We start from the raw sequence: 55,169 nt of genomic DNA on the forward strand, positions 1-55,169 counted from the left end.
GTGATCTTCGACCCGCGGTCGGTCGTCGAGAACACCGGTCCCTCGGACCACCATTCGTCATGCGGCTGTTGCTCGTCCATGCGGTCCAAGGTTAAGGCCGGGCCGCAAGCGGCCGGAGCGTCGATCCGAGCCGTGATACGGTTCTGTATCCGAGTACAGGACTGTATCTGAATGGAGGGGCCGTGGCGGGACGGCTGAGCCGCGAGGAGAGCCGCACGCAGACCAGGGAGCGGCTGCTCGCGGCCGCGGAGGCGCTGTTCGTGGAGCGCGGCGTGGGCGGCGCGTCCGTGGAGCAGATCGCCGAGCGGGCCGGGTTCAGCCGCGGCGCGTTCTACGGCAACTTCGAGGGCAAGCACGAGCTGGTGCTCGCACTCCTGGAGCGGCGCACCGAGCGCGAGCTCGAGGAGGTCTCGGCGCTGGGCGAGGGCGCCTCGTCCTTCGCCGAGGTGCTGGAGCGCCTGCGCGGCTTCCACCGCCGCCGCGCCGAGCACCTCGAGCACTGGTACGCGATGCGCGCCGAGCTGCTGCTGTACGCCCTGCGGCACCCGGAGGCGCGCCCGCGGCTGGCCCGGCGGGAGTACCTGGCGCGCCGGGCCCTGGCCGAGGGCGTCGCCGAGGCCCTGTCGCGGCACGGGGCCGCTCCCCCGGCCGACCCCGCGTTCCTCGGCCTGATCGTCCACGCGCTGGAGGACGGCCTGACCGTCCAGCGGCTCATCGCCCCCGACGGGGTGGGCGGCGAGGCGGCGGTCGACGCGTTCGAACTGCTCCTGAAGACCTGGGCCGCTTCCGCATCGAAGGAGACGACATGACCGTTCCGGTCAACCGGCAGTGGATTCTGACCGCGCGCCCGCGGGGCCCGGTCGACGAGGGCTGCTTCGAGCTGCGCACCGGCCCCGTGCCCGAGCCCGGGCCGGGCGAGGCCCTGGTGCGGGTGGTGTGGCTCGGGTTCGACCCGACGCAGCGCGGCTGGCTCAACGAGGGCGACAACTACCTCGACCCGGTGCCCCTCGGCGAGGTCATGCGCGGCAGCGGCGTCGGCAGGGTCGTCGCCTCCCGCAATCCCGGACTCGCGGTGGGCGACTGGGTCGCGGGCATGGTCGGCTGGCAGGACTACGCGATCGCCGCCGAGGACGGCCTCTTCGGACTCAACCGCGTGCCGGACGGGGTGGACCCCAAGGCGATGCTCGGCGTCTTCGGCTCGACCGGGCTGACCGCCTACTTCGGCATGGTCGACATAGGACGGCCGCGCGAGGGCGAGACGGTGTTCGTCACGGGCGCGGCCGGGGCCACCGGCTCCGTCGCGGGCCAGATCGCCAAGCTGCTGGGGTGCAAGGTGATCGGCTCGGCGGGCGGGCCCGCGAAGTGCGAGTGGGCCGTCGGGACCGCCGGGTTCGACGCCTGCGTCGACTACCGCTCCGAGGACCTGGAGGCGCGCCTGCGGGAGCTCGCGCCCGGGGGCCTCGACGTGGTCTTCGACGGCGTCGGCGGGGCCGTCCTCGACGCGGCGCTGGCGAACCTGGCGCTGCGCGCCCGGGTCGTGGTGGTCGGCGGGATCTCCTCGGGCTACGACGGCGGCGAGCCGCCGCCCGGGCCGCGGAACTACCTCCGGCTGGGGATCAGGCGGGCCCGCATGGAGGGCTTCGTCTTCCTCGACTACCTGGAGCGCTTCCCCGAGGCGTTCGGGCGGCTCGGCGAGTGGGTCGGCAGCGGTCGGCTGGTCTACGCCGAGGACGTCCGCGAGGGGCTGGAGCGGGCGCCCGCGGTGCTGCGGGGCCTGTTCGAGGGCGGCAACCTCGGCAAGCAGCTGCTGCGCGTCGCCGACCCCGAGGCGGTCGGCGCCGCTTGAGAAGCGGCCCCCGGAGGACCCCGCCCCCGCCGCTTTCGGTCTAATCTGGAGGCTTCCGGCAGCTTCGAGAGTGGAGTCCCCCCATGAGAGCCGTGATCCAGGACCGGTACGGAACCGCCGAGGTCATCGGGGTCGACGACGTCCCCAGACCGGTCCCGGCGGACGACGAGGTCCTGATCGAGGTCCGCGCCGCCTCCCTCAACGGCTCGGACCGCGAGAACCTCGCGGGGAGCCCCTTCTACGCGCGCCTGAACGGGCTGCGGCGCCCGCGCAACCCCGTGCCCGGCTCGGACGTCGCCGGGGTCGTCGCGGCGGCGGGGCGGTCGGTCACCGAGTACGCCGAGGGCGACGAGGTGTTCGGGGAGCTGGCCGGGTACCGGGGCGGGCTCGCGGAGTACGTCGCGACCCCGCCGCGGCTGCTGGCCCGCAAGCCGCCGTCGCTGTCCTTCGCGGAGGCCGCCGCGATCCCGCAGGCGGGGTGCATCGCCTACCGGGCGACGCGGGGCGTGCGCCCCGGCGACCGGGTGCTGGTCAACGGCGCGGGAGGCGCGGGCGGGTCGCTCGTCGTCGCGCTCGCCAAGCACCTCGGCGCCGCGGTGACGGCCGTCGACCGCGCCGACAAGGCGGACCACCTGCGGGGCGCGGGCGCCGACGACGTGGTCGACTTCGCGTCCGAGGACTGGGCGGACCACCGCGACCGCTACGACCGGATCGTGGACCTCGTGGCGCACCGCTCGCCGTACCGGGTGCACCGGGCGCTGCGCGCGGGCGGGTCGTACCTCATGGTCGGGGGGCGCACGCGGATGCTGCTGGCGACGGCCGCCGCGGGGTGGTCGGCCGGCGGCTCCGGCAAGCGCGTCAAGGTGCTGGTGGTGCCGCAGTCGCGCGCCGACCTGGAGGCGGTCGCGGCGCTGGTGGTCGACGGCGCGGTCGCGCCCGTGCTCGACCGGGCCTACTCGCTGGAGCAGGCCCCGGCGGCCTTCGCGCGGCTGGCCGCCGAGGACCACTTGGGGAAGATCGTCGTCCACGTGCCGTAGCTCGGAGGACGCCCACCGGACCGGCACTGGGCCGCCGGTCCGGTGAGCCCGGTGGGGCGGCCTAGAGCCAGGACCAGCCGTCGGGGTCGGTCGAGCCGTCGGCGGACCAGATGTAGGCCCAGGTGTCGGGGTTCGCCGAGGCCTCGGCGGACCAGATGACGAGCCAGGTGTCGGGGTCGGTCGAGGCCGTGCCGGTATTCAGCCAGGACCAGCCGTCGGGGTCCGTCGCGGCCGTGTCGGTGCTGAGCCAGGACCAGCCGTCCGTTTCGGAGGCCGATGCCGCCGAGGCGAGGCCGAGCGCGGCCATGGCGCCGGCCGCCGCCGCGACGCCCGTGCGGACGAGGAGCTGCTTCGTGGTCATGAATCCTCCGTTGCGTCTGCCGCGCTCGCGCCATAAGGGACCGAGCACGGGTTCGATGCTTCCTCTGCGGAGGTTATGCGCGGATCAGAAGGGCCGCAATCGAAGACAAGCGGTTCACAAGGGGACGGCAATCGGACGGGTCCGTCGGCTCCGGCGGAAGCGGCGGCTGCACCAGGGCGCGAGCTGGGCGACGCCCCAGGGGACCTCCAGGGCGAGCAGCGCCCACAGCAGCTCCGGTCCGCCGTGCGCGAGCGCGTAGGCGAACCAGGCCGAGAACAGCAGCCGGGCCGCGCCGTCGAAGAGGCCGTGGACCCGCTGCGGCCGGACGAGCCGCAGCAGCGCCCAGACGGTGACCACCGAGCCCATGAGGTTGGCGTACAGCAGCTGCGTCGGGTTCGCCTCGTGGAGGGGGCTGAGGCCGAGCGCCCCGCTGGCGGCGTTCGCGGCCCCGTGGAGGAGCGCGTACGTCCACGGGGTCGCGAAGCCGATCGTGACCGCGAGGTCGTACCAGGCGCTCGAGCGCACGAGCCGGAGGTAGGCGGGGCTGTCGGACTCGGCGGCGGGGCGGGGGCGGGGCGGCGACTCGATCACGGGGGACTCCGTTCGTGCGGGTGGCGGGACGGCCTACCGTAAACAGTGGAGTGCGCTCCAGGGTCAAGTCGAGGAATGCGGGGAGGGGCCGTGCGCATCGGAGAGCTGTCGGAGCGGTCGGGTCTGAGCAGGGACGCCATCAGGTTCTACGAGAAGGTGGGGTTGGTCGAATCACACCGCTCCCCCAACGGCTACCGGGACTTCCCGCCGGAGGCGCCGGCGTGGCTCGCCTATGTGCGGACCGCGCAGCGGCTCGGGTTCACGCTGGCCGAGATCGCCGGGCACGGCAGGGCGCTGCGCGAGGCGCCCGACTCGGCCGAGGCGCTGTCGGCGCTGTTCGCCGAGAAGATCGCGATCGTGGACGCGAAGATGGCCGAGCTCGCCGCGCTGCGGTCGGAGCTGGCCGAGCGCGCCGGGACCGGCTGCCCCCTCCGGCCGGACGGGGCCGGGCGGCCGGGAGGGGCCCGCGCCTGAGATCCGCCGCAACGGATCCCAGGCGAGGAGCGCTAGCAGCCGAAGTCGAGTTCCACCGGCGAACCGGAGGCGACGAAGCCGAAGACCTCGCGGCTCTGGCCCGCCTCGATGCGGGCGTTCCAGCCCGCGTCCGAGGCGGTCACCGTGGAACCGGACTGCGACCACTCGGCGTTCCAGGCGCTCTCGATCCGCTGCCCGCCGGGCCAGGTCCAGTCCACGTTCCAGCCGTCGACGGCCTGGCTTCCGGCGGTGAGGGTGACGGTGCCCTGCCAGCCCGAGCCCCACTCGTTGGTCACCTCGACGCGGCCCTGGCAGGCGCCGGTGCCGCCGTCGTCCCCGCCGCCGTCGTCACCGCCGCCTTGGCCGGTCACGAAGGTGGTGATGCTGCGGGCGGGGAGGGAGGCGGTGAAGGAGCCGTTCGCGACGCCGATCGCGTTCTGGGCCTGGAGGTTCCGGCTCGCGTCGGTCAGCCAGGGGGACACGCTGGAGGCGGTGTGGTCCCTGATCGTGAACTGCTGCTGCACGGTCGAGGCGCCCTTGTTGACCGCCACGATGACCACTTCGGAACCGGATTTGAACGCCGAGGTGTACAGGTTCGACTGCGGGTTCTTCGTGGCCTCGATCCGCTTGTCGCCGGGGCGGACGAACTTGGAGAAGTGCGCCATGTTCGCCCCGCGCTTGCTCATCTGGCCGTCCTCGCGCATCGGGCCGTAGCTGCGGCGGATGTACCACCAGATGTAGGCCTGGAACTGGCCGTCGACCAGGGCCCGGTGGACGTGCTCGCCGACGTCGAGGGCCTGGGGCCACAGGTCGCCCGAGTCGGAGCTGTTCGGGTAGTAGACCTCGGTCATCCACAGCTCCTTGCCCGCGCCGCGCTGCTGGAAGAGCGGGTAGGGGAAGTCGGCGGGCTGCGTGCCGTAGAGGTGGGCGCCCAGGACGTCCGTGTTCGCGAGCGCCTGCGCGTCGTTCAGGATCGGGTCGGACATGTTCTTGCGGTACTGGAAGGACTCCGGGGCGATGACCCTGGTGCCGATCGAGCCGGCGTTCTCCTTGAGGAACCGCACGATCTCGGCGGCGGTCCACGCCGTCCAGTCGTGCGCGTAGTCGGGCTCGTTCTGCACCGAGATCGCGTACAGGTCGACCCCGTTGCCGGCCATGAAGTCGTTGAAGTCGTTCAGGTGCTGCGCGTAGGCGGCGTACTGGTCGTAGCGCAGGCGCCTGCCGCCCGAGAAGGTCTCGGTCATGGAGGCGGGCGGGTTCCACGGCGAGGCGATGACCTTGGCACCGTGCTCGATCGCGCGCCGGGCGGTGGCGACCTCGCCGCTCCAGGCGTTCCGGTCCTCGTGGACGGGGATGCGCAGGATCGAGAAGCCGAGCTGCCCGGCGCCGTTGCCGAACGCCGTGTCGCGCTGGGCGGCGGTCAGGTCCGAGATCCAGGCGGTGTGGTTCATGCCGCCGAAGCCCTGGATGGTCTGGCGTTCCGCGGCGGGGTCGACGACCACCGCGGTCTGGGCGGCGGCGGGGGTCGCGACGGCGAGGACCGGCAGGGCCCCCAGCGTCAGCAGCGACCGGCGGCGCAGCCGCGCCGATCGGTCCTCGGGTTCGTTGCGTTGCGAAGTCATGGTCCGTCCTCGTCGTGTAGCCGGTCCGATGGAGGCGCACCACGGACCGGGAGGCACGGCGGCCTTCCGGCACGTCCGCTCGGTGCTGGGACGAGCGGCACCCCATCGCATCGATATTGATCGATTCAAGCAGTGTCGCAGAAACGATCGGCGAAGGCAAGGACCGTTTCGTGGAGTCGACTCCGCGTCGGCGCGACACCGATCGCTTGTGGTGTCAGGGCCGAAATCCTGGGGCAGTCGGCTCGGCGTCGGCGCGGCACCGATCCCGTGGGATACGCCCTGCGCGGTTTCGGGTCGGCGTCACGCGGGCGGGGCGGTGCTGCCGCGGACGACCAGCGTCGTCATCAGCTCGATGCGGGACTGGGCGACCGCCTCGCCTTCGGCCAGGGCGAGGACGAGGCCCGCGGCGGTCGCGCCGAGCTCCCGGAAGGGCTGGTGCACGGTGGTCAGGGGCGGCCCCGTCCACCGGGCGTGCGAGATGTCGTCGAAGCCGACCACCGAGAGGTCCGCCGGGATGCGGAGCCCGGCCAGCCGGGCGGCCTCGTAGACGCCGAAGGCCTGGAGGTCGTTGCCGCAGAGCACGGCGGTCGGCGGGTCGGGCAGGCGCAGGAGCTCCCGCCCGAACTCGAGGCCGTCCTCGAAGGAGAAGTCCGCGCCGCTGCGGACGAGGGCGTCGCCGATCGGCGCCCCCGCGGCGGCCGCGGCGGCGCGGGCGCCTTCGAGCCGCTGCGCCGCGCTGATCCGCTCCAGCGGCCCGGTGACCACCGCGATCCGCCGGTGCCCCAGCTCCAGCACGTGCCGGGCCGCGGCGACCCCGCCGTGCCGGTTGGCGGAGGCGACCGAGGGGACCGGGTGCAGCGACTCGCCGACCGGGTCCAGGACCACCATCGGCATCCCGCCCGCGCTGAGCAGGCCGTGCTGCTCGGGCGTGAACCCCATGTGGGCGATTACCACGCCGGTGGGGCGGCCGGCCAGCAGGTGCTCGGCCCAGCCGAGGCCCGCGGACTCCTCCTCCTGCACGTCGGTGAAGCCGACCGAGAGGCCGTGCTCGACGGCGACGCGCTTGGCGCCCCGCATGATCTCGACGGCCGGGTACCCCTGCATGCCGTAGAAGACCAGCTCGACGCAGGCGGCCCGGGCGACCCTGTCGGGGCGCTGGTAGCCCTCGTCGCGCAGGAGCCGCTGGACCCGCCGCCGGGTCTCGGGCGCGACCCCCGCGCGCCCGTTGAGCACCTTCGAGACCGTGGGGGCCGAGACCCCGGCGAGCCGCGCGATCGCGGCCATCGTCAACCGGCCGCCGTCACGGCCGGGAGGCGGGGACGGCGGGGATCCGTCTCCTGTGGAGCCGTCCGGGCGGCGCGGGGCGGGCGCCCGGCGCCGGGCCGCGGCCTCGCCGAGCAGCCGGTCGCGCACGCGCTCGGCCTCCCGCTCGGCCCCGGGTCCGGCGGGGACCGTCTCGACCAGGTACCGGCGCTTGCGGGTGCCGGGGTCGATCCCGAGGTACACGCGCACCCGCAGCGACCCGCTCGGGAGCCGCTCGATCTCACCGCGCGCCCGCCGCGGCCCGCCACTGCTCGACATGGAGCCACGGTAGCAGCACCGGGTTCGGGAACCGAGGGACATATGGCTCCATGAACGGCTCCACGGAGCGATCCGGTACGCGCCCAGCCGAGAGTGGCGGAGGCGGGGGTGGGTCGTTGACAAAATTGAAACGTTTTAATAGACTCGCGCCGACCGTCCGCCTTCCTCGAAGCGCCCCGCCCGCCACCTCCGATAGGCCCGCACATGACCAAGCGACAGCTCCCCCGCCCCAAGGACCTCCTGCCCCTGGTGCGCTTCAAGAAGCCCGACTTCAACGGCAAGCGGCGGCGTCTGCGCGCGGCGCTGACGATCGAGGACCTGCGGCGGATCGCCGAGCGGCGCACCCCGCGGGCCGCGTTCGACTACACCGAGGGCGCCGCCGAGGGCGAGCTGTCGCTCCGGCGGGCCCGCCAGGCGTTCCAGGACATCGAGTTCCACCCCGCGATCCTGCGCGACGTGTCGGCGGTGGACACCGGCTGGGACGTGCTCGGGAAGCGGTCCGCGCTGCCGTTCGGCATCGCGCCCACCGGGTTCACGCGGATGATGCACACCGAGGGCGAGACCGCCGGGGCCGGGGCCGCCGCGGCCGCGGGCATCCCGTTCGCGCTCTCCACCATGGGCACCACGCCGATCGAGGACGTCGCCGCCGCGGGCGGACCCTCCGGGCGCCACTGGTTCCAGCTGTACATGTGGAAGGACCGCGACCGCTCGATGGCGCTCGTGGAGCGGGCGGCGGCGGCCGGGTTCGACACGCTCCTGGTCACCGTGGACGTGCCGGTGGCCGGGGCGCGGCTGCGCGACAGGCGCAACGGGTTCGCGATCCCGCCGGCGATCACCGCGAAGACCTTCTTCAACATGGCCGCCCGGCCGCACTGGTGGTTCGACATGCTCACCACCGAGCCGCTCTCGTTCGCCTCGCTGAGCCGCTGGTCGGGCACCGTGGCCGAACTGCTCGACACCATGTTCGACCCCACCGTGGACTACGAGGACCTCGCGTGGATCAAGGAGCAGTGGCCCGGGAGGCTCGTCGTCAAGGGCGTCCAGACCGTCGCCGACGCCAAGCGCTGCGCCGACCTCGGCGTGGACGCCGTGACGCTGTCCAACCACGGCGGGCGCCAGCTCGACCGCGCCCCGGTGCCGTTCCACCTGCTCCCCCAGGTCGTCAAGGAGGTCGGGGACGACATCGAGGTGCACCTGGACACCGGCATCATGTCCGGCGCCGACATCGTGGCGGCCGTGGCCCTCGGCGCGCGGTTCACGATGATCGGCCGGGCGTACCTGTACGGGCTCATGGCCGGGGGCCGCGACGGCGTCGACCGCGCCGTCGCGATCCTCCGCGAGGAGGTCGAGCGGACCATGCGGCTCCTCGGCGTCGCGGGCCTCGAGGAGCTCGAGCCCGGGCACGTCACCCAGCTGCGGCGGCTGGTGCCGCTGGACGCCTGACCGCCAGGGACATCACCGCGGCGAGCGCGCACAGCGCCCCGGCGGTGAACCACGCCGGGTCGTAGTCCCCGGTGACGTCCCTGACGAAGCCCGCGGCCCAGGCGATGAGGGCCGCGCCGAGCTGGTGGGAGGCGAGGACCCAGCCGAAGACGACCGCGCCGTCCTCGCCGAAGTGCTCGCGGCACAGCGCGATCGTCGGCGGCACGGTCGCCACCCAGTCGAGGCCGTAGAAGACGATGAAGAACAGCATCGGCGGCCGGACGTCCCCGGCGAACAGCGTCGGCAGGGCGAGCAGCGAGAGGCCGCGGAGCGCGTAGTAGACCGCGAGGAGGCGCCGGGGGTCGAACCGGTCGGTGAGCCAGCCGGAGAAGATCGTCCCGACCAGGTCGACGAAGCCGATGACGGCCAGGAGCGACGCGGCCGCGGTGAGCGGCATCCCGTGGTCGTGGGCGGCCGGGACGAAGTGGGCGCCCACGAGGCCGTTCGTGGAGGCGCCGCAGATCGCGAAGGTGCCCGCGAGGAGCCAGAACGCGCGGGAGCCGCTGGCCTCCCAGAGGCTGCGGAGGGTGCGGCGCACCGCGCCCGACCGGGGCGGCGCGGGCGTGACGTAGTCCGGTCCGGCGCCGTAGGGCCGCAGTCCGGCGTCCTCGGGGCGGTCGCGGACCACGAGCAGGACGAGCGGGACCATGGCGAGCGCGGTGAGGGAGACCAGGACGGTGGCGGCGCGCCAGCCGGGTCCCTCGACGAGGAGGCCGACCAGCGGGAGGAACACGAGCTGCCCGGCGGCCGAGCCGGCGGTGAGGATGCCGCTGACGAGGCCGCGGCGGGCGATGAACCACCGGTTGGTGATGGTCGCGACGAACGCCATGGCCATCGACCCGGTACCGACGCCGACGATGAGGCCCCAGCACAGGACGAGCTGCCAGGAGGCGGTCATGAAGACCGTGACGCCGCTGCCGGCGGCGATGAGGGCGAGGGCGCCGGCGACGACGCGGCGGATGCCGTAGCGCTCCTGGAGCGCGGAGGCGAAGGGCGAGAAGAGGCCGTAGAGCAGGATGTTCACGGCGATCGCGGCGGAGATGGTGCCGTGGGACCAGCCGAACTCGCGGTGGAGCGGCTCGATGAAGACGCTCGGGGTGGCGCGGAAGGCGGCGGCGCCGACGAGGGCGGTGAAGCTGACGGCGGCGACCCACCAGGCGGGGTGGACGCGCCTGGCGGGCCGGTGCTGCCGTCGGGGGGCGTCTGGGGCGGCGATGGTCATGGGTACAGCTTCGCGGTCCGGCACGGCGGCGGCCAGTGGCCCGCAGGCCAATATGTGCGAGGATCGGGCCATGACGGTTTTTCGGCATCCCGGGCGGCACCGCGTCGCCGTGTTCGCCCGCCACGGCCTCCTGCCGGTGGAGCTCGGCATCCCGCACCGGGTGTTCGGCACCGCGAGGTCGGGGGGCGAGCCGCTGTACGAGGTGGTGACGTGCGCGGTGGAGGCGGGCGAGGTGCGCACGGACGCGGACGTGACGGTCAACGTGCCGCACGGGCCGGAGGCGCTGGCCGAGGCGGACACGGTCGTGGTGCCGTCGGCGCACGAGCCGGACGCGTCGTGGACGGACGGGCGGCTGTCCGAGGCGGTCGCGGACGCGCTGGCGCTCGTCCGCCCGGGGACGCGGATCGCGTCGATCTGCACCGGCTCGTTCGTGCTGGCGGCGGCCGGGCTGCTCGACGGGCGGCGGGCGACGACCCACTGGGACGCGGCCGAGCGGTTCCGGCGGCTCTATCCGAAGGTGCGGCTGGAGCCGGAGGTGCTGTACACGGACGAGGGGGGCGTGCTGACGTCGGCGGGCGTGGCCTCCGGGTTCGACCTGTGCCTGCACATGACCAGAGTGGACTTCGGGGTGGCCGTGGCGAACCGGGTGGCGCGCCGGGCGGTCGTGCCGCCGCACCGCGACGGCGGCCAGGCCCAGTACATCGAACGCCCGGTCCCCGAGCTCGGGGCCGCGACCGGCCGGGCCCGGGAGTGGGCCCTGGCGCGGCTCCACGAGCCGCTGACGCTGCGGCAGCTGGCCGAGTGCGAGTCGATGAGCGTGCGGACCTTCACGCGCCGGTTCAGGGAGGAGGTCGGCACCTCGCCGCAGCGCTGGCTGCTGCACCAGCGCCTGGAGCGGGCCCGGCACCTGCTGGAGCGCAGCGGCGCCTCGGTGGACCAGGTGGCCGCCGACGCCGGGTTCGGCTCGGCCGCGTCGCTGCGGCTGCATTTCCAAGCGGCCCTTGGGGTGTCGCCGAGCGCGTACCGGCGGACGTTCGCGGGGGCGGCGCAGGGGCGCTGAGGCCCCGGCCGCCTGCGGCGGCCGGGGCGTCGTTCGGGCGTCAGGCGCGGACGAAGCGCAGCAGCGCCTCGTTCACCTCGGCGGCGTGGGTCCACAGCAGGCCGTGCGGGGCCCCTTCGACCTCGACGTACTCGGCCTCGGGGACGGCCTGGTGGAAGCGGCGGCCCGTCGCGTCGATGGGCAGGATGTTGTCCTCGGTGCCGTGCAGGATGAGCACGGGCTTCCCGGCGTCCCGCACGGCGGCCACGTCCTCGCGGAAGTCCTCGATCCAGGAGGACACCACCGCGTGGGCGGCGACGGGCGCCGAGGCGGTGGCCGTGTTCCAGTTGGCGGTCACGACCTCCTGGGAGATGCGGGAGCCGAGCGTCTTGTCCAGGTTGTAGAAGTCCTGGTAGAACTGGGTGAACCAGGCGTACCGGTCCTTGTAGGCGGCCTGCTCGATGCCGTCGAAGACCTCTTGCGGGACGCCTTCGGGGTTGTCGTCGCGCCGGACGAGGAAGGGCTCCAGCGAGGCGAGGAACGCGAGCTTGGCGACGCGCTCGTGGCCGTGGTTCTTGACGTACCGGGCGAGCTCGCCGGTGCCCATGGAGAAGCCGACGAGGATGACGTCGCGCAGGTCGAGCTCCTTGAGGAGCGTGTCGAGGTCGGCGGCGAAGGTGTCGTAGTCGTAGCCTGAGCCGACCTTGCTCGACTGGCCGAAGCCGCGGCGGTCGTAGGTGATGACGCGGTGCCCGGCGGCGATCAGCTCACGGGCCTGGAGCTCCCAGCTGTGCCCGTCGAGCGGGTAGCCGTGGATGAGGACGACCGGCTGCCCGGCGCCGTGGTCCTCGTAGTAGAGCTCGATGGGGGCGCTGTTCTCGGCGCCGACGTTGATGGTGGCCATGGTCGTGTCCCAACCCTCTCTCCGGAGAACGATCGTTCTCTCCCTGTGCAGACTACGATAGAGAACGACCGTTCTCATTGCAAGGGGTTGCATTATGATCGACGCCACCGAAGCCCGCGAGCGGGTGGTCGAGGCCGCCGACCGGCTCTTCTACGCCCGCGGCGTCCAGGCCGTGGGCATGGACGCCGTTCGCGCGGAGGCGGGCGTGTCGCTCAAGCGCATCTACGCCCTCTTCCCGTCCAAGGACGACCTCGTCGTGGCCGTCCTCCACGGGCGCCGCGCCCAGTGGAACGCCGGGATCGCCGCCAGCGCCGCGGACGCCGCGAGCGCCCGCGACCGGATCCTGGCGATCTTCGACTTCCTCGACGCGTGGTTCCGCCGGCCCGACTTCCACGGCTGCGCGTTCATCAACGTCTTCGGCGAGCTGAGCGGCGGCGCCCCCGGCGTCGCGAGGGTCGTCCGCGAGCAGAAGGAGGCATTCGGCGAGTACGTGGCCCAGCTCGTGCGCGACGCGGGGGCCCCGGACTCGCTCGCGCCGCAGATCGCGATCCTCGCCGAGGGGGCCCAGACGACGGCCGCGATCGGGGACGACCCCGAAGCCGCCGCGCAGGCCCGCGCGGCGGCCGCGACGCTCATCGACGCGGCCCTCGCCGCCTGAGACGGCGCGTGCGCCGCCCGGGTCCGGGCGGCGCACGCGGTGGCGGTCAGGGATCGGTCAGGAGCGGGAGGCGGCGTCCTGGACTTCGCCGATGAGCTCCTCCACGATGTCCTCCAGGAAGAGGACGCCGGTGGTCGAGCCGTCCGCGCCGGTCACGCGGGCGACGTGGGCGCCCTCGGCGCGGATGCGCGCCAGGCCGTCCTCGAGCTCGGCGGCGCCGGCCACGACCGGGAGGTCCCGGAGGCGGTCGGCGGGGATCGGCCGGTCGAGCGAGTCGGCGTCGGTCAGGTCGAGCACGTCCTTCAGGTGCAGGTACGAGCGCGGCGTCCCCTCGGCGTCGTCGATGACGTACCGGGAGAAGCCGCTCTGCGAGACCGCCTCCTGCACCTCGCGGGGCGTGGTGCTCTGCGGCAGCAGGACGAGCTGGCCGATCGGGACCTCGACGTCGGCGACGGTCTTCTCGGTGAACTCGAACGCGGCCGTCAGGGTGCCGGAGTCGTCCACGAGGGTGCCCTCGCGGGTCGACTCCTCGACGATGGTCGCGACCTCGTCGATGGTGTAGGCGCTCTGGGCCTCGTCCTTGGGTTCGACGCGGAACAGCCGCAGCACGCCGTTGGCGACGGCGTTCAGCGACCAGATGAGCGGCCTGACGACCCGCGAGACGAACACCAGCGGCGGCGCCAGGATGAGCGCCGCCCGGTCGGGGACCGAGAACGCGGTGTTCTTCGGGACCATCTCGCCGAACACGACGTGCAGGAACGTCACCAGCAGCAGCGCCACGACGAACGCGATGCCGCTGACCGCGCCCGGCGTGAGGCCGGTCCACCCCAGCGGGTACTCCAGGAGGTGGTGGATGGCCGGTTCGGACACGTTGAGGATCACCAGCGAGCACACGGTGATGCCCAACTGGCTCGTCGCGAGCATGAGCGTGGCGTGCTCCATGGCCCACAGGGTCGTCTTGGCCGCGCGGCTGCCCGCGGCGGCGCGCGGCTCGATCTGCGAGCGGCGCGCGGAGATGACGGCGAACTCGGCACCCACGAAGAACGCGTTGGCGACCAGGAGGACCACCAGCCACACCAGTCCGGGAAGGTACTCGCTCATCGGCCGGCCTCCTGCTCGAACGTCTCGAGGATGCGCTCGCGGGTCCCGCCGAAGGCGGGGTCGGTCGCGGGGTCGTCGGGCACGTAGCGCAGGCGGTCGATGCGGGACCCGCTCAGCCGCTCCACGCGGAGCACCCCGTTCTCCAGGCGCACCTCCTCGCCGGGGGCGGGGATGCGCTCGAGCACGTCGAGGACGTACCCGGCGACGGTGTCGTACTCCTCCCCCTCGGGGATGCGCACGCCCGCGCGGTTCCACAGCTCGTCCGGCCGCAGCCGCCCGCTGACCAGGACCGACTCGCCCTGCTTGACGACGAGGGGCTGCTGGAGCTGGTCGTGCTCGTCCTGGACCTCGCCGAGCAGCTCCTCCACGAGGTCCTCGAGGGTGACGATGCCGGCGGTGCCGCCGTGCTCGTCGATGACGACGCCGATCTGGTAGCCGCGGCCGCGGAGCGTGCCGAGCAGCGACCCGACGCCGGCGGTCTCGGGGACCTTCAGCGGCTCGGACATCAGCTCGGTGACGGGCACGTCGGCGCGCCGGTCGAACTCGATGCCGTAGGCGGTCTTGACGTGCGCGACGCCGATGACGTCGTCGACGTCCTCGCCGAGCACGGGGAACCGGGAGTGCCCGGTCCGGGCCGACTCGGCGATCACGTCGGCCGCGGTCGCGTCGCGGTCCAGGGTCACCGCCCGCACGCGCGGGGTCATGACCTCGGCGGCGGTGTGGGTGGAGAACGTCAGGGTGCGGTGCAGCATCGCCGCCTCGTCCCGGTCGAGCGAGCCCTCGGTGGCCGAGCGCCGGATCAGGAAGCTGAGCTCCTCGGCGCTGCGCGCCCCGGAGAGCTCCTCCTTCGGGTCGATGCCCATCGACCGGATGACCCGGTTCGCCGTCCCGTTGAACAGCAGGATGATCGGCTTGAACACGAAGGTGAACCCGATCTGGAACGGGACCACGAGCTTGGCGGTCGCCAGCGGGACCGCGAGCGCGAAGTTCTTCGGCACGAGTTCGCCGAGGATCATCGAGAACAGCGTCGCGAGGAGGACGCCGATGACGGCCCCGATCGCGCCGACCGCGGACTCGGCGACGCCCAGGCCGATCAGCGGTTCGCGCAGGAGCGAGCTGATGGCCGGTTCGAACGTGTAACCGGCGAGGAGGGTGGTGAGGGTGATGCCCAGCTGGGCGCTGGACAGGTGGGTGGAGGTCACCTTCAGCGCTTTGATGGTCGGGCTCAGGCCCTTCTCGCCGCGCGAGCGGCGGCGCTCCAGTTCCGGCCGGTCGAGATTGACCAGCGCGAACTCGGAGGCGACGAACAGTCCGGTGCCGACGGTCAGCACGACCCCGGCGAGGATGCCCCAGACTTCCGTGCTCAACGCTCACCTCGCTGCGACGCGGCGGGAACCGGCGTTGGCCGCCCCGAGGTGAGCCAGGGTTTATGACTAGGAGAATCGTCCATGCCGACGAGCATAGCGGCGCGGCGCCGGTTCGGCCCCGGGGACGGTGGCGTGTCACATCGTCCGGGGCCGGCGCGGGCCCGCGGGGGCGCCCCACGGCGCCCCGGGGCCCGCGCCGGGGCGGCTACCGGGCGGCGCGGTCGGCCAGGCGGCTGAAGATCTCGACGATGTCGGGGCGGTAGAAGGGCCCGACGTGGGGCGCGGCCACGGAGATCACCTCGGTCGGGTTGTCCGGGGTGAGGCGGTCGGCCTCGGCGATGAACCGGTCCTGGAGCGCGGGCGGGATGAGGCGGTCCTCGGTGAGGCGGACGTAGGTGCGGGGGATGCGGCCCCACCGGTCGGCCTCCACGGTGAACTCCGAGGTCGGGATGGCGACGGGCTCGTCGGGCTGGAACAGGTTGAGCAGCCTGAGGAACTCCTCGTCGCCGAGGCCGCCCGCGAGGCAGTCGCGGATGCCGTCGAGCAGCGCGGGGTCGGCGGTGCGCCAGTTGACGCGGGCCACGCCGAGCTCGGCGGGGTCGCCCGCGAGGGCCGCGGTGACCTTGTGGACCAGGCTGCCGGCGTTCTCGGGCTCGGCCATGTAGGCGTTCATGCTCGGCAGGTCGACGCAGCAGTACGCGCCGATGTAGACGATGCGGTCGACGAGCTCGGGGACGGCGTTGCCGACGCGGCTGAGGGTGACGCCGCCCTGGCTGGAGCCGACGAGGACGACCGGGCCGTGCTCGGCGGCGCGGCGCACGACTTCGACGGTGTGCTCGGCGTAGTCCTCGGCGGTGTGCGCGGCGAGCGGGGAGGGCTCCTTCGCCAGGGCGGCGAGGTCCTGCGGCGCCTGGTAGGCGCGCGGGAAGAACCCGTCGATCCCGTGTCCGGGGAGGTCGACGGCCACGGTGCGGTGGCCGCGCAGGGCCAGTTCGCCCGTGAGGCCGACCCAGCTGAGCGAGGAGACGTGGGTGCCGTGGACGAGCACGATCGTGGGAGTGGCGGTCATGTGGATCCTGCCTTTCTCGGAGGGCCGGTCTCCGGTCGTTCGCGGAATCGGAACGCCCGGAGGCTTCGGATGCGGCCCTTGCTTCATCGGTTGTGGACGGACGGTGCGGCGGGGCGCCACATCGGGTAGAGCGGCGGGGCGCCGCGGAGGCGCACGGGCTCGCCGAGGTCGGCGAAGCCGTGGCGGAGGTAGAAGGCGCGGCTGCGCGGCGAGCCGGCCTCGAGGTAGGCGCCGACGCCGTCGCGGTCGGCCTGGTCGAGCCGGTGGCGCAGCAGGGCCGCGCCGAGGCCGCCGCCCTGGCGCGCGGCGGCGACGCCCATGGCGGCCAGGTACAGGTGAGGCGCGTCGACGGGATGGCGCCGCGCGAGCGCCTCGCCGACGGCGTTGAGCCGGGCGAGGCCCGGGTCCTCGACATCGGCGGGGCCGGGTTCGCCGTGGAGGCGCTCGCCGGATCCCAGGTCCAGCCAGATCGCGGCGGCGTCGCCGAAGAGGTGGGCTTCGGCCCCGGGGTGGCCGAGGAGCGCCCGGTAGAACCCGGCCTGGAGGCCGATGCGGCCGGAGGGCTCGGGGAAGACCCAGCGCGTGAACGGGTCGTCCTGGAAGGCGTCGGTGAGGACGTCGATGACGACGTCGCTGCTCGCGGGACCGACCCTCCAGACCGGTGCGTACGGTGTATCAGCTGTCATGCGTACATCGTATCCAGCTCAATGCACTGTCATACAAGGGAAAAGAGCGATACGTGTACTAGTGCGGTCTTGAGTGATCTAGTACGATGAGCGAGCGGCCGCACGGCGCCGCGCACCCGAGATCGGAGGCCTCATGCCGACCGCAGCGTCCCCTGAACCGCCGTACCGGCAGATCGCGGCCGAGATCCGCTCCGGCATCGCCGCGGGCGACCTGCGCCCGGGCGACCGGGTGCCGTCGGTGCGGCAGATCGCCCGGCGGTGGGGCGTCGCGGTCGCCACCGCGAACCGCGTCATGGCCGTGCTGCGGGACGAAGGGCTCGTGGAGACGAGGGTCGGCGCGGGCACCGTCGTCAGCAGCGGCGACGAGGCCCGGGAGGCGCCGGTCGCGGTGCGCGCCCCGCGGCGCGCCGCGCGGTCGGCGCGGCCCGGGCTGCTCCCGCCGCCGCTGACGGCGGCGCGGATCCGGCGGACCGCCGTCGCCGTCGCCGACCGCGAGGGCCTGGAGTCGGTCACCATGCGCCGGATCGCCGCCGAGCTCGGCGTCGGCCCCATGTCGCTGTACCGGCACGTGGCGACCAAGGAGGCGCTGGTCGCGCAGATGGTCGAGGAGGTCGTGGGCCCGAACGACCTGCCCGACCCGGGCCCCGAGGGGTGGCGGGCCAAGCTCGAGCTGATGGCGCGGCTGCAGTGGCGGCTGGCCCGGCGGCACCTGTGGCTCGCCCGGGCCGTCTCGTTCACGCGGCCGCTGCTGGTCCCGAGCCTGGCCGCGCACACCGAGTGGGCGCTCCGGGCGCTCGACGGCCTGGGATTGTCGCCGCGCACGCGCTTCCACGAGGCGCTGACGCTCCACGCGATCGTCACCACCGCCGCGCTGTCCATGGCCGACGAGATCGAGGCCGAGCAGGAGAGCGGCGTGACCCTCGACCGGTGGCGGCAGGCGCGGCGCGAGCAGACGGCCGCGCTGCTCGACGGCGGCCGGTTCCCGCTGCTGGCGGCGGTCCCGGAGGACGCCGTCGCCGACCTGGACGGCCGGTTCGAGTACGCCTTGGCGCGGCACCTCGACGGGGTCGCCGTCATGCTCGGCGAGGCACCGCGGTGACGCCCGCCCACGCCCGGCGGGGACGCGCGGGCTTCAGCCGCGCGGCGGGCCGGATCACTTCGCGGCGCGGCTCGGTCCTCCCCGCTCGAGGAGCGGTTCGACGGCGGGGGCGCCCATGCGCCCGCCGCGCTGGTCCACGGTGGTGAGTGAGACGCCCGGGCGCCGGGCGGTCTCGATGTCGCCGTGGCGGGCGAACGGCGGTCGGACGGTCGGGGCCGCAGTGGAACGGCGCGGCCGGAAGGAGCGGCGGGGAGGCGGTGTGTTCGACTATCGGTTCGGGAAAGAGCCGAATAGAAGGAACGCCCATGTCCACGCCTGATCCCAATATCCGCATGTCCGACGCCGAGCGCGAGGCCGTCATCGGCCGCCTCCACGCCGCCACCCAGGAGGGCCGCCTCGGCCTCGACGAGTTCGCCGAGCGCTCCCGCCAGGTCTACGAGGCCCGGACCTTCGCCGAGGTCCAGCGGCTGCTCGCCGATCTTCCCGACGACCCCGGGGCCCTCGCGATCGTGAACGCGCCCAAGGACGCGGCCGCGCCCCAGCTGCGGCTGACCCCCGCCCACAGCCATGCGAAGCGGCAGGGGCCCTGGACCGTTCCGCAGCGGATCTTCGTCGCGCCCAGGCACGGTTCGGTCCGGCTCGACTGCCGCGAGGCCAGGTTCGCCGGCCGCGAGATCGAGGTGGAGATGAACCTCGTGCACTCGTCCCTGGTGATCATCCTCCCCCGGGGCGCCTCGGCGGTGGACGACGGCGTCGAGCTGCACGGCGGCCGGGTCAACAACGGCTGCCACGACGAGGGCGGGCCCAAGATCCGCCTCTCGGGCCGCACGAGGTACGGCTCGGCCACGGTCCGGTACGAGCGCCGCTTCCTGTGGTGGCGCTGGTAGGAGCTTAGGGGCCCGTCCCCGCACGCTGCGGATCCGCGAACGGGCCCTAGGGGGTTGAGAGCGGCGGCCCTCGTCGCGTACAGTTTTGACCATGCGGTCAAATTTTCGCACGAGTGGTCAGTCCGAGCTGACCGTCACCGAAGCGGCCCGCCGGGCGCAGATCCTGCGGCACACCATCGACGTGGTCGCCGAGCGCGGCTACGCGGGCGCCTCCCTCAACCGCATCGCCGAGCACACCGGCATCAGCAAGGGCCTGATCTCCTACCACTTCAAGGGGAAGGCCGCCTTGCTCGAAGCCCTCGTGACCGACGTCTTCCAGCGCGGCGGCGAGTTCGTGCTGGAGGGATGGGCCGCCGAACTGAGCCCCGAGTCGTCCCCGCGCACCATGCTGCGGGCCTACCTGGAGGGGAACCTCGCGTTCATCGCCTCCCACGCGCGCGACGTCGGCGCGATCGTGGAGGTGATCAGGAACCACCGGGACGCCGAGGGGCGCCTGGTGTTCGGCAACGTCTGGACCGAGGACCTCTACGGCGACCTCATCCAGATCTTCGAGGCCGGGCAGGCCGCCGGCGAGTTCCGGCGGTTCGACCCGCGCGTCATGGCGATCGCGGTCCGCCGCGTCGTCGACGGCTTCACCTTCCAGGTCATGGGCTCCCCCGATGTCGACGCCGCGGCGTTCACCGCCGAGGTCGTCGCCCTGTTCGATCACGCCACCACACCCATGGAGCGATCATGAACACCACCACCACGATCGGCGCACCTGTGGCCGCGCCACCCGCGACGCGGCTGCACTACCTCGACAACCTGCGGGTCTACCTGACGTTCCTCGTGGTCGCGCACCACGTGGCGATCGTCTACGGCAACATCCCCGCCTGGCCCAACTGGGAGGGGCCGGGGGAACCGGCGGCGGGGCTCCCGCTGGACGCGTTCGTCATGGTCAACCAGCTCTACTTCATGGGCTTCTTCTTCCTCCTGTCCGGGCACTTCGCGCCCGGGTCGATCGACCGCCGGGGCGGTCGGACCTTCGCGCTGGAGCGGCTGCGGCGGCTCGGGATCCCGTTCCTGGCGTTCGTGGTCCTGCTGCGGCCGCTCTACACGCTGCCGACCTACCTGGGCCTGGAGGACCGGCCTCCTTACTGGCGGTTCTACTTCACCGAGACGAACAACGGTCCGATGTGGTTCCTCGAGGTGCTGCTGGCGTTCTCGCTGCTGTACGCGTGGTTCCGGTCGCGCCGGCCGGAGGCGCCGGAGCCGGTGGAGCCCGCGCCCCTGCGGGCCTGGCAGATCCTGGTCTTCGCCCTGGCGCTCGCGGCCGTGTCGTGGGTGTGGCGGATGGGCGTGCCGCTCGTGGGGTACGTGCCGATCCTGGGGCTGCCGAGCGCGGCCTACATGCCGCAGTACGCGGCGCTGTTCGTGATCGGCCTCCTCGCCTACCGGCGCGGCTGGTTCCGGGCGCTGCCGAAGCGCGCGGCGCTGCTCGGCGCCGGGTTCATCGCCGGTTCGCTGGTGCCGATGGCGCTGGGCGGGTACGCGGTGCTGGACTTCGAGAACCCGCCGCCCGGCACCGACCTCGCCCACCTGGGCTTCGCGCTGTGCGACTCGCTGTTCGCCATGGGCGCGATCCTGCTGCTGCTGGGCGTGTTCCAGCGGTGGTTCAACGGATCGGGGCCCCTCGGCCGGTTCCTGTCGGCGAACGCGTACGCGGTGTACCTGCTGCACGCCCCGATCATCGTGGGCGTCGTGGCGGTGCTGGGGCCGGTGGAGCTGGCGCCGGTGCTGAAGTTCGCGCTCGGGTTCGCCATCGCGGCCCCGCTCAGCTGGCTCGCCGCCGCGGCGATCCGCAAGGTGAAGGCCGTGCGCGCGGTGCTGTGACCGCGGGCCGGTGCGGCGGGCCGCCGTGGCGTGGTGCCACGGCGGCCCGCCGCACCTCGCGCAAGATATAACAGCTCTGTTACTGTTGAGGGATGCACCAGCCCTCCGCCGTCGGGCTCGGCACCCGGCTCCGACAGCTCATCGCCCACCTCGACCGCGCCGTCGACGAGGCCTACGCCGAGATCGGCCTGACGTACCGGGCCGCGTTCACACCGGTCACGCGGGCGCTCCTGGCCGCCGACTCGATGTCGGTCCGCGAGATCGCCGCCGCGGCCGGGGCGACCCACTCGGCGGCCAGCCAGACGGTCGCGCAGATGCGGCGCGCCGGACTCGTCGAGGACGCTCCGGGCCCCGACGGCCGCGAGCGCCGCGTGCGGCTGAGCGACCTCGCCCGGCTCCAGCTCCCGGTCGTCGAGGAGCAGTGGGCCCGCACCGACGCCGCCGCCGCGGCGCTGAGCCGCGAGATCGGCGTCGACCTCGGCGCGGCCGCCGCGCGCGCCCTCGACGTCCTCCGCGAGCGGCCGTTCCTCGGACCGGGCCCCGACCGGCCCCCGGTGCGGTGGATGGACCCGGCCGAGCAGGCGGCGGTCCTGGCGGGCCTCGCCGACCTCGTCGAACGCCACTTCGTGTTCGCGGACGCCGCCGCGGCGCACGCCGCCGAGATCCGCCGGTGGCCGGTGAGCGAGCCCGGCGTCTCGTCCGAGGCGTTCGCGCAGGGCCTCACCCAGGCCCTGCGCCGCCGCGACGGCCACTTCAAGGTCGCCCGGGACGAACCGGAGGCGGGGCCCGCCGCAGAGAAGGCGAGCGGGCCGTCCATGAGCCTGCGCCGCGAAGGCCGCACCGGCGTCCTCGACGTCGCGCTGCTCGCGGACGGGGACGACCCCGCCGACGCGGCCGAGGCCCGCGACCGCCTCGCAGGGCTCGCCGCGTGCGACGCCGCCGTGATCGACCTGCGCGGCGTCCCCGGCGGCTGGCCGTCGATGGTCGAGCTGCTAGCCGGGCCCTTCCTCGGACCGGAGCCGCGACCGCTCGTGACGTTCGTGTCCCGCGACCGCCCCGACATGCACTCGGCGAGCCGGCCCGATGCGCGCCTCGCGCGGCTCGCCTCCACGCCGCTGTGGCTGGTCGTGGACGGGCGCACCGCCTCGGCCGCGGAGAGCTTCGCGTACGCGCTCCAGTCCATCGGCCGCGCGACGGTCGTCGGCTCCCCCACCGCGGGCGCCGCGAACCCCGGCCGGTGGTTTCCGGGCCCGGACGGCTTCCGGATGTTCATCGCCACCGGGGCGCCGATCGACCCGCGCACGGGGACGAACTGGGAGGGCGTCGGCGTCCTGCCCGACGTCAGGACCGAGGGCGACGCCCTCGGCGCCGCGCTGCGCCTGGCCGAGGCCGGGGGCTGAGCCGCGGTCAGTCGGGCCGGACCTTCCTGGTGAAGATGTCGGCCAGGACCCGCAGGGCCATCACGGAGGCGATGAGCAGCAGGGACAGGCCGAAGAACTGGTAGAGCGTGAGGTCCTCGGTGAGGGCGGGGCCGTGCTCGTTGCCCAGCAGCATCACCGCCATCAGCCCCGAGGCGGCCGCGAGCACGGTCAGGAGCACCTGGTGGAGCCAGGCGGTGACCGTGCGGCGGTCCTCGGCCTTGGCGAACAGGCGGAAGTTGAAGCTGAGCCGGCCCGACTCGGCCGCGGTGAGGAGGCGGTCGAAGCGGCGCGGGAGCTTGCGCAGCACCGGCAGGAGGTCGGCGATCTCCTCGGCGACGAGGTCCTGGACGGCGGCGGGGCGCATCCGGCGCTCGGCGTAGCCCTGGCCGATGCCGCGGGCCTCGGCGATGAGGTCGAAGCCGGGGTCGATCGCGGTCAGGCAGCCCTCCAGGGTCGCCAGGGTCCGGAACACGGCCGCGAGCTCGGGCGGGATGACGATGCGGTACTTGGCGATGATGCGGAACAGCTCGGTGAACATCCGCAGGCCCGGGGCCGCGCCGGGCACGAGGTGGCGGGCCATGAACGAGCCGAGGGCCCGCTCGAAGCCGACCTGGTCGAGCTCGTCCGGCCGGGTCGAGACGCCGACCAGCGCGTCGGCCAGCGCGGGCCCGTCCTGGCGGTCGACGGCCTGGAGGATCGCCTCGAAGGAGGCGCGCAGCTCCCGGTCGAGGCGGCCGACCGAGCCGTAGTCGATGAGGCCGATCCGGTCGTCGTCGAGGAGCATCAGGTTGCCCGGGTGGGGGTCGGCGTGGAAGATGCCGTCGACCATGATCTCGTCGAACACCTCCCCCAGCAGCGCGGCGGCGACGTCGCGGCCCTCCAGGCCGCGGTCGGCCAGCGGGGCCGAGGCGAGCGGGACGCCGGGCAGGCGCTCCATGACCAGGACCCGCTCGTCCGAGAGGTCCGCGTGGGGCCGCGGGACGCGGACCTCGGACCGGCGCCGGTCGTGGGCGGCGGCGACCTGGGCGAGGTTGCGGGCCTCGACGGTGAAGTCGACCTCCTCGCGCAGCGCCTCGGCGAAGCCGTCGGCGAGCCCGAGCACGTCCATCGAGCGGCCCCAGGAGGTGTGGCGGTCCAGGCGGCGCGCGAGACGGCGGATGATGTCGAGGTCGCGCTCGACGGTGAGCTCGGCGCCGGGCCGCCGGACCTTGACGACGACGGGCTCCCCGCCGTGGAGGACGGCGGTGTGGACCTGCGCGATCGACGCCGCGGCGACCGGCTCGGCGTCGAAGCTCGCGAAGACCTCGCCGACCGGGGCGCCCGCGGCGGCCTCGACGAGCCGCACCGCGCTCTCGCCGGGGACGGGCGCGGCCTGGTCCTGGAGCTTGGACAGCTCCGCGATGTAGGCGGCGGGCAGAAGGTCGCGGCGGGTCGAGAGGATCTGGCCGAGCTTCACGAACGTGACGCCCGCGTCGTCGAGGGCGCGGCGCAGCGCCCGCGCCATCTCGGCGTCCTGCGCGGCCTGGCGGCGCCCGCGGAGCAGCCCGGTCAGCCCGTGGCGGCCCGCGATGGCGAGGATCTGGAGGTACCGGCGGGTGCGGCGCAGCCGGGCCCGCAGGCCCTTGAACCAGGTGCGCACGGGCGGCACCGCGCCGGTGGGGACGACGGCCTCCCAGATCACCAGCAGGACCATGGCGATCACCGGGGCGCACACGAACATGAGGATCCAGAGCGAGAGCACCGCCGGGACCTCGTCGGAGGTGGGCTCGCGGTTGCGGAACGGCTCGAGCAGCGCGGGCAGGAGCCCGTACTGGACCGAGGTGTAGCCGCACACGCTGACGACGAACAGGCGCCACAGCGTGTACCGGACGTCGAGCAGGCGGGTCGCGACGTACGCGACGGCCGCGGTGTTCACGGCGATGCCGAGCACCGTGATGATCAGCTCGGTCATGGGCGGCGGCCTTTCAGCGGGCGGAACGACGACGAGAGCACAGGCTACGCCGAGCGGTCCAACCCGAACGGGCGCACACGGAGTCCGACCGGATGCGGCCGGGAGGAGTCGCCGCGGCCGGGCCGCCTCGGACCGCGGCGTCAGACGACGGGCCGCCGCCGTCGACCGGAGCCGGATCACGGCGGCGGCCCGCGACACGCCCATAGCGGCGAGCCGTACTCGCGTTCGGCGGGCAGCCGGAGAGGGCGCGTCCCGAAGCGTGGACTCGCCGGTCCCGGGGTACCCGGGCCGCATGACGACGCATCTGGGTTTGCCGAAGTCCTACTGGATCGCCTCGACCGCCGCGACGGCGTACCCGCCCGTCGAGGAGGGGGCGGAGGCCGACGTCGCCGTGGTCGGCGGCGGGATCGCCGGGCTGTGCACGGCGTGGGAGCTGGCCCGGGCGGGCCGCTCGGTGGCGGTGGTCGAGGCCGACCGCATCGCCGCCGGCGTCACCGGCCACACCACGGCGAAGCTCAGCGCCCAGCACGGGCCGATCTACAGCCACCTGAAGGACACGTTCGACGCCGACGCCGCCCGGCACTACGCGGCCGCGCAGACCGACGCCGTCGAGCACGTCGCGGCCCTCGTGGAGGAGCTGGGGATCGACTGCGCCTTCGAGCGGGCCCCCTCGTTCGTCTACACCGAGTCCGAGGAGCGGGTGGAGGCCATGCGCGCCGAGGCCGAGGCCGCGCGCGAAGCGGGCCTGGACGCCTCGTTCACGACCGAGACCGGCCTGCCGTACCCCGTCGCGGGGGCGGTCCGCGTCGAGGGCCAGGCCCAGTTCCACCCCCGCCGGTTCCTGCTGGCGCTCGCCGATGACCTGGTCGCCAGGGGCGGCAGGATCTACGAGGGCTCCCGCATGGTCGACCTCGAGTCCGGCGACGACGGGCACCTGCTCACCATGGAGACCGGCGCCCGGCTCCGGGCCGCCGAGGTCGTGATCGCGACCCACTTCCCGGTGATCGACCGGCTGAAGCTCTTCCCGCGCCTGACCCCGAACCGCGAGCTCGTGGTCGCCGCGGCGATCCCGGCGTCCGCCGACCCGGGCGGCATGTACATCACCGGCGACGGCGGGACGCGCTCGGTGCGCACCGCGCCGTTCGACGGGGACCGGCGGCTGCTGATCGTGACCGGCGAGTCCTTCACGCCCGGCGACCCGGACACGGCGGGGCGGCTGGACGTCCTGGCCGCCTGGACGGCCGAGCGGTTCGGGACCGAGCGGCTGGAGTACTACTGGGCCGCGCAGGACGACTCGACCCCCGACAAGGTCCCGTACGTGGGCGCGCTGAAGGACGGCGGCGGCCTCTCCGTCGTCTGCGGGTTCGGCGGCTGGGGCATGAGCAACGGGGTCGCGGCCGGGCGGATCATCGCGGGCCTCAGCGGCGGCGAGGCCCCCGAGTGGGCCGGGCTGTTCGACCCCGGGCGCTTCCACCCGGTCAAGGAGGCGTCCAAGATCGCCTCCGCGCAGGGCAAGGTCGCCAAGCACTTCATCGCGGACCGCGTCCCGAAGGCCCCGCCCGCCTCCCCCGAGGACCTGGGGCGCGGCGAGGGCGCGGTGATGCGCGTGGACGGCGCGCTCCGGGCGGTCTACCGCGACGAGGACGGCGGCCTGCACACGCTGTCGGCCGCCTGCACGCACCTGGGCTGCGTGGTCGGGTTCAACGACGCCGAGCGCACGTGGGAGTGCCCGTGCCACGGCTCGCGGTTCTCCACGCGCGGCGCCGTGCTCCAGGGCCCGGCGACCAAGCCGCTCCAGCGGCACCCGGCCGACGGCTGAGCGCGCAACGGCCGGCGGCCGCGGCCGCCGGCCGTTTCAAGTCCCGGACACCATAGAAGCCGCTGACCTTCTCATGAAGGACAGCGGCTTCGTGTTCGTGAGCTGGAGAACTAGATGGTGCGCAGGTTCGCGGCCTGCGGACCCTTCTGGCCCTGCTCGATGTCGAATTCGACCCGCTGGTTCTCTTCGAGCGACTTGAAACCGGTGCCGGTGATCGCGGAGAAGTGAACGAAGACGTCGGGGCCGTCCCCCTCCGGAGCGATGAAGCCGAAGCCCTTTTCAGAGTTGAACCACTTCACGGTGCCTTGCGCCATTTAATACATATCCTTGGTGTTGATGCTCGGGCCGTCGACCTCGCCTCCCAGCCGTACTGCACTGGTCGGTTCCGCCGGCGATCCGATATTGCCGCCATTGCTGGCGCTTCACCCCTCCGGTCCCTATGGAAACAGAGCGGCCTCTGGACCTTACCGCACAACCGCCCCTTTCCGCCCGTCGAACGCGGAGACACTGCTCATATTTCTTGGCCGTCCGCCGCCGGGCGCGCCCGGCGGCGGTTCTGCGGAAGCGCTCCGTACCGCGGCGTTTACCACCAGTGGCCGCGGGAACTAGACCACGACACGCGACTGGGAGGCGAACGCGATGAAGGCTGTGGTGTGGCACGGCACCGGGGACATCCGTCTCGACGAGGTGCCCGACCCGAAGATCCAGGATCCGAACGACGCGGTCGTGCGGATCACGCGCAGCGCGATCTGCGGCACGGACCTGCACATGGTGCGCGGCACGCTGCCGGGCATGGTCGAGGGCACGGTCCTGGGGCACGAGGCCGTGGGCGTGGTCGAGGAGACCGGTCCGGACGTGCGCGGGTTCAGCCCCGGCGACCGGGTCGCGGTGACCTCCACGATCGGGTGCGGCACGTGCTCGTACTGCCGGGCGGGCTACTTCGCGCAGTGCGACACCGCCAACCCCAACGGGCCCGCCGCGGGCACGTGCTTCTTCGGCGGGCCGAAGAGCACCGGCCCGGTGGACGGGCTCCAGGCCGAGTACGCCCGCGTCCCGTACGCGATGACCAGCCTGGTCCGCCTCCCCGACGCGGTGGGCGACGACCAGGCGATCCTGCTCTCGGACATCTTCCCCACCGCGTGGTTCGGCGCGGAGCTCGCCGAGGTCTCCTGCAGGGACAGCGTGCTGGTGCTGGGCGCGGGCGTGGTCGGGCAGTTCGCGATCGCCTCCGCGAAGCGGCAGGGCGCCGGGCGGGTGCTCGTCGTCGACGGCATCGCGTCCCGGCTGGACAAGGCGCGCGAGCAGAACGCCGAGGTGATCGACTTCAACGCCGAGGACCCGGTCGAGGTCGTCAAGGACCTCACCCGCGGCATCGGCGTCGACCGCGTCATCGAGGCCGTGGGCGTGGACGCCCAGCGGCCGAAGAGCGGACCGGCCGCCGCGAAGACCGACGAGCGGGCCGAGCAGTTCGCGAAGGAGCGGGAGCAGGCCGCGCCCGACGCGAACCCGAGCGGCGACCTGTGGGTGCCCGGCGACGCGCCGAGCCTCGCCTTCCGGTGGGCCGTGGAGGCCGTGGCGAAGGCCGGCAGCATCGGGATCATCGGCGTCTACCCGCCCGGCTTCGAGACCTTCCCGATCGGCGCGGCGATGAACAAGAACCTCACCGTGAAGATGGGCAACTGCAACCACCGCCGGTACCTGCCGGGGCTCCTCGACCTGGTGGTCGAGGGCACCGTGGACCCGACCGCGTTCATCACGCAGCACGAGCCGCCCGTCGACGCCGTCGAGGCGTACGAGACGTTCGACCGCCGCGAGGAGGGCTGGCTCAAGACCGTCCTGGACGTGGCGTGAGCGCGGCGGTCAGTTGTCGGGGATCCAGTTGCCGTGCAGTCCGAGCGGGACTCGGGCGGGCAGGTGGACGCGGGCGAGCGGCGCGCCGGTGAAGTCCTGCGCGGCGAGGACGACCAGGTCCGCCGCGCCGCGGTCGGGGTCGTGGACGTAGAGCAGGTTGTAGCCGTCGTCCTCGGCGGCGGCGGTGGCCGCGGGCACGAACACGGTCTCGCCGGCGGCGGCGTCGCGGCCGAACTCGTGGGTCTCGGTGGTGCCGGCGACCAGGTCGTGCTTGAGGACGGCGTTGGAGAAGCCCTCGTCGGGGCGGTCGGGTTCGAGGGCGCTCGGCGCGGCGTACAGCTCGGTGGAGGCCGAGTAGCCGTACCGGTAGGGGCGGCCGGAGTAGCGGCCGTTGAGGCGCGGGAAGTCCTGCGGGCGGTCGTGCAGCAGCTCGGTGCGGACCTTGCCGGCGGCGAGGTCGACGGTCCACCGCTCCAGGACCGGGCGCCCGGCGCCGATGTCGGCGATCGCGAACCGGCCCCGGTGGACGACCACGTCGGCGACGACGGCGCCGTGCTCCTCGTAGGCGTTGAGGGTGTGGCCGACCATGCCCGGCGGCAGGTCCATCCACCGCACCTCGCCGCCCTCGCGGGGCATGACGCCGAGCTGCGCGGGCAGCTCCTCCTTCCAGCCGAAGGGCACGCCGGTGGCGAGCAGCTCCGGGTCGAACACCAGCGGCGAGGTGTAGATGAGCACGTGGTGGTCGGTGAGGCCGAAGTCGTGCAGGTAGGGGAAGGTGGGCGCGGGGATGCTCGTCGCGCGGCGCACGGTCCCGCCGGGCTCGAAGACGATGTGCTGGATGAAGTCGACGCCGTATCGGAAGGCCAGCGAGTGCATCTCCCCGGTGCGGTGGTCGTACTTGGTGTGGGCGTTGGCGTTGAAGCCCTCGGGGGTCGCGCCCAGGTCGCAGGGGCCGACGGTGTCGAGGTCGCCGGTGAGCTCGTAGGGCGCCAGGCCGCCTTCGATGAGGGCGTAGAAGCGGCCGCCGTGGCCGGCGACCTGGACGTTGGGCGCGAAGTCGAAGCGCTCGTCGACGGGGCGGCCGCGGCGGGGCTCGCCCAGCCGGTCGGCCACCGAGGCCGAGCGGACCCAGCGGTTGCGGTACCACTCGGCGCGGCCCTCGCGCAGGCGCACGCCGTGGACCATGCCCTCGCCGAGGGTCCAGATGTGGGCGGCGGGGTCCTCGATGCCGAGGGGGTTGGGGCCGATGCGCAGGTAGCGGCCGTTCAGGTCGTCGGGGATCCTGCCGGTGACGGGCAGGTCGAACGCAGTGGTCTCCTCGGCGACCGGGGCGAAGTTGCCGCGGGTGTAGCGGGTGAGGTTCACGGGGGGCTCCCTTCGGTCTCGGTGCGGCGCACCGATTTATACAAACGTATCATACGGATGTGTAAATCAGGGGCGGCGGTTAGGATCACCGCATGGGACACCGAGAGGACCTGCTCGAGGGCGCGAAGCGCTGCCTGGTCGAGCGCGGCTACAGCCGGACCACCGCCCGCGACATCGTCGAGGCGTCGAACACCAACCTCGGTTCGATCGGCTACCACTACGGCACCAAGGACCGGCTGCTCCTCCAGGCCATGGTCGAGATGTCCGGCGAGCTCGCCGTCCGGATGATGACGGTGGACGTCGGCGGCGGCGACGCCGAGTCGCGGCTGCTCGCCTTCTGGGAGGGCATGATCGCGTCCTTCCGCGCCGACCCCGGCCTCTGGAAGGCGAACATCGAGATCCTGGCCCAGACGCTGCACGACGACGAACTCCGCTCGAGTCTGGCGGCGACGCAGGAGGAGGGGCGCACCGGGATCGGCCGCCACCTCACCCCCGAAGCGCCCGAGGCGAACCGGGCCGTCGGGTCGGTCCACTTCGCGCTCATCGTGGGCGTGATGTCCCAGCACCTCCTCGACCCTGCGCGGGCGCCGAGCGCGGCGGACGTCGTCGCGGGCCTGCGGGCGATCGGCGGCGGCCTCCGCGCGGATTGAGCCGCACCGCGCGCTCTCGTGAGGACCGGAATGCGGTCGACCGGACGCGGGAGCGGTGCTAGGGTCGCGGGCATGGAATTCCTTCTGCTCTACGGCTGAGACGGCCGGGGCAAGCCCCGCTCCCCCGTATGACCATGCGCCCCCGGCGAATCCGGCCGCGCATCGGTTCACCATGTCCGATTCAGACGTAGTACGGAAGAGAGAGAACCTCCATGACGCGCCATCGCGCCCACATCGCCATGATCGGCATTCCCGCCGTCAGCCACGTCCTGCCGAGCCTCGAGATCATCCGCGAGCTGGTCGCCCGGGGCCACCGGGTCACCTACGCCAACGACCCGGCCGCGGCCGACCTCATCGCGCCCACCGGCGCCGAGCTCGTGCCCTACGCCTCCTCGCTCCCGGTCGCCGACAACGACTGGCCCGAGGACCCCATCGGCGCCATGGGCGTCTTCCTCGACGACGCGGTCCAGGCGCTCCCGCAGCTGCGCGAGGCCTACGACCGCGACCCGGCCGACCTGTACCTGTACGACATCGGCGCCTACCCCGCCCGCGTCATCGCCGAGACGCAGGGGCGGCCGCTCATGCAGCTCTCCCCCACGTACGTGTCCTGGGAGGGCTACGAGGAGGAGGTCGCCGCGCACCTCTGGGCGCTGCCGGGCGCCGACGCGTACCGGGAGCGGTTCACGCGGTGGCTCGCCGAGTCCGGGGCGGTCACCACCGACATGGACGCCTTCGCCGGCAGGCCCTCGCAGGCCCTGGCGACGATCCCGAAGGCGATGCAGCCCAACGCCGACCGGGTCGACACGAGCACGGTCACCTTCGTCGGGCCCTGCTTCGACCTGCGGTCGGGCTCGGACGACTGGACCCGGCCCGCGGAAGCGGAGCGGGTGCTGCTGGTCTCGCTGGGCTCGGCGTACACGCGGCAGCCGGAGTTCTACCGCCGGTGCCTGGCGGCCTTCGGCGACCTGCCCGGGTGGCACGTGGTGCTCCAGATCGGCAAGTACGTCGACCCCGCCGAGCTCGGCGCGATACCGTCCAATGTCGAGGTCCACTCGTGGGTGCCGCAGCGGGCGGTCCTGGAGCGGGCCGACGCGTTCGTGACCCACGCCGGGATGGGCGGCTCCAGTGAGGGGCTGCTGGCGGGCGTGCCGATGATCGCCGTCCCGCAGGGCGTCGACCAGTTCACGAACGCCGACCGGCTCGTGGAGCTGGGCGTGGCCCGCCGCATCGACACCGCCGACGCGACCGCCGAGGCGCTGCGGACGGCGCTGGAGGAGCTGGTCGGCGACCCGGAGGTGGCCCGCAGGTCGGAGCGGCTGCGCGCCGAGGCGCTGGCCGAGGGCGGCACGAAGCGCGCCGCCGACCTCGTCGAGGCGCTGCTGGACCGGTAGGGCAGGGACTCGCGGCTCCCCGTCCGCGCACCGGGCGGGGAGCCGCGGGGAGCGACGGAGCGGAGGAGCGGCATGGCGAAGCGGGACGCGGGCACGGTGTGGACCATCGGCCACTGGACGTGCCCGCCGCCCGTCGTGCTCGACACCCTCGAATCGGCGGGCGTCGAGGTGGTGGCCGACGTGCGCAAGCTGCCCGGATCGCGCCGCAGCCCGCAGTTCGACGCCGACGCGATGCCGTCGTGGCTGGGGGCGGCCGGGATCGGCTACGCGCACCTGCCCGAGCTCGGCGGCCGGCGCCCGAAGCGGCGGGACGTCGATCCGGACCGCAACGCCGGGTGGCGGAACGCGAGCTTCAGGAACTACGCCGACTACACGCTGACGCCCGAGTTCGCGGCGGGCCTGGAGCGGCTGACCGGGATGGCGGGCGAGCGGCGCGTCGCCCTCATGTGCGGCGAGCCGATGCCCTGGCGCTGCCACCGCCTGCTCATCGCCAACACGCTGGCGGCCCGCGGATGGACCGTGGTGCACCTGGTCAACGGCGCCGAGCCGCGTCGGCACGAGCTGGGGCAGTGGGGCGCGAAGCCCGCCGTGGCCGAAGACGGCACCGTGACCTACCCCGGGGAGTGAGCCCGTCCCGGAGGCGCCTCAGGCGGCGGGGGGCTCCGGGCCAGGGACTGGGCCGCGAGCCTCGCGGCGCCCAGTTCCGCCGGGCCCGCCTCGGTGACGGCGGCGCCGGGCCAGGCCTCGGCGAGCCGGGCCCGGACGCCCTCGCGGACCGGTCCGCAGTGGCGCAGGACGCTGCCGGAGAGGACGATCGGATCGGTCTCGCCGGGTTCGCGCACGGAGGCGACCGCGGCGGCGAGGTGCCCGGCGGCCTCGTCCAGGATCGCGGCCGCATGGCCGTCGCCGGCCAGGGCCGCCTCGGTGACCAGGGGCGCGAGCCGGTCGAGGGTGCGGGGCGGGCGGCGGTGGACGGCCGCGGCGAACGCGTCGGCGGTGGCGTCGGCGGCGCCGTGGACGGCGCGCGCGACGAGGCCGGTGAGCACCGCGGACGGGTGCCCGGACTGGAGCCGCGCGGCGGTGTCGGCGGCGGCGCGGCGCCCGATCCAGAAGCCCGAGCCGCGGTCCCCGAGGAGCCAGCCGAGGCCGTCCCCGACGCGGGTGATGCGGTCGCCGTCGATCCGGGCCGCCGCCGCGCCGGTCCCGGCGATGAGGACCGTGCCCAGCGGTTCGTCGGTGCCCGAGGCGAACGCGACCTGGGCGTCGCCGACGGCGCGCATCGGGCAGCGGAGCCCGGCGGCGTCCCAGGCGCGCTGGAACGCCGCCGCGGTGTCGCGGTCGTCGAAGCCGCTGACCCCGGCCAGGCCGAGGACGGCTGCTCCGACGAGCGCGGGATCGGTGCCGGCCAGGGCGCCCCGCAGGGCGCGGGCGACCTCGGCGGCGGCGAGCTCGGGCGGGACGGCGAGCGGGTTGCCCCCGCCCGCGACGCCCCTGCCCACGATCTCGCCGCCCGCGGTGGTCACGACGGCGCGGGAGGAGGTCCCGCCGACGTCCAGGCCGAGCACCAGATCATTCACGGGATCAGCATGCCCCCAGGTCGGTCCATTGCGGCGTCCAGCCCGGCTCGGAGCCCTGGGTCCACCAGTTGGCGCGCCACAGGTGCTCGCCGTCGCCAGACTTGGGGCCGTTCGGGTCGCCGTGGGCGCTGCGCTCGTGGACGACCGTGTCGCCCTCGGTGTAGACCGAGGAGAACGCCCAGTCCGCGGCGGTGTCGCAGTCGGCGCCGCCGGGCGGGTCGGTCGGGTCGGTCGGCGGGTCGGTGGGATCGGTGGGCGGGTCGGTCGGCGTGGGGCACTCGCCGCCGCCGGTGCCCACGGTGTCGGTGTGGTCCACGCCGTCGGCGCGGTAGCCCGCGACGCGGGCGTTCACATCGGCGGGGCTGAGGACCTCGCCGGCGCTGTGCATGACGTAGTCGACCTGCTGGGTGTAGACGGAGGTGGCGCCGGTGTGGGCGGCGGTGTCGATGAACCACAGGTTGAAGTTGAGGGACATGGGGGTCTCCGGGTAGTACTTCCCGGAGTGGTCGGCGACGAGCTCGCCGTCCACGTAGTACTTGACGTGGCCGTCCGCGACGGTGAAGACGAGGTCGTGCCAGCCCGCGAAGCTCTCGCGCTGCGCGGTGTGGGTGTTGTCGGCGATCCAGGGCTCGGCCTGGTAGGTCTCCCAGGTGGTCTGGTAGAGGATCGGGCCGGTCTCGCCCCAGCCGCCGTTGGGCAGGTACTCGAAGTCGATCTCCCCGTAGTCGGGGTCGAGCGGCGCGTCCAGCGGGGTGATGGTGAAGAAGGTCTCGACGAGGTGGTCGCCGTCGGCGCCGCTGTCGGGCGTGTCGGTGAAGTTGACGCGGGCCGCGTAGGTGCCCTCGAAGAACTTCCGCTGGTGGAGGAGTTCGGCGTGGCTGGTGCCCGCGCCGGTGCCGTCGGTGGCCGCGCGCAGCTGGAGCGTGTCGGCGCCGTCGACGGTGGGGAACGAGACGTTGCCCGCGGGCCAGGCGGCGCCGGGCACGCCCGGTCCGCCCGCGTTGGTGCGCACGGTCCAGCCGCGCGCGCCGATGTCGGGGTCGGCGGACGAGTCGTAGGCGAAGTCGTCGAACAGGACGCCGTCGCAGGCGGGTTCGGCGGCGTCGGCGGTGGCGGTGCGGCCGAGGCCGGTCGCGGTGACGGTCGCGGCCGCGGCGACGGCGAGGACCGCCGCCGCCACGCCCGCGAGACCGCGTCGTGAGGTGAGGGTGGTTGGCATGTCGAGCTCCCTTTCCGAGTGAACTCTGGTGGGATCGGTCATCGGACGGCGCCGGCGGTGAGGCCGGCGCGGATCTGGCGTTGGAACAGGAGGTAGGCGAGGAGGACCGGGAGGATCGCGATGATCAGCCCGGCGAACAGGCCGGAGAAGTCGCTCCGGTAGCCCTGGCTGACGGCGAGCGCCGCGAGCCCCTGGGCGAGGACGTACCGGTCGGGGTCGGGGTTGAGGACCAGGGGCAGCAGGTACTGGTTCCACAGCCCGAGGAAGTTGAAGATGCCGACGCTCACCATGCCGGGGCGGGCCATGGGCAGCATGACGCGGAAGAACACGCCGGTGTGCGAGCAGCCGTCGAGGAAGGCGGCCTCGGCGGTGGCCGAGGGCAGGCTCCGGAAGAACGCGTGCAGGAAGAACACGGTGAACGGCAGCGCGTAGGCGGCGTAGACGAGGATCAGGCCGTGGTAGGTCCCGAGCATCCCGAGCTGGTCGACCACGAAGAACAGGGGCACGAGGGCGAGGAACACCGGGAAGAGCATCCCGGCGACGAGCGCGTAGTAGACGAGCCGGTTGCCGGGGAACTCGTAGCGGGCCAGGCAGTAGGCGCAGAGGGCGCCCAGGAGCATGACCAGGGCGAGGGCGCCGCCGACGACGATGACGGTGTTGAGCAGGTAGCGGCCGATGGAGGCCTCGTTCCAGGCGCGGGCCCAGTTCTCCCAGTGCGGCGTCGAGGGCAGGGTCCAGGGGCTGTCGAAGATCTCGGCGTCGGTCTTCAGGGAGGAGAGGACGGCCCAGGCCAGGGGCAGGGTCACGAGCGCGGCCCAGGCGGCGAGCACCAGGTGGAGGGCACCGTTGGAGAGTCGGGTCATGCGAGCTCCACCCGTTCGCTTCTGGTGGCGCGCAGCGCCAGGGCGGTCAGGGTGAGGGTGATGAAGAAGAGCGTCACGCCCATGGCGGCGGCGTAGCCGAACTCGCCGTAGGTGAACGCGGCCCGGTAGAGGGTCAGGCCCATGACCTCGGTGGCGTTGTCGGGGCCGCCGGGGCCGACGGTCATGATCTGCACCAGCGCGAACCCGTCGAGGGCGAGGATGCCGAGGTAGACGTAGGCGACCTGGACGCTGTCGCGCACGAGCGGGAGGGTGATGCGGCGGAAGAGGGTGAAGCGCCCGGCGCCGTCCAGTGTGGCGGCCTCGACGACGTCGGCGGGGATCGAGTCCATCGCGGCGGTGAAGAGCACCACGTAGAAGCCGACGGCGGACCAGACCATCACGGCGGCGACGGCGGGCAGGGCGGTGGCGGGGTCGGCGAGCCAGGACCGCTGGAGGGCGTCGAGCCCGACGGCGCCGAGCAGTCCGTTGAGGAGGCCGTCGCCGGGCGTGTAGACGAACTGGAACAGCACGCCGAGGATGGCGACGGACAGCAGCTGCGGGAAGAAGTAGACGACCCGGTAGAGCCCGGAGCCGCGCACGCCTTTGCGCCGCGCGCCGCCGCCGGTGAGGCACGCGGCGAAGAACAGGGCGAGCGCGATGGTGGCGAGCGGGACGGCCAGGAGCAGGAGGCCGTTGTTGCGCAGGGCGGCCAGGAACAGCGGGTCGCCCCACAGCTCGGCGAAGTTCGCGAGGCCGACGAAGCCGGCCTCGGCGGAGAGGCCGTTCCAGTCGGTCAGGGCGAGGTGGAACGCCTGGGCGTAGGGCGATACGACGAAGACGCCGTAGAGCAGCAGGGGCGGTGCGAGCGCCCCGATCAGGAACCGGTACTTGCCGTGTCGCATGGCTCGGCCTCCCCTCCCGCGGGCCGTCAGCGCTCGTGCTTGGCGATGGTGTCGTCCGCCGCGGTCTGGTCGGCGGCCTGCTGGATGCGGTCGGCCCACTGCTCGGGGTCGGCGCGTCCGGTGAGGAGCTCGCCGGTGGCGTCGTCGACGGCCTTGGCGAGCTCGGGGTACCAGGTGCGGTACTTGTAGCCGAAGACGTGCTCGCCGGCGGTGTCGAGGGCGGCGGCGACCGAGGCGAGGCCGGGGGCGAGGTCGAGGCCTTCGGTGGCGCCCTTGACGACCGGCATGGCCCTGGCGGACTCGGCGAAGCCGCGGGCGACCTCGCCGGAGAACAGGCACCGGAGGTATTCGAGGCCGCCGCGGGGGTTGAGGGCCTGGGCGGGGACGAGGAACGACTCGCTGCTGGCGCCTTGGACGGCGCCGTCGGGGAGGGCGTCGGCGGCGGTGAGCGCGGGGAGGGCGGCCAGGGTCATGTCGAAGCCCTCGGGGGTGACGCCCTGCTGCTCGCCTTCGAGCCAGGAGCCGCACGGGATGAACGCGGCCTGGCCGCCCGACCAGGCGTTCTGGGCCTCGGTGTGGGACAGGCCCTCGGAGCCTTCGAGGAGGTGGCCGCCGGTGACGAGGCGGTGGATCGCGTCGGCGGCGGCGAGGACGCCGTCCTGGCGCCAGGCGTCGGGTTCGAGGTTGTCGACGGCGCGGACGAGTTCGAGCCCGCCGGCCTTGGCGGCGAGGGACTGGAGCGGGTCCATCATGTACTCGGGGTACTTGCCCTGCCAGGTCCAGGGGGCGATGCCGGCCGCCTTGATCTCGCCGCACAGGGCGATCATGTCGTCCCAGGTGGCCGGGTAGGTCCAGCCGTGCTCGTCGAACAGGCTGCGGGAGTACCAGACGCCCCAGACCACATAGGAGTAGTTGAGGAAGTAGGCGGTGCCGTCGAGGGTGCCGTCCTCGACGACGCCGGGCAGGAGCGTGTCGCGCACCGGCACGGACGGGTCGTCGAGACTGGGGGCGTCGAGGAGTTCGGCGAGGTCGGTGAGCTGCCCGGCGTCGGCGAGGGCGGCGATGTCGAGCCGTCCGGCGCCGGTGTTGTCGACGACGTCGGGCGGCTCCCCCGCGACGAAGCGCGGCTGGAGGACCTCGCCGACCTTCTGGAGCCCTTCATGGGTGACCGCGGCGCCCGGGTGGCGCTCCTCGTAGAGGGTGACGGCGTGCCGGGTGTACTCGTCGCCGTAGCCGCCGTCGAACATGACGACCTCGAGGTCGGTGTCGGCGGGGACGCCGAGGGGGTTCTCGTCGGTGACGGCGCCGGTCGCCTGCTCGGCGGGGTCCGAGCCGCCGGCGGTGACGCAGCCGGAGAGGGCGGCCGCGGCGCCCGCGGCGGTGGAGGCGCGCAGGACGGTGCGTCGGGTGGGGTTCATGAGGGGCCTCGGCTTTCGGTGGTTCAGGCGGTGCGGCGGATGCGCCCGGCGTAGCGGGACTCGAGTCGGGTGTTGTGGTCGTCGCCGCCGGGAATGTTGGCGGACAGGTAGATCGGCGGGGTCTGGCCGGCGTCGACGAGGTGCTGGACGGCTTCGGCGACGATCATCTGGGCGAGGACGGCGGCGGTGACCGAGGAGACGGCGCCCACGGCGCCGCCGCCGGGGACGGGGAGCGCGGCGTCGCCGTAGGGGGCGCCGTTGTCGAGGACGACGTCGGCGATGTCGGCGAGGCGGCGGCCGGAGGGGTGGCGCGAGGGGGTCCCCGCGCTGTGCTCGGCGGAGGTGAAGGCGATGAGGGGGTGGCCGCGCTCCTTCACGAGGAGGGCGAGTTCGACCACGACGCCGTTGATGCCGGAGTTGGAGGCGATCGCGAACACGTCGGCGGGTTCGACGGGGGCGGTGTCGAGCAGTCGCCTGGCGACGTCGGGGTTCCGTTCGAGGAAGGGGTCTTCGAGGGTCTCGCGCGGCAGTCCCGCCTGGAGGACGAGGTCGCGCAGGGCGATGCGGTTGGAGGGCACGAAGCCCCCGGCGCGTCCGGCGAGCTCCATGGCGAGGGCCTCGGAGTGGCCGGAGCCGAAGGCCTGGAGGACGCCGCCCGCGCCGATGGCGTCGGCGACGAGGCGCGCGGCCTCGCTCACCGCCGCGGCCTGGCCCTCGCCGACGCGGCTCACGGTCGCGAGGACGAGGTCGAGGTAGGCGCGTCCGGTGAGGCGGTCGGGTGCGTCGGTCATGAGTCCTCCTGGGATCGGGTGCGGCGGCCGCGGTTCGGTTCATCGGCGAACCGGTGGGCCTGGACGGCGCGGGCAGTGACCTCGAACGCCTCGGTGGTGCGCTCGTAGGTGCGCTGCGCGACCGCGACGTAGACGAGGTCGAGGACGAGCAGCTGCGAGTGGAGCGCCGAGAGGGCGGCGAGGCGGAACGTGGTCTCGTGGACGGCGGTCGTGAGGACCACGTCGGCGGCCTGCGCCAGCGGGGAGCGGTCGAAGGAGGTGACGGCGACGGTGAGCGCGCCCTGCTCCCTCGCCTCGGCGAGGACCTCGACGACCTCGCGGGTGCGGCCCGAGTGGGAGAGGCCCACGGCGACGTCGCCGGGCCGCAGGAGCGCGGCGTTGGTGAGCGCGGTGTGGGCGTCGGGCCGGAACCAGCAGGGGACGCGGATGCGCTCCAGCCGGAACGCGAGTTCGCGGGCGGCGGTGCCGCTGCTGCCGAGGCCGACGAGCTCGACGCGGCCCGCTTCGGCGACGGCGCCCGCGACGCGGTCGATCCGGTCGAGGTCGATCCGGGCCGCGGTCTCCTGGATGGCGCGGGAGTCGGCGCTGGCGACGACGCCGAGGACGCGGTCGAGCGGGTCGCCCGGTTCGATCTCGCGGTCGATGTCGGTGGCCCAGCGGGCCTGCTCGGCGCGGCCGCCCTCGGCGGCGAGGGCGACGCGGAGCGCGGCGTAGCCGGAGAAGCCGAGGACGCGGCAGAAGCGGGTGACGGTGGCCGTGGAGGTCCCGGCCCGGTCGGCGAGGTCGGCGATGGACGCCCGGGTGGCGGCGTCGGGGTCTTCCAGGATCTGCGCCGCGACCCGTTGCAGGGCATCGGGAAGCGATGGCAGCTCCATTCGGAGCCGTCCGACGACGCCCTGGTTGCGCAACGTGGCTGTCACCGAAATTTCCTTTCATTGAAGTTTCCTTATGAAGAAAATTACGATGATCTGGCCGGGAAGTCAATCATCGGAGAGAATAAATTTCATCGGGCGGCCGGGCGCGGAGACGCCGAGGGGCCCAGGCGTTCGCCTGGGCCCCTCGGCGTCTCAGGGTCTACTCGAAGGGCCGGACGACGGTGAGCAGGACGACCGCGTCCTCGATCGCCTCGAGGTCGTAGTCCCCCACCTCCCGCACGGTGATCACCTCGAACGGCGATCCCTCCTGGACGTCGCCGCCGGCGGACAGGCGCACGCGCCCGCGGATCACCAGGAAGGCCGTCTCGCCGGGGTTCGGGTTGTCGTCGAGGACGGCGCCGCGGTTCAGGGCGACGAGGGTCTGCCCGAGGACGCCGCCGTGGCCGCCGAGCACGGCCCGGCCCGCGCGCCCCGACGACGACTCCGCGGCGGCGCGCACGAGCTCTTCGACAACGGTTCCTTCTGCGCTGATCTGCATGAGGCCGATGCTATGCGCCTACCACGCCGCGCGGCGCCGTTCGGCGAAATCGCCGATGTTCCGTTGCCGGACATGGCCATGGACGGTCGCTGGGCGTCACGGCCGGAGGCGGATGAGGGCGACGCCGTAGAGGACCAGCCAGGCCGTCCAGATCAGCCAGCCCGCCAGCCCGATGAGGCCCAGCGGGCCGCCGTCGAGGATCACGGGAGTGAGGACGGCGGAGGCGAACTGGAGCGCGGCGGCGGCGAACCCCATGAGGGCCAGCCACTTCGGGATGATCCCGGCGCGCCTGCCGCTCATGGAGAGGCCGACCAGGGCGAGCGCGAGGAAAGTGCCGTTGAGGCCGAAGAGGGACTCGTGCAGGGCCCACAGGGCCGCCGCGCCCTCGTCGGCGCCGGTGTGCGCCAAGGCGAGGCGAACCGCGCTCACCGTCGTGATGTTGAGGTTCTGGAAGAGGATCCCGGCGAAGCCGACCAGCGCCCAGGCCTCGCCGCGTTCGGCCTCGGAGCGCCGGGCCGCGGCGACCGCGCCCGCCCCGAAGACGGTGGCGAGGGCCCAGACCGCCGGGAGGAACATCGTGCCGAGGTCCATCGCCGCGGGTTCGGACCCGAAGAACGCGACCGCCTCGTCGAGTCCGGAGCCGGGACTCGGCATCCCGGCCGGGACCAGGACGAGGACGTTGAGCAATAGGATCAGGGCCGCGAAGCCGATCCCCGCGATCCCGCCGAGGCGCGGGAACGCGGCAATATTGGTTTTACTACCCATATATTGAATATAGTCAGGGAAAGATTCGAGGGGACATGGGGACACCTTCCGGCCGCCGCGCCTACGACTCGCTGCGTCGGACCGACCAGGCGCAGCGCACGAAGGCCGAGATCGCGCAGGCCGCGCGGCGGCTGTTCACCGCGAACGGCTGGGCCGCGACCACGATCCGCGAGGTCGCCGAGGAGGCCGGGGTCGCCGTGCCGACGGTGTACGCGGCGTACAAGAACAAGACGGGCCTGGCGCTGGCCCTGGCCGACGCGGCCGACCTCACGGCGGACCTGCCGGCAGAGTTGGCCGGATTGGAAGCGGCACATGATGATCCGGCCGGGCAGCTCGCGGCCATGGCCGCCTACGACCGGCGCCTGTTCGAGCGTGCGGGTGACCTCATCGCAATGGTCCGCGAGGCCGGCCGCACCGAGCCCGAGCTCGCCGCGGTCTACCGCGCCGGCCGCCGCCGCGCCGACGCGTTCAGGACCGAGGTGTTCGCGGCCTGGCCGAAGGGCACGCTGAAGACGGAGGTGGGCGAGGCCGTGGACGTCTACGCGGCGCTGTGCAGCATCGACACGTACACGACACTGACCGAAGAGCGCTCCTGGAGCCCGGACCGGATCGAGGCGTGGTGGGCCGGGCTCCTGCCGAGGGAGCTGCTCGGGCCTTGACGGGCCCGGCCCCCCGGACCGGGCCGCGCGGGCGCCGCCGGTTGTCGTAGGCGCCCAATACCATGGCGCCGAACCGTATACGACATCCGATGGAATGGGAGTCCACTGTGGCGACGAGCGTGGAGGACGCGATCGAGGCCCTGCGACGCATGGAACGGGAGCTGCCCGACTACTTCGAGCTCGAACCCGGTGCGACCGATGCCGAACTCACCGAGGCGGACCCGCTCCTGCCCGACGACGTCCGAGCCCTCCTGCGAGTCACGACCGGCGTCCGCGTGCGGGGCCGCGACGAGGTCGTCTTCGACCCGCGCCGCACCGCGATCGGCAGTGAGTGGATGTGGGGCCCGGGCGACAGCACCCGGGTGATCTGCAGTCTCGGCACCGGCGACCACTTCTTCGTGGACCGCGACCCCGGGACCGGCGCGTGGGGCGCGGTGTTCTCGCAGTCCGCGGACTACTTCGACGCCTGGGTTTACTGCGCGGGGTCGTTGCCGGAGTTCCTGGTCGACTGGGCCGAGCAGGCGCTGGCCCGCGCGGCCGCGGGCGACGAGGGGTTCGACGTCTGCTTCCCCTTCGAGGACGTGTGGAACCTGAAGGGCGCACTGGCGGGAACGCGGGTCGGCGACCTGCGCGGCACCGGCGACGCCGAACTCGCCGAGGCGCTCGAAGCGCTGCCCGACGACGCGGTCCTGGCCGACCTGCGCGGCCTGGAGCCGCCGGTGAAGATGGACATGAAGGGCGAAGGCGAGTTCCGCCGCTGCGGCGCCCAGCGGCTGTTCGCCGTCGCCACGCCCGAGTGAGCGTTCCTTCGGGCCCGGGCGCTCGATGAAGGCCGGTCCGGCCCCGCCGCGTGGGAAGACGGCGGGACCGGATCGGTGGTCGCCAGGGCGTGTTGAAGCAACCCCTAGTAGACGCTGGAGCCGATCCAGTCGTCGTAGCCGTAGCCCACCGGGTCCTCGTAGTGGCGGTCGGCGAGCGCGAATCCGCTTGCGGCGGTGCCGCACTCGGCCAGGACCAGCGGCGCCTCGATGCCGGTGCCGTCGAAGCCGAGGCACAGGTCCGAGTGGCCGACCGGGTGAATGCCGTTGCCGTCCACCAGGAACTGCTGGTTGAGGCCGCCGTGGCAGTCCCACAGGACCAGTGCGGTCCCGGGCCGCATCCGGCCGCCCTCGACGTCGAGGCAGCGGTCGTGGCTCAGCTCCACGTGCAGCGAGCGCTCCTGCGGGTCGTGCCAGAAGCCCTGGTTGCGGCCGCCGTGGCAGTCCCAGGCGATCAGCGCGGTGCCGTTGCGGGAGTCGTAGCCCTCGGCGTCGGCACAGAGACCGCTCGCGGTGTTCTCGAGGTCCTGGAACTCCAGGAGTCCTTCGTAGAGCACGGCACTGCCGGTGCTGGCCGGGTCCACGCAGGTCGACGCCTCCCACTCGGGGTGCTCGTAGAACTCGGTGATGCACTGCGCGAAGGCCCCGTGGCCGAGGAAGTTGGGGTGCAGCGACTGCCGGAAGGCATGCTCCGAGGGCAGGACCCCGACCTCGACGTACACGCCGCGGGCCCAGGGCTCCTCCTCGCAGACGCTGTGGCCGTCGAAGAGGCGCTGCGCGTCGAGGTAGCGCACGCCCTTGCCGAGCGCGGCGTCGCGGACGCCGCCCTCGAAGAGCGGCACGGCCTTGTTGCGGGCGAACGCGGCGTCGGCCAGGTAGAGGAGGCAGCCGCCCGAGTACCAGCCGGGGAAGTCGGGGTTGTCCTCGACGTCGGGGCCGCCGGGACTGGGGTAGGACATGACGACCATGTCGTAGTCCGAGCCCAAGTAGCCGGCGTCGGTCATGGTCTGCCGGACGGCGTCGATCGCGGTCTCGACGCCCTGCTGCGTCACCTCGACGCGGGCCTCCCAGTCCTCGGTGTGGTCGGGCCAGCAGGGGCCGAGGAACAGGATGCGGTTCGCGACGCACTCGGTGGCGGTGGGCCCGAACTCGATGCCGCCCTCGTCGTTGGCGCCCACGACGATCCACACGAGCTTGACGTGTGTGTTGCGGGCCTTGATCGCGAGGTCGTCGCCCTGGTTGAGCTCGTCCCACTGGTGCTCGCCGGAGCCTTCGACGAGGTGCTGCGAGGCGCCGCCGGAGCAGGAGACGTTGTACTGGACGTCGCTCTCGATGCCGGTGCGGAAGAGCGCCTGGTCGTACGAGCGGTCGCACCAGTTGCCGTCGCGGTGCGTGTTCGGGTCGTAGTTGCCGACGCCTTCGCCGGAGATCTCGCTGTCGCCCATGGAGACCAGGGAGGACTGCCGGTCCTCGAGCGGGAGGATGCCGGGGCTGCCGTACAGCTCGGTGGCCTCGGCGGCGCGGATCGATTCGAGGTGGTCGGGCAGGGGGACGATGTCGGGGCGCTGCTGCGCCTGGGCGGGCGCGGCGGCCGCGGACAGGGCGAGGGCGGTCAGCGCCGCGGCGGCCGATGCGGCCGTCCAGCGTTTCCAGGGGGTGGACATGGCGGTCTCCTGTTCGGAAACATCGGCGTCGATGAATGCGTAGCCAAGAGATTACCGTTACCCGCCGGTAATGTGAAGGTTGCGCGGGATGCCAGTTTCGGCCCGGCGCAGCGCGGAGGGCCGGGCATGCGCCCGGCCCTCCGCACTTCAGGTTCAGGACCCGTCGCCGCCCTTGCGGGGGCGTTCGAGGACCGCGGTGCCGTGGGGGCCGAGTTCGAGGGCCTCGCCCTCGATGTCGACCACCGCTCCGGTCGGGTTGCAGTTGAGCACGAACACGTGGTCGCTCGCGCCGTCGCTGCGGACCTGGGCGGTCACGCCCGCGGGCAGGTCGGCGTCGAGCGCGCGCTCGGCGCCGGAATCGGCGACCACCTTGCGGTAGAAGGCGTCCAGGAAGTCCGCGCCGGTGCGGGCGGCGATGAAGTAGGCCTTCCCGTCACCGCGGCGGTTGACGGTGAGCGCCGGGCGGCCCGCGTAGAAGTCCGCACCGTACGTGCCGAGCACTTCGGCGCCTTCGGCGTGGATCAGCTCGCACAGGTCGAACGCCTCGTACTCCTCGCCGTCCCAGGCGATCGCGTTGCGGTCGCCGGGGTAGAGCGCGTCGATCTCCTCGGCCCACACGCCGAGGACGGCGCGGAGCGGGCCGGGGAAGCCGCCGAGGAAGGTGCGGTCGTTCTCGTCCACGTAGCCGGAGGCGTAGGTGGCGACGAAGGTGCCGCCGCGCTCGACGAACGCGTTCACGGCCTCGGCGACGCCGGGCCGCAGCATGTGGAGCATCGGGGCGACCAGGACCTTGTACCGGTCGAGTTCGCCGTCCTTCGCCAGGAGCGAGCCGTCGAGGACGTCCACGGGCACGCCCTGCTCCCAGAACGCCTGGTAGTGGTCGATCACGGTGCGCGCGTAGGCGGTCTTGTCCTGGAGCAGGCCCTTCATGTCGTCCAGGGCCCAGCGGTTGTGCCAGTCGTAGACGAGGGCGACGTCCGCGGGGGTGGCGGTGCCCACGACCGCGTCGAGTCCGGCGAGGCGCTCGCCGACGTCGGCGACGTCCTTGAAGACGCGGGTGCGCTCGGTGCCCTCGTGGTCGACGATCGCGCCGTGGAACTTCTCGGAGCCGCCGCGGCCCTTGCGGAACTGGAAGTACTGCACGGTGTCCGCGCCGTGCGCGACGGCCTGGATCGACTGGAGCGCGTGGACGCCCGGCCGGTGGAGCTTGGCGACCGGCCGCCAGTTGGTGGCCGACGGGGAGGACTCCATGAGCATGAACGGCTTGCCCTTGAGGCTGCGGGTCAGGTCGTGGTGGAAGGAGGCCTCGACGCCGGTGCGCACGTCCCGCCCGGTGCCGCTCCACTGCGGGTAGGAGTCCCAGGAGACCACGTCGAGGACCTGGGCGAGGCGGTAGTAGTCGATGCCCGGGTAGGTGCCCATGAGGTTGGTCGTGCACGGGACGTCGGGCGTGATCGCCTTGAGCGGGGCGGCCTCGTGGAGGTAGAAGTCGACGAACTGCTCGGTGGTGAACCGCATCCAGTCCAGGCGCAGGCCGTGGATGTCCTGCTCGCCGGTGCCGTCGGGACTCGGGGACTCGATGTGGGACCAGTCGGTGTAGGTCTTGGCCCAGAAGGCCGTCCACCAGGCCTCGTTGAGGGCGTCGAGGGAGCCGTACCTGTCCTGGAGGAAGGACCGGAAGCGCTCCTGGCACAGGTCGCAGTGGCACTCGCCGCCGTACTCGTTGGAGAGGTGCCAGACGCCGAGGGCCGGGTGGTCCTTGTACCGCTCGGCGAGGGCGGTGTTGATCGCGGTGGTCTTCTCGCGGTAGACCGGGGAGGTGAGGCAGTGGTTGTGGCGGCCGCCGTGGCGGTTGCGGGCGCGGTCCGAGTTGACGCGCAGGACCTCGGGGTAGCGGTGGCTCATCCAGCCGGGGCGGGCGCCGGTGGGGGTGGCGAGGACGGCCGTGATGCCGTTGCCGGCCATGAGGTCGAGGACCTCGTCGAGCCATCCGAACTCGTAGCGGCCCTCCTCGGGCTCGAGCGCGGCCCAGGCGAAGATGCCGACCGACAGGGTGTTGACCCCGGCGAGCCGGGCGAGGCGCATGTCCTCCTTCCAGACGGTGTCCTTCCACGGGATCCACTGGTCGGGGTTGTAGTCCCCGCCGTGGAGGAGGTGGGGGACGCCCTTGACGATGGGGGCGTGGCGCCAGGTCTCTCGGGTCACGAGGCGTACTTCCTTAGGTCGGCTCCGCAGTGCTTGCGACGGCATTCATTTACCGGTAAATGATCCTAAGGCGGCGCGGCCGTTTGTCAAGCCCGAATCCATGTGGCGGGCGTCCCGGCCGGTCGGCCGGGACGCCGGGTCAGCCCTTGAGGCCGGTGTGGGCCAGGCCCTCGACGAACTGGCGCTGGGCCACGACGAAGACGATCAGGACCGGGAGCGCCGACAGGGTCGCCGCCGAGAGCTGGACGTCCCACATGGGGCCGCCGTAGGCGTCGGTGAACTGGGTGAGCGCCTGCGGGAGCGTGAACTTCTCGGGCGTGGACAGGAACACCACCGGCTCCAGGTACAGGTTCCAGGAGTGCAGGAACGAGAAGATCGCGACCGCGCCGAGGGCCGGGCGCGACAGCGGCAGCGCCATCCGCCAGTACAGGCCGAACCGGCCGAGGCCGTCCATGCGCCCGGCCTCCTCGATCTCGCCGGGCAGGGCGATGAAGAACTGCCGCATGATGAGCGTCGCCAGGACGCTGGGCGCGCCGAAGACCGGCACCAGGATGAGCGGCCAGTGCGTGTCGACCATGCCCAGGGCGTTGAACATCTGGAACAGCGGCACGATCGTGACCTCGCTCGGGATGAGCAGGCCGACCAGGACCACCAGGAACAGCAGGTTGTGGCCCGGGAACTTGATGCGCGCGAACGCGTACCCGGCCATGGAGGAGACCGCGAGCGTGCCGACGGTGACGATCGCGGCGATGTACATGCTGTTCCAGTACTGGGCGGCGAAGGGCGCGAACTCGAAGACGCGGCCGTAGGCCTCCAGGCTCGGCTCCGCGGGGAGGAGCGAGGGCGGGAACGCGAAGATCTCGCCCGCGGACTTGAGGCTGGAGGTGACCATCCACCAGGTGGGGAACACGAAGGGGACGGCCAGGACGCACAGCAGGCCGTAGAGGGCCAGCTTGGCGCGCCGCGAGCGCGCGGTCGTGAGCCGCGCCGCCTTGGTGTGCTCAGTCCTCATGGACGACCCACTTTCTGCGCATCTGCCACTGGATCACGGTGAGCACCAGGACGATCGCGAACAGCAGGACCGAGAGGGTCGCGCCGTAGCCGAAGTCGTGGAACTGGAAGGCGTTCTGGTACAGGTAGTAGACGAGCACCGTGGTCGAGGTGCCGGGCCCGCCGCTGGTGAGCACGTCGATCTGGGCGAACACCTGGAGCGAGCCGACGACGGTGATGATCGAGGTGAGCAGGATCGTGGGGCTGATCATCGGCATCGTGATGCGCCGGAACCGGGTCCAGGCGCCCGCGCCGTCGATGGTCGACGCCTCGTACAGCTCCTTGGGGACCCCTTGGAGGGCGGCGAGGAACAGGACCATGTTGAGGCCCACGTTCTTGAGGACCTGGACCACGATCACCGCGGCCATGGCGGTGGCCTCGCCGCGCAGCCAGTTCGGGCCCTCGGCGCCGATCGTCGACAGCAGGCCGTTGACGCCGCCGTCGTCCTGGAGCAGGAAGCGCCACACGATCGTCCAGGCCACGAGGGTGACCGCCACGGGCGAGAAGAAGATCGTGCGGAACACGATCGTGCCGCGCAGCCTCTGGTTGAGCAGGATCGCGAGGACCAGCGCGAGGCTCAGGTTGAGCACGACCAGGCCGGCCGAGAACGCGGCGGTCGCGCCGAGGACGCCGGGCAGGGCCGGGTCGGCGGCGAGGCGCTCGTAGTTCTCGGCGCCGGTCCACGTGAAGCCCCCGGCGAGGACGTTCCAGTCGTGGAGGCTGTACCAGAACATCAGGCCCAGCGGCAGCAGTACGAACAGGACCGTGCCGGCCAGCTGCGGGGCGGCGAACAGGTACCCGGCGAGCCGGTCGCGGCGCCGCGCGGTCCACCATCCGGGCCCGCCCGGCCGGGGCTGCTCCCGGCCGGGCGGGGTGTCGGCGACGGCCTTCGTCATTGCGCCAGCAGCGGGTCGATGGCGGTGCACAGCTCGGCGAGGACGCCCGCGACGTCCGCGTCGGCGGTCCAGAGCGGGTCGAGCGCGGCGCGCACGGCCTGGTCCAGCTGGGCCTGGCCGGTGTGGCTGGGCTTGACGACCCCCGCGTCGATCCGGTCGATGACGACGGCCTGGAGCTGCTCGGGGCTCAGCAGCGGGTTGGCCTGGCCGAGGACCTCGGCGGTCAGCTGCGACTCGCGCGGCGGCGGGAAGTACTGGGCGAGCTTCGCGGAGTTCTCCGGGTTCGTCATGTACGCGAGGAAGTCGGCGGCCTCCTCGGGGTGCGGGGCGACGGTGAGGACGCCGAGCCCGGCCTGGCCGATGACGGAGTAGTCGCCGGTGGGGCCGGCCGGGAGCGGCACGAGGTCCCATTCGAAGGCGGCGTCGGCGAGGAGCCCGGCGCGGGAGATCTGCGTGACCGTGAAGGCCGCCTCGCCCGCGAAGAAGTCCGCGGTCGTGCCGGGGCCGGGCATGGCCTCCTGCTCGAACACGGCGTCGTGCATGAACGTGAGCGCCTCGGTCATCTCGGGGTCGTCGAAGCCGCACTCGGCGCCGTCGGCGCTCCAGGCGTTCGCGCCCCAGCCGGTCCACAGGGTGGAGAGGTTGTCCCAGCCGGTGTAGTCGAAGTCGCGGATGACGAGGCCGTCGGTGCCGGTGGCGGCGTGGACGGCGGCGCCGGCCTCGACGGCCCGCTCCCAGGTCCACTCGCCGGAGGCGACGAGCTCGGCGGCGGTCGGCTGCCCGGCCTCGGCGAGGAGGTCCTCGTTCGCGAACACCGCGAACGGCGAGGTCGAGAACGGGTAGGCGTACAGCTCGTCGTCGTGCGTCCACAGCTCGGTGGCGGCCGGGATCAGGTCGTCGTACTCGTAGCCGTCGGCGCCCGAGAGGGTGTCGGTGAGCGGGACGAGGGCGCCGCTGGTGACGAAGTCGGGCGCCGAGTTCTCCAGGATCCAGGCCAGGTCGGGGGCGTTGTCGCCGGCGATCTGGGTGGTGAGGGTGCTGGTGTAGCCCTCGAACGGGAGCGGGTCGAACTCGATCGCCTCCACCTCGGGGTGGTCGGCGGTGTAGGCGTCGGCGATCTCGTTCAGCATGGCGAGGTGGTCCTCGCTGGCCGACCAGGTGGTCATGCGCAGCGTGACCGGGCCGTCGTCGTCGGCGCCGCCGCAGGCGGCGAGGGCGAGCGGTGCGGCCGCCGCGGCGGCTATCAGGAGTCTTGCGTGCTTCATCAGGGGTTTTCCTTTCGGTTGACGGCGTTGTCAATGGGCGGCATGGCTAGTAGGCCGCGATGTCGGGCCACCGCAGTTCGACGCCCTGCGCGGTGAGCCGGTCCTGGAAGTCGGCGAGGAGCGCCGGGTCGGCGGCGACGGCGCGCGGCGTGGTGCCGCGGTCGAGGCTGAAGGCCGCGAGGGCCCCGGCGGCCTCGCCGATGTTCCACTCGACCGGGTGCAGGCGGTAGCAGCCGTTGGTGATGTGGGTGGTGCCGAGGTTCTTCCCGGCGGGGAGGAGGTTGTCGACCCGGACCGGCAGCAGCGCGCCGAGCGGGATCTCGAACGGACTGGAGGCGACGTCGATGTAGTTGTCGCCGCCGGTCGAGGGGTGGAGGTCGATGCGGTACATGCCGACGCCGACGCTGTCGTGGTAGGACACGGCCCCTTTGTCGCCGCGGACGGCGGCGGACAGGTCCTGCTCGACGACGGTGTACTCGGCCTTGATGCGGCGCGACTCGCGGTGGTAGGGGGCCTGGGCGAGGCCGTCGGCCGAGCCGGTGACGTCGCCGCGCAGGCGCAGCCCGGGCCAGCCGGTGCCGCCGTCGGGGCGGGGCGCCTCGGTCTGGAGCCAGTACATGACGCTGCGGGACAGGCCGCGGGCCTTCTCCAGGTGCAGTGCGGCGTCGGGGTTGTCGACGACGGGGGCCAGGAAGTAGTCGATCATGGGCCAGTTGACGAGGGTGATGTCGCTGGCGTAGGCGCCCGGGGTGAAGTTGCGGCGGGCGGCGATGCGGCGGAACGTCCACAGGTTCATGTCGCCGCCGCCGAGGCGCTGGTCGCCGACGACCGCGAGCGGGTCGTCGTCGGGGTTGGGCTCGAAGGTCCGGTCGGAGGGCTCGAGGGTGCGCGGGTTGGGGGCGCGGAAACCGAGGAGGTTCCCGCCCCAGAAGTCGGTGCGGAAGGTGCGCCAGAAGTCGTAGTCGGCGGGCTTGTCGATCGTGTGGTCGCCCTCGACGTGGTCGATCGCGAAGCACACCGAGACGGCCTGCATGTTGTCGGGCTGGGCCTCGTCGGGGGCGCTCGGTTCGCCGGTGTCCCTCCCGGACTCGAAGCCGGTGGCGTACTCGGTGCCGGTGAGGGGTAGGAGTTCGCCGGTCTCGGTGGCGTCCAGGACGAACGGGGCGGAGGCGGTGACGCGGTCGCCGGTGTCGCGGTGCTCGAGGGTGACGGCCTCGACCCGGTCGCCGTCGACGGCGGCGGCGACGGGCCGGTAGGGCTGGAGGAGGCGCAGCAGCCCGGAGCCGAGGTGGGGCGCGAGCATGGACTCGAGGACGGCGACCGCCACGCGCGGCTCGTGGCACAGGCGGCTGACGTGCCCGCCGCCGGGGTTGAGGTCCCGTCTGGCGCGGGCGGCCTCGGTGAGCGGGTAGTGGCGCCGGTAGTACTCGCGGACGCCCTCGCGCAGCGCCCGGTAGGAGGCGGTGACGCCGAACTGCTCGACCCAGGAGGACTCGTCGGGCGGGACGGCCTGGCTGGTGAGCTGGCCGCCGATCCAGTCGTACTCCTCGGTGAGGACGACGCGCCGCCCGGCGCGGAGCGCGGCCAGCGCGGCGGCGACGCCGCCGAGCCCGCCGCCCACGACGAGGACGTCGGCTTGCAGTTCTGCTGCCTTCAAGAGTGGTTCCTTCCAACGGGGGGCGGCGCGAGCGTGGCGCCGTCGTGCAGTTCGCACGGGAGCAGCCGCTGCGCGTCGGTCTCGGCGCCCTCCAGGAGGGCGCCGAGCACGTCGAGGGCCTGGCGGCCCATGGCGCGGCGGGGGATGGTGAAGCCGGTGACGTCGAGGTCGATCGAGACCGGCCGGGTCGGGTCGCCGAGGGCGACGAGGGAGAGGTCGGCGGGGACGCCGAGCCCGCGGGCGCCGGCCCAGGCGGTGACGGCGGGGGCGTCGGCGGGCTCTTCGAGGAACAGCGCGGTCGCGCCGTCGGCGAGCGCAGCGTCGAGGGCCGCGGCGTCCGGGGCGGGGAGGTGCCGGGCCCGGACGCCCGCGGCCCCGGCGGCGTCGCGGAAGCCGCGGAGCCGGTCCACATGGGATTCGGGGCCCGCGCCGCTGCCGACGTAGGCGAGGCTCGCGTGGCCGAGGTCGGCGGCCCGGCGGACGAGGGCGGCCGTGGCGGCCGGGTAGTCGGCGCCGACGTAGGGCACCGGTCCCCCGGCGTCGTCGCGGCGGCCCACCGAGGTGAACGGGATGCCCTCGGCGACGAGCCGGGCGAGGTCGCCGCGGTCGATCTCCTGGCCGAGGAGCACGCAGCCGTCGGCGAGGCGGATGCGGCTGCCCTCGGCGAAGATGCGGCGCCGCCCGGCCTCGACGGGGGCGCTGGTGAGCAGCAGCAGGTCGCAGCCGAGTCGCTCGGCGCGCTCCTCGAGGCCGACGAGGAACGGGTGGTAGAAGTCGCGGGTGCCGGAGGGGAAGACGGGCTCGTAGGTGAACACGCCGATGATGCGGTTGTTCTGGTCGGCGAGGCGGCGGGCGACGGGGTCGGCGACGTAGCCCGTGGTGCGGATCGCGTCGAGGACCCGCTGCCGGGTCTCGGGGGCGATCCTGACGCCGGCGTCGAGGCGGTTGTTGAGCACCAGGGAGACGGTGGCCTGGCTGACGCCGGAGAGGCGCGCGATGTCGCGCTGCGTCACTCGGCGGCGGGGTCCGGTCACTGCGGGGGCCTTTCTCGAAGCGCTGATAATGCGTATCAGCAGAGGTGCGTGTGATCATGTTGCACGCCGTTTCCGGGGGCGTCAAGATGATAATTCGTATTATCATCTTGACGGCCGACCGCCCCCGCCCCGAGACTCGTCCTCCACAGGCCCGAGCGGTGCTCTGGCGCCGCCGCGCATCGGAGCGCGGCGGCCGCGCGGGCCGGACAGGAGTCCACCATGGATGCCAAACCCGCCTTCGGCCGCCGCGGCCTGCTGCTGGGGGCCGCCGCCCTCGGCGCGACCGCGGCGCTCGGCGCCGCCCCGGCCGCCGCGGCCGTGCCCGGCTTCCCGACCTTCACGCGCCTCGGCGCGGCCCTGGACAGGAGCGCCCTGAGCTACGCGCCCGCCAGGAGGGAGATCATCTTCCCCTCGATCCGGTACGTGGCCGGGAGGGTCCAGAACGCGCTCGGCAAGTGGTACATGTACTACGCGCCGCACGACGACCCGGGCGGGATCTGCCTGGCCTACGCCGACTCGCTCGCAGGGCCGTGGAAGGAGTACCCGGCCAACCCGATCATCTCGCGCGACCCCTACTCGGTGCCGCACGTCTCCAGCCCGCACGCGCACTGGAACGAGGCGGACCGGCGGATGTACCTGTACTTCCACGGGGACAACCGGACCACGCGCGTCGCGACCTCGGCCGACGGGCGCAGCTTCGGCTTCGGGAACCCGGTCCTGCACACCTCGATGCTGCCCTCGAACGTCTCGGAGGCCTCGTACGCGCGGGTGTTCCCGCACCCGGCCCAGTCGGGCGTCTACATCATGCTGTTCATGGGCAACCAGGCCGGGACAAGGAAGATCTTCATCGGCTGGTCGCACTCGCTCGCGTCGGGCTGGAAGTTCAAGCCGCAGCCGCTCATCTCCCCCGCCGCCGGCGAGGGCGGGCAGCTCTCGGGGGCGCACTACTGGTCGCGCAACGGCGGCGGGCACGTGGTCTACCACGCCGGCGACGGCCGCATCCGGGTCGCGCGGGTCGGGACGGGCTTCGACCGCGAGGAGCACCTCGGCGTCCTGTACACCGAGCCCCAGGCCACCCGCGCGGCCGCCCCGAGCTTCGCCGAGGAGGACGGGAGGCTGTACATGTTCTACGAGGCCGGGGCGCGCTCGAACACGAACATCGCGATCGCGCGGGCCTGAACGGCGGCGACCGCCGGGCTCGGGCCCGGCGGTCGCCTGTGGGGGGCGGTTCAGCGGATGAGCTCGTAGTCCTCGTCGAGGACCGCGCCGCGGTCGGGTTTGTAGAGGTCGAAGCCGCGGGAGTCGCATTGCAGGCCGCCGTTGATGCAGTGCTCGACCATGGCGGCCAGCGTCTCGGGCTCCCAGGCGTTGAAGAAGTCGTAGTGCCAGGACTCGCCGCCGCCGCTGGCGAGGCGGACTCCGGTCATGTCGCCCTCGACCGGCCAGTGGATCTTGAACTCGATCATCGGGACCGCCACCGGGTGCGTGGACGGGCACGAGCCGCCGACCGGGTAGGCCATGTGGCCCTTGTGGTCCGCCGAGTCGAGGTTCACCCCGTCCCAGCAGCTCGGGGCCTGGTAGCGGATGTTCAGCCACGACGTGCAGTGCGCGGGGATCGTGTAGTTGTGGAAGCTCTCCCCGCACTCGTAGCCCTCGACCTGGCCCGGCGCGTCCTCGAACTCCTGCGGGGTGGCCATCATGTCGCCCGCGACGAAGCGCAGGCCCGGCGGGAAGGGCTCCACGGCGGTGTAGTCCTCGATGCCGGACTTGTAGTAGACGACGAGGTGCCAGTCGGTGGTGATCGGCTCGTCGCCCCGGAAGAGCGTGGGGAACCAGTACGCGGACCGGTCGGCGGGGACGAGGCAGGTCGTCTCGCCCTGCTGGAGCGATTCGAGCGTGGTGTGGGCGTCGACGCCGGTGTTGCCGATGAAGGTGTGGTCGTGGGAGGCCCCCGGCTGCCCGGGGAAGACGATCGGGTCGTCGGGCGCGGTGTGGTCGACGGTGCAGTTGGCCTGGAACTCGTGGTGGGTCACCAGGTCGTCGGCCGTGGCGTTCGGCGCCACGGCCAGGGCCGTGACGGCCGCCGCGAGCGCCGCCCCGGCGATCGCGGCGAGTCGCAGTCGCATCTCGTGCTCCTTTCGTTGCGGCGGGCCGCTCGCGCGGCCCGCCGGTGCGGTTCATCAGGTGTAGACGCCGAACTCGTAGAGCGAGACGCCCCACTCGGTGGCGCGCTCGTCGCACAGGACCCGCACGTAGCGGCCCGAGGCGGCGAGCTGGAGGGTGTCCGCGCCGCCGTTCCCGGCGGTCTCGGTGCGGACGGTGGTCCAGTCGGTCCCGTCGTCGGAGACCTGGATCCGGTAGGCGGCGGCGTAGGCGGTCTCCCAGACCAGCTGCACGGCGTCGAAGTCGCGCCGCTCGCCGAGGTCGACCTGGAGCCACTGGTCCTCGGCCCACTCGCTGGCCCAGCGGGTGGCGAGGTCGCCGTCGACGGCCGCCGCGGGGGCGTGGCCGCCCCACTCCTGGAAGGTGGAGGCCTCGGCGGGCCTGCCGAGGGCGAGGTTCTCGCCCTCGACGTCGGGGAGGGTGACCTCGAAGGAGCGGCTCTCGACGCCGACGTTGCCGTGGCCGTCCTCGACCCAGACGTAGAGCTTCCACACGCCGAGGATCTCGGGCGCCCGGATGGTGACGGTGCCGTCGCCGTTCACGGTGTAGTCGGCCAGGAGCATGTCCCAGGAGCCGTTGATGTAGGCGCTGTTGACCATCGGGATGTACTCGAGGGCGTCCCCGTCGGGGTCGGCGACGTCGAGGTCGACGGTGAACGCCTCGCCGCCGACGACGGGGCCGTCGAGGCCGAGGTCCATGCCGGTGATGACGGGCGGGGTGTTGGCCTGCGCGGTGCCGCCGTAGGCCTCGGCGACGGCGTAGTAGGAGAGGCGGTGGTTGCCGCCGGGGACGAGGTTGAACCAGACGCCGCCGAAGTCGCCTTCGGTGCCGAAGTGGAACATGGTGGCGCCGAGGGCGACGCCCTCGTGGCCGGTGATGCACTCCCACGCCTCGGTGTAGGCCGCGGCCTTGTCCACGTCGGAGGGCTCTGCAGGGACGCCGTTGGCGTCGTCGGGGACCTCCCACTCGCCGGCCGGGCCGGTCTCGGTGATGACGTACGGCCGGTCGTAGCCGCCTTCGGCCCAGTCCTGCTGCACGCCGCAGACGTCGCCGTAGGCGTTGACGGCGAGCAGGTCCAGGTCGGGGGCGTTGGCCTCGTAGTACGGCCAGGCGCCGGTCCAGGCGTCGGTGGAGGTCACCGGGTGGTCGGCGTCGATGCCGTGGATGGCGACGGCGACGTCGTTGACGAACGCGGTGTAGGCGTTGCGCTGCGCTTCGAGGGCGTCGCCGCCGTAGCAGTTCTGGAGGCCGAGCACGGATTCGTTGCCGACGTTCCACATCAGGACCGCCGGGTGGTCGCGGTAGGTCTCGACCCAGCCGGTGATGTCGCCGAGCGTCTGGGACTTGTAGGCGGTGTCGGCGGTGTAGTCGATGCAGCCGCCGGAGCCGGGGCCGCCGCCCGGCAGGAGCCAGAAGCCGAGCATGACCTTGACGCCGTGGGCGGCGGCGGCGTCGAGCAGCGGC

The 55,169-nt window shown here is 73.0% G+C and carries 52 protein-coding genes (2 of these 52 only partly in view); 20 read left to right on the forward strand and 32 right to left on the reverse strand.

The window, feature by feature from the left end:
- Positions 1-80, reverse strand: partial view of a hypothetical protein gene (locus LO763_RS17580; RefSeq protein ID WP_230786701.1) — the start only. It extends 799 nt beyond the left edge of the window; only the first 80 of its 879 coding nucleotides appear in the window; its start codon is at positions 78-80; its stop codon lies beyond the left edge, outside the window.
- Positions 81-182: 102 nt separating this feature from the next.
- On the opposite strand from LO763_RS17580, the gene LO763_RS17585 reads away from it, so the two are divergent.
- The 3 genes from LO763_RS17585 to LO763_RS17595 all read left to right on the forward strand — a co-directional run bounded on the left by LO763_RS17585 (position 183) and on the right by LO763_RS17595 (position 2,883).
- Positions 183-809, forward strand: coding sequence for a TetR/AcrR family transcriptional regulator (locus LO763_RS17585; RefSeq protein ID WP_230786702.1), 627 nt, complete (start codon positions 183-185; stop codon positions 807-809).
- On the forward strand, positions 806-1,846 hold the full coding sequence (locus LO763_RS17590; protein ID WP_230786704.1) for an NADP-dependent oxidoreductase: 1,041 nt from the start codon (positions 806-808) through the stop codon (positions 1,844-1,846). The genes LO763_RS17585 and LO763_RS17590 overlap by 4 nt, the downstream gene beginning before the upstream one ends.
- Before the next feature lie 83 nt (positions 1,847-1,929).
- A complete protein-coding gene (locus LO763_RS17595; RefSeq protein ID WP_230786705.1) occupies positions 1,930-2,883 on the forward strand; it encodes an NAD(P)-dependent alcohol dehydrogenase in 954 nt (317 codons plus the stop codon).
- Positions 2,884-2,944: 61 nt separating this feature from the next.
- On the opposite strand, the gene LO763_RS17600 is transcribed toward LO763_RS17595, so the two are convergent.
- The gene (locus LO763_RS17600) at positions 2,945-3,244 is read right to left on the reverse strand and encodes a hypothetical protein (RefSeq protein WP_230786707.1); all 300 of its coding nucleotides are present in this window, start codon (positions 3,242-3,244) and stop codon (positions 2,945-2,947) included.
- Positions 3,245-3,358: 114 nt separating this feature from the next.
- A complete protein-coding gene (locus LO763_RS17605) occupies positions 3,359-3,835 on the reverse strand; it encodes a hypothetical protein (protein WP_230786709.1) in 477 nt (158 codons plus the stop codon).
- Between the two features lie 90 nt (positions 3,836-3,925).
- Here LO763_RS17605 and LO763_RS17610 point away from each other — a divergent pair, with 90 nt between their 5' ends.
- Positions 3,926-4,309: a MerR family transcriptional regulator gene (locus LO763_RS17610; protein WP_230786710.1), complete on the forward strand. Its 384-nt coding sequence runs from the start codon at positions 3,926-3,928 to the stop codon at positions 4,307-4,309.
- 32 nt (positions 4,310-4,341) lie between these two features.
- Here the strand turns inward: LO763_RS17610 and xynC are convergent, their stop codons facing one another.
- Positions 4,342-5,931: a glucuronoarabinoxylan endo-1,4-beta-xylanase XynC gene (gene xynC, locus LO763_RS17620; protein WP_304608849.1), complete on the reverse strand. Its 1,590-nt coding sequence runs from the start codon at positions 5,929-5,931 to the stop codon at positions 4,342-4,344.
- Between the two features lie 300 nt (positions 5,932-6,231).
- The gene (locus LO763_RS17625; protein ID WP_439650302.1) at positions 6,232-7,215 is read right to left on the reverse strand and encodes a LacI family DNA-binding transcriptional regulator; all 984 of its coding nucleotides are present in this window, start codon (positions 7,213-7,215) and stop codon (positions 6,232-6,234) included.
- Between the two features lie 501 nt (positions 7,216-7,716).
- Here LO763_RS17625 and LO763_RS17630 point away from each other — a divergent pair.
- Positions 7,717-8,955 carry an alpha-hydroxy acid oxidase gene (locus tag LO763_RS17630; RefSeq protein WP_230786717.1) on the forward strand — a complete coding sequence of 413 codons (1,239 nt, stop codon included), beginning with the start codon at positions 7,717-7,719 and terminating at the stop codon, positions 8,953-8,955.
- Here the strand turns inward: LO763_RS17630 and LO763_RS17635 are convergent.
- Positions 8,918-10,216: an MFS transporter gene (locus LO763_RS17635; protein WP_230786719.1), complete on the reverse strand. Its 1,299-nt coding sequence runs from the start codon at positions 10,214-10,216 to the stop codon at positions 8,918-8,920. The genes LO763_RS17630 and LO763_RS17635 overlap by 38 nt on opposite strands.
- Positions 10,217-10,286: 70 nt before the next feature.
- On the opposite strand from LO763_RS17635, the gene LO763_RS17640 reads away from it, so the two are divergent.
- Positions 10,287-11,276 (forward strand): GlxA family transcriptional regulator, encoded by a 990-nt coding sequence (locus LO763_RS17640; RefSeq protein WP_230786720.1) that lies wholly within the window; start codon positions 10,287-10,289, stop codon positions 11,274-11,276.
- A gap of 40 nt (positions 11,277-11,316) precedes the next feature.
- Here LO763_RS17640 and LO763_RS17645 read toward each other — a convergent pair whose 3' ends face one another.
- Positions 11,317-12,159, reverse strand: a complete 843-nt coding sequence (locus tag LO763_RS17645) for an alpha/beta fold hydrolase (RefSeq protein WP_230786722.1) — start codon at positions 12,157-12,159, stop codon at positions 11,317-11,319.
- Between the two features lie 94 nt (positions 12,160-12,253).
- Here LO763_RS17645 and LO763_RS17650 point away from each other — a divergent pair, with 94 nt between their 5' ends.
- On the forward strand, positions 12,254-12,817 hold the full coding sequence (locus tag LO763_RS17650) for a TetR/AcrR family transcriptional regulator (protein WP_230786724.1): 564 nt from the start codon (positions 12,254-12,256) through the stop codon (positions 12,815-12,817).
- A 57-nt stretch (positions 12,818-12,874) separates the two neighbouring features.
- On the opposite strand, the gene LO763_RS17655 is transcribed toward LO763_RS17650, so the two are convergent.
- The 4 genes from LO763_RS17655 to LO763_RS17670 all read right to left on the reverse strand — a co-directional run bounded on the left by LO763_RS17655 (position 12,875) and on the right by LO763_RS17670 (position 17,040).
- Positions 12,875-13,918 (reverse strand): hemolysin family protein, encoded by a 1,044-nt coding sequence (locus tag LO763_RS17655; RefSeq protein ID WP_230786731.1) that lies wholly within the window; start codon positions 13,916-13,918, stop codon positions 12,875-12,877.
- Entirely contained in the window at positions 13,915-15,285 is a 1,371-nt protein-coding gene (locus LO763_RS17660; RefSeq protein ID WP_230786732.1) for a hemolysin family protein, read from the reverse strand. The genes LO763_RS17655 and LO763_RS17660 overlap by 4 nt, the downstream gene beginning before the upstream one ends.
- 205 nt (positions 15,286-15,490) lie before the next feature.
- Positions 15,491-16,354, reverse strand: a complete 864-nt coding sequence (locus LO763_RS17665) for an alpha/beta fold hydrolase (protein ID WP_230786736.1) — start codon at positions 16,352-16,354, stop codon at positions 15,491-15,493.
- 83 nt (positions 16,355-16,437) lie between these two features.
- Entirely contained in the window at positions 16,438-17,040 is a 603-nt protein-coding gene (locus LO763_RS17670) for a GNAT family N-acetyltransferase (protein ID WP_230786739.1), read from the reverse strand.
- A 133-nt stretch (positions 17,041-17,173) separates the two neighbouring features.
- Here LO763_RS17670 and LO763_RS17675 point away from each other — a divergent pair, with 133 nt between their 5' ends.
- The 5 genes from LO763_RS17675 (at position 17,174) to LO763_RS17695 (ending at position 22,298) form a co-directional block, all read left to right on the forward strand.
- Positions 17,174-18,139: a TetR/AcrR family transcriptional regulator C-terminal domain-containing protein gene (locus LO763_RS17675; RefSeq protein WP_230786741.1), complete on the forward strand. Its 966-nt coding sequence runs from the start codon at positions 17,174-17,176 to the stop codon at positions 18,137-18,139.
- Between the two features lie 305 nt (positions 18,140-18,444).
- Positions 18,445-19,026: a DUF1707 SHOCT-like domain-containing protein gene (locus LO763_RS17680; protein WP_230786743.1), complete on the forward strand. Its 582-nt coding sequence runs from the start codon at positions 18,445-18,447 to the stop codon at positions 19,024-19,026.
- Between the two features lie 91 nt (positions 19,027-19,117).
- Positions 19,118-19,762, forward strand: coding sequence for a TetR/AcrR family transcriptional regulator (locus LO763_RS17685; RefSeq protein ID WP_230786745.1), 645 nt, complete (start codon positions 19,118-19,120; stop codon positions 19,760-19,762).
- Entirely contained in the window at positions 19,759-20,898 is a 1,140-nt protein-coding gene (locus LO763_RS17690; RefSeq protein ID WP_230786747.1) for an acyltransferase family protein, read from the forward strand. Before LO763_RS17685 ends, LO763_RS17690 begins: the two co-directional genes overlap by 4 nt.
- 92 nt (positions 20,899-20,990) lie before the next feature.
- Entirely contained in the window at positions 20,991-22,298 is a 1,308-nt protein-coding gene (locus tag LO763_RS17695) for a S41 family peptidase (RefSeq protein ID WP_230786752.1), read from the forward strand.
- 7 nt (positions 22,299-22,305) lie between these two features.
- On the opposite strand, the gene LO763_RS17700 is transcribed toward LO763_RS17695, so the two are convergent.
- A complete protein-coding gene (locus LO763_RS17700; protein ID WP_230786754.1) occupies positions 22,306-24,270 on the reverse strand; it encodes an ABC1 kinase family protein in 1,965 nt (654 codons plus the stop codon).
- A 292-nt stretch (positions 24,271-24,562) separates the two neighbouring features.
- Here LO763_RS17700 and LO763_RS17705 point away from each other — a divergent pair, with 292 nt between their 5' ends.
- Positions 24,563-26,089: an FAD-dependent oxidoreductase gene (locus LO763_RS17705; RefSeq protein WP_230786757.1), complete on the forward strand. Its 1,527-nt coding sequence runs from the start codon at positions 24,563-24,565 to the stop codon at positions 26,087-26,089.
- Positions 26,090-26,199: 110 nt separating this feature from the next.
- Here LO763_RS17705 and LO763_RS17710 read toward each other — a convergent pair whose 3' ends face one another.
- Positions 26,200-26,403, reverse strand: coding sequence for a cold-shock protein (locus tag LO763_RS17710; RefSeq protein ID WP_230786759.1), 204 nt, complete (start codon positions 26,401-26,403; stop codon positions 26,200-26,202).
- A gap of 325 nt (positions 26,404-26,728) precedes the next feature.
- Between LO763_RS17710 and LO763_RS17715 the strand changes: the two genes are divergently transcribed.
- Positions 26,729-27,940 (forward strand): zinc-dependent alcohol dehydrogenase, encoded by a 1,212-nt coding sequence (locus LO763_RS17715; RefSeq protein WP_230786760.1) that lies wholly within the window; start codon positions 26,729-26,731, stop codon positions 27,938-27,940.
- A gap of 9 nt (positions 27,941-27,949) precedes the next feature.
- Here the strand turns inward: LO763_RS17715 and LO763_RS17720 are convergent, their stop codons facing one another.
- A complete protein-coding gene (locus LO763_RS17720) occupies positions 27,950-29,305 on the reverse strand; it encodes a carotenoid oxygenase family protein (RefSeq protein ID WP_230786762.1) in 1,356 nt (451 codons plus the stop codon).
- Between the two features lie 92 nt (positions 29,306-29,397).
- On the opposite strand from LO763_RS17720, the gene LO763_RS17725 reads away from it, so the two are divergent.
- The 3 genes from LO763_RS17725 (at position 29,398) to LO763_RS17735 (ending at position 31,973) form a co-directional block, all read left to right on the forward strand.
- On the forward strand, positions 29,398-29,955 hold the full coding sequence (locus LO763_RS17725; protein WP_230786764.1) for a TetR/AcrR family transcriptional regulator: 558 nt from the start codon (positions 29,398-29,400) through the stop codon (positions 29,953-29,955).
- 212 nt (positions 29,956-30,167) lie between these two features.
- Positions 30,168-31,346 carry a macrolide family glycosyltransferase gene (locus tag LO763_RS17730; protein WP_230786765.1) on the forward strand — a complete coding sequence of 393 codons (1,179 nt, stop codon included), beginning with the start codon at positions 30,168-30,170 and terminating at the stop codon, positions 31,344-31,346.
- A 72-nt stretch (positions 31,347-31,418) separates the two neighbouring features.
- Positions 31,419-31,973 carry a DUF488 domain-containing protein gene (locus tag LO763_RS17735; protein WP_230786766.1) on the forward strand — a complete coding sequence of 185 codons (555 nt, stop codon included), beginning with the start codon at positions 31,419-31,421 and terminating at the stop codon, positions 31,971-31,973.
- Here LO763_RS17735 and LO763_RS17740 read toward each other — a convergent pair.
- The 9 genes from LO763_RS17740 to LO763_RS17780 all read right to left on the reverse strand — a co-directional run bounded on the left by LO763_RS17740 (position 31,958) and on the right by LO763_RS17780 (position 40,294).
- Positions 31,958-32,923 (reverse strand): N-acetylglucosamine kinase, encoded by a 966-nt coding sequence (locus LO763_RS17740; RefSeq protein WP_230786768.1) that lies wholly within the window; start codon positions 32,921-32,923, stop codon positions 31,958-31,960. The genes LO763_RS17735 and LO763_RS17740 overlap by 16 nt on opposite strands.
- 4 nt (positions 32,924-32,927) lie before the next feature.
- Positions 32,928-34,142: a family 16 glycosylhydrolase gene (locus tag LO763_RS17745; RefSeq protein WP_230786770.1), complete on the reverse strand. Its 1,215-nt coding sequence runs from the start codon at positions 34,140-34,142 to the stop codon at positions 32,928-32,930.
- 38 nt (positions 34,143-34,180) lie between these two features.
- The gene (locus tag LO763_RS17750; protein ID WP_230786771.1) at positions 34,181-35,005 is read right to left on the reverse strand and encodes a carbohydrate ABC transporter permease; all 825 of its coding nucleotides are present in this window, start codon (positions 35,003-35,005) and stop codon (positions 34,181-34,183) included.
- Positions 35,002-35,907, reverse strand: a complete 906-nt coding sequence (locus LO763_RS17755) for a carbohydrate ABC transporter permease (protein WP_230786773.1) — start codon at positions 35,905-35,907, stop codon at positions 35,002-35,004. The genes LO763_RS17750 and LO763_RS17755 overlap by 4 nt, the downstream gene beginning before the upstream one ends.
- 26 nt (positions 35,908-35,933) lie before the next feature.
- Positions 35,934-37,325 carry an N-acetylglucosamine/diacetylchitobiose ABC transporter substrate-binding protein gene (gene ngcE / locus LO763_RS17760; RefSeq protein ID WP_230786775.1) on the reverse strand — a complete coding sequence of 464 codons (1,392 nt, stop codon included), beginning with the start codon at positions 37,323-37,325 and terminating at the stop codon, positions 35,934-35,936.
- A gap of 23 nt (positions 37,326-37,348) precedes the next feature.
- On the reverse strand, positions 37,349-38,116 hold the full coding sequence (locus LO763_RS17765; protein WP_230786777.1) for a sugar isomerase domain-containing protein: 768 nt from the start codon (positions 38,114-38,116) through the stop codon (positions 37,349-37,351).
- Positions 38,113-39,036, reverse strand: a complete 924-nt coding sequence (locus LO763_RS17770; RefSeq protein WP_230786779.1) for a MurR/RpiR family transcriptional regulator — start codon at positions 39,034-39,036, stop codon at positions 38,113-38,115. The genes LO763_RS17765 and LO763_RS17770 overlap by 4 nt, the downstream gene beginning before the upstream one ends.
- Positions 39,037-39,190: 154 nt before the next feature.
- Complete coding sequence (locus LO763_RS17775) at positions 39,191-39,529, reverse strand: cupin domain-containing protein (protein WP_230786780.1); 339 nt, start codon at positions 39,527-39,529, stop codon at positions 39,191-39,193.
- A 96-nt stretch (positions 39,530-39,625) separates the two neighbouring features.
- A complete protein-coding gene (locus LO763_RS17780; protein WP_230786782.1) occupies positions 39,626-40,294 on the reverse strand; it encodes a DUF4386 family protein in 669 nt (222 codons plus the stop codon).
- Positions 40,295-40,329: 35 nt separating this feature from the next.
- Here LO763_RS17780 and LO763_RS17785 point away from each other — a divergent pair, with 35 nt between their 5' ends.
- Both LO763_RS17785 and LO763_RS17790 read left to right on the forward strand, forming a co-directional pair.
- Positions 40,330-40,953, forward strand: a complete 624-nt coding sequence (locus LO763_RS17785; protein WP_230786784.1) for a TetR/AcrR family transcriptional regulator — start codon at positions 40,330-40,332, stop codon at positions 40,951-40,953.
- A gap of 89 nt (positions 40,954-41,042) precedes the next feature.
- Complete coding sequence (locus tag LO763_RS17790; RefSeq protein ID WP_230786785.1) at positions 41,043-41,753, forward strand: hypothetical protein; 711 nt, start codon at positions 41,043-41,045, stop codon at positions 41,751-41,753.
- A gap of 104 nt (positions 41,754-41,857) precedes the next feature.
- Here LO763_RS17790 and LO763_RS17795 read toward each other — a convergent pair whose 3' ends face one another.
- The 7 genes from LO763_RS17795 to LO763_RS17825 form a co-directional block, all read right to left on the reverse strand.
- Entirely contained in the window at positions 41,858-43,435 is a 1,578-nt protein-coding gene (locus tag LO763_RS17795) for a ricin-type beta-trefoil lectin domain protein (RefSeq protein WP_230786787.1), read from the reverse strand.
- 153 nt (positions 43,436-43,588) lie between these two features.
- Positions 43,589-45,640, reverse strand: coding sequence for a beta-galactosidase (locus LO763_RS17800; RefSeq protein ID WP_230786789.1), 2,052 nt, complete (start codon positions 45,638-45,640; stop codon positions 43,589-43,591).
- A 139-nt stretch (positions 45,641-45,779) separates the two neighbouring features.
- Positions 45,780-46,652: a carbohydrate ABC transporter permease gene (locus tag LO763_RS17805; RefSeq protein ID WP_230786791.1), complete on the reverse strand. Its 873-nt coding sequence runs from the start codon at positions 46,650-46,652 to the stop codon at positions 45,780-45,782.
- Positions 46,642-47,586: a carbohydrate ABC transporter permease gene (locus LO763_RS17810; RefSeq protein ID WP_230786793.1), complete on the reverse strand. Its 945-nt coding sequence runs from the start codon at positions 47,584-47,586 to the stop codon at positions 46,642-46,644. Before LO763_RS17810 ends, LO763_RS17805 begins: the two co-directional genes overlap by 11 nt.
- Entirely contained in the window at positions 47,583-48,851 is a 1,269-nt protein-coding gene (locus LO763_RS17815) for an ABC transporter substrate-binding protein (RefSeq protein ID WP_230786794.1), read from the reverse strand. Before LO763_RS17815 ends, LO763_RS17810 begins: the two co-directional genes overlap by 4 nt.
- 46 nt (positions 48,852-48,897) lie before the next feature.
- Positions 48,898-50,493 carry an FAD-dependent oxidoreductase gene (locus tag LO763_RS17820; protein ID WP_369432023.1) on the reverse strand — a complete coding sequence of 532 codons (1,596 nt, stop codon included), beginning with the start codon at positions 50,491-50,493 and terminating at the stop codon, positions 48,898-48,900.
- A gap of 11 nt (positions 50,494-50,504) precedes the next feature.
- Positions 50,505-51,542, reverse strand: a complete 1,038-nt coding sequence (locus tag LO763_RS17825; protein ID WP_230786798.1) for a LacI family DNA-binding transcriptional regulator — start codon at positions 51,540-51,542, stop codon at positions 50,505-50,507.
- A gap of 219 nt (positions 51,543-51,761) precedes the next feature.
- Here LO763_RS17825 and LO763_RS17830 point away from each other — a divergent pair, with 219 nt between their 5' ends.
- Positions 51,762-52,721 (forward strand): glycoside hydrolase family protein, encoded by a 960-nt coding sequence (locus LO763_RS17830; RefSeq protein ID WP_230786800.1) that lies wholly within the window; start codon positions 51,762-51,764, stop codon positions 52,719-52,721.
- 50 nt (positions 52,722-52,771) lie between these two features.
- Here the strand turns inward: LO763_RS17830 and LO763_RS17835 are convergent, their stop codons facing one another.
- Together LO763_RS17835 and LO763_RS17840 are read right to left on the reverse strand one after the other, a co-directional pair.
- Positions 52,772-53,668, reverse strand: coding sequence for a DUF1996 domain-containing protein (locus LO763_RS17835; protein ID WP_230786802.1), 897 nt, complete (start codon positions 53,666-53,668; stop codon positions 52,772-52,774).
- Positions 53,669-53,722: 54 nt separating this feature from the next.
- On the reverse strand, positions 53,723-55,169 hold the 3' portion of the coding sequence (locus LO763_RS17840; protein WP_230786803.1) for a discoidin domain-containing protein. The gene runs 707 nt beyond the window's last position; 1,447 of the gene's 2,154 nt are visible here — the last part of the coding sequence; its start codon lies off the right edge, out of view — the gene reads right to left on this strand; it ends in the stop codon at positions 53,723-53,725.

The organism is Glycomyces amatae (assembly GCF_020991375.1).
Lineage (GTDB): Bacteria > Actinomycetota > Actinomycetes > Mycobacteriales > Micromonosporaceae > Glycomyces > Glycomyces amatae.

Coding starts and splice junctions, on each gene's coding strand:
- LO763_RS17590 (WP_230786704.1), top strand. CDS start 806: ATGACCGTTCCGGTCAACCGGCAGTGGATTCTGACCGCGCGCCCGCGG.
- LO763_RS17595 (WP_230786705.1), top strand. CDS start 1,930: ATGAGAGCCGTGATCCAGGACCGGTACGGAACCGCCGAGGTCATCGGG.
- LO763_RS17600 (WP_230786707.1), bottom strand. CDS start 3,244: ATGACCACGAAGCAGCTCCTCGTCCGCACGGGCGTCGCGGCGGCGGCC.
- xynC (WP_304608849.1), bottom strand. CDS start 5,931: ATGACTTCGCAACGCAACGAACCCGAGGACCGATCGGCGCGGCTGCGC.
- LO763_RS17625 (WP_439650302.1), bottom strand. CDS start 7,215: ATGGCCGCGATCGCGCGGCTCGCCGGGGTCTCGGCCCCCACGGTCTCG.
- LO763_RS17630 (WP_230786717.1), top strand. CDS start 7,717: ATGACCAAGCGACAGCTCCCCCGCCCCAAGGACCTCCTGCCCCTGGTG.
- LO763_RS17635 (WP_230786719.1), bottom strand. CDS start 10,216: ATGACCATCGCCGCCCCAGACGCCCCCCGACGGCAGCACCGGCCCGCC.
- LO763_RS17640 (WP_230786720.1), top strand. CDS start 10,287: ATGACGGTTTTTCGGCATCCCGGGCGGCACCGCGTCGCCGTGTTCGCC.
- LO763_RS17645 (WP_230786722.1), bottom strand. CDS start 12,159: ATGGCCACCATCAACGTCGGCGCCGAGAACAGCGCCCCCATCGAGCTC.
- LO763_RS17650 (WP_230786724.1), top strand. CDS start 12,254: ATGATCGACGCCACCGAAGCCCGCGAGCGGGTGGTCGAGGCCGCCGAC.
- LO763_RS17655 (WP_230786731.1), bottom strand. CDS start 13,918: ATGAGCGAGTACCTTCCCGGACTGGTGTGGCTGGTGGTCCTCCTGGTC.
- LO763_RS17665 (WP_230786736.1), bottom strand. CDS start 16,354: ATGACCGCCACTCCCACGATCGTGCTCGTCCACGGCACCCACGTCTCC.
- LO763_RS17670 (WP_230786739.1), bottom strand. CDS start 17,040: ATGACAGCTGATACACCGTACGCACCGGTCTGGAGGGTCGGTCCCGCG.
- LO763_RS17675 (WP_230786741.1), top strand. CDS start 17,174: ATGCCGACCGCAGCGTCCCCTGAACCGCCGTACCGGCAGATCGCGGCC.
- LO763_RS17680 (WP_230786743.1), top strand. CDS start 18,445: ATGTCCACGCCTGATCCCAATATCCGCATGTCCGACGCCGAGCGCGAG.
- LO763_RS17685 (WP_230786745.1), top strand. CDS start 19,118: ATGCGGTCAAATTTTCGCACGAGTGGTCAGTCCGAGCTGACCGTCACC.
- LO763_RS17690 (WP_230786747.1), top strand. CDS start 19,759: ATGAACACCACCACCACGATCGGCGCACCTGTGGCCGCGCCACCCGCG.
- LO763_RS17695 (WP_230786752.1), top strand. CDS start 20,991: ATGCACCAGCCCTCCGCCGTCGGGCTCGGCACCCGGCTCCGACAGCTC.
- LO763_RS17700 (WP_230786754.1), bottom strand. CDS start 24,270: ATGACCGAGCTGATCATCACGGTGCTCGGCATCGCCGTGAACACCGCG.
- LO763_RS17705 (WP_230786757.1), top strand. CDS start 24,563: ATGACGACGCATCTGGGTTTGCCGAAGTCCTACTGGATCGCCTCGACC.
- LO763_RS17710 (WP_230786759.1), bottom strand. CDS start 26,403: ATGGCGCAAGGCACCGTGAAGTGGTTCAACTCTGAAAAGGGCTTCGGC.
- LO763_RS17715 (WP_230786760.1), top strand. CDS start 26,729: ATGAAGGCTGTGGTGTGGCACGGCACCGGGGACATCCGTCTCGACGAG.
- LO763_RS17725 (WP_230786764.1), top strand. CDS start 29,398: ATGGGACACCGAGAGGACCTGCTCGAGGGCGCGAAGCGCTGCCTGGTC.
- LO763_RS17730 (WP_230786765.1), top strand. CDS start 30,168: ATGACGCGCCATCGCGCCCACATCGCCATGATCGGCATTCCCGCCGTC.
- LO763_RS17735 (WP_230786766.1), top strand. CDS start 31,419: ATGGCGAAGCGGGACGCGGGCACGGTGTGGACCATCGGCCACTGGACG.
- LO763_RS17745 (WP_230786770.1), bottom strand. CDS start 34,142: ATGCCAACCACCCTCACCTCACGACGCGGTCTCGCGGGCGTGGCGGCG.
- LO763_RS17750 (WP_230786771.1), bottom strand. CDS start 35,005: ATGACCCGACTCTCCAACGGTGCCCTCCACCTGGTGCTCGCCGCCTGG.
- LO763_RS17755 (WP_230786773.1), bottom strand. CDS start 35,907: ATGCGACACGGCAAGTACCGGTTCCTGATCGGGGCGCTCGCACCGCCC.
- ngcE (WP_230786775.1), bottom strand. CDS start 37,325: ATGAACCCCACCCGACGCACCGTCCTGCGCGCCTCCACCGCCGCGGGC.
- LO763_RS17765 (WP_230786777.1), bottom strand. CDS start 38,116: ATGACCGACGCACCCGACCGCCTCACCGGACGCGCCTACCTCGACCTC.
- LO763_RS17775 (WP_230786780.1), bottom strand. CDS start 39,529: ATGCAGATCAGCGCAGAAGGAACCGTTGTCGAAGAGCTCGTGCGCGCC.
- LO763_RS17780 (WP_230786782.1), bottom strand. CDS start 40,294: ATGGGTAGTAAAACCAATATTGCCGCGTTCCCGCGCCTCGGCGGGATC.
- LO763_RS17785 (WP_230786784.1), top strand. CDS start 40,330: ATGGGGACACCTTCCGGCCGCCGCGCCTACGACTCGCTGCGTCGGACC.
- LO763_RS17790 (WP_230786785.1), top strand. CDS start 41,043: ATGGAATGGGAGTCCACTGTGGCGACGAGCGTGGAGGACGCGATCGAG.
- LO763_RS17795 (WP_230786787.1), bottom strand. CDS start 43,435: ATGTCCACCCCCTGGAAACGCTGGACGGCCGCATCGGCCGCCGCGGCG.
- LO763_RS17805 (WP_230786791.1), bottom strand. CDS start 46,652: ATGAGGACTGAGCACACCAAGGCGGCGCGGCTCACGACCGCGCGCTCG.
- LO763_RS17810 (WP_230786793.1), bottom strand. CDS start 47,586: ATGACGAAGGCCGTCGCCGACACCCCGCCCGGCCGGGAGCAGCCCCGG.
- LO763_RS17815 (WP_230786794.1), bottom strand. CDS start 48,851: ATGAAGCACGCAAGACTCCTGATAGCCGCCGCGGCGGCCGCACCGCTC.
- LO763_RS17830 (WP_230786800.1), top strand. CDS start 51,762: ATGGATGCCAAACCCGCCTTCGGCCGCCGCGGCCTGCTGCTGGGGGCC.
- LO763_RS17835 (WP_230786802.1), bottom strand. CDS start 53,668: ATGCGACTGCGACTCGCCGCGATCGCCGGGGCGGCGCTCGCGGCGGCC.